The organism is Halobacillus massiliensis, assembly GCF_900166625.1.
Lineage (GTDB): Bacteria > Bacillota > Bacilli > Bacillales > Halobacillaceae > Halobacillus_A > Halobacillus_A massiliensis.
In genome coordinates, this window is record NZ_LT800499.1 from 996,357 (window position 1) to 1,054,027 (window position 57,671).

The following is a 57,671-nucleotide window of genomic DNA, read 5'->3' on the forward strand; positions in this document are numbered from 1 at the left end:
AGTAAAGGGGATGGATTCAGGAACATCCAGGAATGAATCGTGAAAGGAACGATAATGGATGAAAATTGATGAAGAAAATATAGTCAATATCGCCAATACAATACCGCAGAACAGGGACGATTGATGAGGATGCGAAAAATCTGGGGTATGGAGCTGCTTTAGCGGTGATGTTAGTTTCAAAGATTCAGCAGTAGGGTGGTAACTAGGAAACTTATTTGGAGTACCGTCTCGTGATAAGTGCATACCATAATTTTATAAACTGTGAAGGGATGAAGAAAACATGTACTATGGTCCTTATTTTTATCCTTATCAAAACCCTTATTATGGGATGAATCCCCCGATGTACATCAATGAAAGCCATGCTAAGCAATGGTCCTTTCCTAATCAGGCAGAGCATGCGAACCGATTTGAACCCTGGCGCCCTTCTAACTATGATGGATATACAGATCATGGACCAAACCCATTTGTCATTAATATAAATGAAGCAACAAAGCAAAACAATACGTATCGTACGGCTTTATGGACGGGATCACATTTACAAGTTACTTTAATGAGTATAAATGCAGGCGAGGATATTGGTTTAGAAATACATCCTGATGTTGATCAGTTCTTGCGTATTGAACATGGTCAAGGGATAGTTCAAATGGGCAAGAGTAAAGATGATTTAAATTTTGTGAGAAATGTATATGATGATTCCGCAATAATGATACCTTCGGGAACATGGCATAATGTTACTAATACAGGAAATACTCCGCTTAAACTTTACTCCATATACGCTCCACCTAATCACCCATTTGGGACTGTTCATGTGACCAGAGCAGATGCAATGGCTGCGGAAGAAGGCAGCAGTCATAGTAATGGGAGTAAACCTGTGTTTGGCAGGACTCCTGATGAGTGGGTACAGTACACGGAGTATTTAGTAAATGAAGGATTAGAAGATGTTAAAAGAGGGATTAATGCCTTACACATTCTTCAAGAATTTATTCTTATGGGAGTACTTGTAGGGAAAGGTTATTCTCCCGAAAAAGCCTATGAAACAGTTGAAGAATGGGAACGTACAGGAGAATCCAAGCTTCTTCAACAAAGTAAAAACCTGTAGAAAATGTGAAGTATGTGGTTAAGATGGGGAGGTTCCAAGTAAAAGTAAAGGGGCTATTATTCGTTAAGAATAATAGCTCCTCTTTGTTTTTATATCAGGTATAAACTATTTCTTAATAATTAATTCCTTGACCATAATATTCCTTAAGTGGTATATTCCTGGTAAGGAATATTAGTAATGAAGAGATAGGTGTTTGGATGGATATGAAAACGAAAATTTTTAGCGCATTAGCCGAGCCCAGTAGGCTGCAGATTGTAGGTCTACTGCACGAAGGCTCACTGACAGTAGGGGAAATTGCAGATCGACTTCACATTCGTCAGCCTCAAGTATCCAAACATCTACGTGTATTGCAAGAAGCCGGAGTGGTAGAGTTTAAGGCAGAAGCTAATCGTCGTATCTACAAACTGAGGTTAGAGCCCTTCAAAGCTTTAGACTTATGGCTGAAAGAATACCGTGATATTTGGGAAGAAAAATTTGAAAACTTGGACGGGTATTTGCAGGAATTACAAGAAAGTGATAATGAAAAGGCGGGAGGCAGCAAAATGGAAACTGAAGTTAAAATCACTCACACTTTCAATGCTCCGCGTGACCTTGTGTTTAAGGCATTCACCGACTCTGAACATTTACAGAACTGGTGGGGACCAAAAGGATGGACGTTTCATGTTTCTCAATCAGATTTCCGCACAGGTGGTGTTTTTCTTTACAGTCAGAAACCGGCAGACGGTGATGAAATGTGGGTGAAGTTTGTGTACAGTGAAATTATTGTACCAGAGAAAATTGTTTATTCCAGTTTCTTTTCTGATGAGAAAGGTAACATTATTCGTGCTCCTTTTAACGCAAATTGGCCTTTGGAAACTCTTAATACCCTAACGTTTACCGAGAACGAAGGAAAAACAACGGTAACAGCTATTGTCACTCCTATTTCAGCAGCCAAAGAGGAACTTAAAGCCTTTGGAGACTCACAAGACATGGTCCATGAAGGATTTTCAGTCACGTTCCACCAATTAGAAGATTATTTGGCAAAAATTAAACTTAATAGTGAAAAATAAAATAGTGGATCAACCTGCCACGAAAGGGCGCAATTCAAGCATGTTGGATTGTGTTCTTTGTTGTTTTAAAGAGGCTGCTTATGAACTAAGGAGGGTCATATATGGCTTTATAATTAAATAAAAAAAGGAGAAAAATAGAGGGATTGGTTTTTGAGATCGAGAAAAATACATAGATATTCTGACCGGTAGCACTTCCAATTGTAGAGATAGATACATTATGTACTCTGCCATACTGAGCAAGTCTTCTTGTTCAAGCATAAAATCGTTATTTAACAGGAGTTTTAAGCCACATCTAAATAAAGAACCAGCACGCATACTGGTTCTCTAAAATCATTGAGGAATGTCTAATATTACCCTGGTACCTTCTCCAGGATGGGCAGATACGTGTAAATCTCCACCAACAGACCTGGCCCTTTCCTCCATACTGAATAATCCTACTCCGTCCGATAGTTGTTCTTCATTAAACCCTTTGCCTTTATCTTCAATCATTACTCTTACGCCATCTTCCCATTCGCGAATCGTAACAGAGGCCTTGTCGACTTCCGCATATTTCCGTACGTTAGTTAGTGATTCTTGAATAATCCGGTAGACTGTTATTTCCGCATGGTTATCCAGTCTGTTTGTAAGTACGCATTCAAAAAATACGTCGATTCCATAGTGCTCAGAAAATCTATTTAAAAAGGAGCGTATAGCAGGGACTAAACCTAAATCATCCAGTACAGAAGGTCTCAGTTCCCAGGAAATTTCCCGTACTTCCTCTATTAAAGCAGTTGCTTCATCGCGCATTTGATCGATCAATGGATGGTGAATTTCGGCACTTAACCTGCTAATCGTAATAAGATGACTATACAAATTCTGTCCAATTCCATCATGTAAATCGCGGGATAACCTTTTTCTTTCTTCCTCCTGGACATCAATTATCCTTGTCATCGTATGCTGTAACTCTGCTTCCACTCTTTTTCGTTTAGTGATTTCTGAACGAATGGCTAAGTATTGATAGGGTTTTCCTTTTTCATTTAAAAATGGAACAATCGTTGTATCGACCCAATAGTACAGGCCGTCTTTTGTTTTATTTTTGATTTCACCTTTCCAAACTTCCCCGCGTCCGATTGTCCGCCACAGCTCTTTAAAAAATTCCTTTGGGTGGTAGCCGGAGTTAATAATTGAATGGTCTTTACCTATCAACTCTTCGCGTGAGAATTTTGAAATCTGACAGAACTGATCATTTACGTAAGTAATGGTGCCTCTGTTATCCGTAATAGCGACTATAGAGGATTCATCCAGGGCGAACTTAAAATCAACGAGCTCTTGCATGGATTTTTCTAACTCATCGACCACTCTTTTAAATTCGGTGATTTCCTTTCGAATCGCTAAGTACTGGTAAGGCTTTCCTAAATTATTTAAAAAGGGAACGATGGTAGTATCCACCCAATAAGGTGTACCGTCTTTTGCCCTGTTCTTAATTTCTCCTCGCCATACCTTTCCATTGGCAATCGTTCGCCATAAGTTACGCATGAATGATTTGTCGTGGTAGCCGGAATTAATAATCCTGTGATCCTGACCAATCAGTTCTTTCTCTGAGTACTTAGAAATGGCACAGAATTTATCATTCACATATTTTATTTTCCCTCTTTGATCTGTAATCGCAACAATGGTAGATTCATCAAGGGCAAATTTCATATCGAGCCATTCATTTAAAACTTTTTTTGGTTCTAATTCTGATACGGAATGATCCTTACTGGTATTAATAATTAATAGATCATAAGATTCGCTTTGAAACGTGAACGTATTTCTCCTTAAAAACAGAGGGAATTTTTGTCCGTCTTTTCGCATACCAAAATACCGGACCACACTGCCTTGTTCCAGCGATGATAATTGGATTTCGGGTAATAGATTTTGAACATTTATCCATGGTTCACTTTCTTCCATTTCAAATAAGTTCTTTGCTATGTCATTCACCGATTGAATAACCCCGTCTTTATCGACTACGATCGTTGCGTCTTCAGAAGTTTCAGCTTTAGAATGGTGATAATGATTGCTCCTTGGCAATGGTTATCCCTCCCGGCATTCAGATAAAAATGACTCAATTTTACGTGCTATGTCATTCACCTTATTCTTTTCTTCCGCTGTGACTATATGTTTTTCTCTGTATCCGATTAAAAGCGCTCCTTTTAGCGATGTGTTCCATACTAGAGGGACGGCATAAGCGGAAAGTAACTGTTCTGCCAGCATGATTGGATAATCTGTCGATTTGCCCATTATTTTTTCTGGAAAATGATTAATTTCCATTGGGCTGCCGCTGGATATAACTTTTCCGGCGATCCCTTTCCCATATCTCACCGTAATATATTTATACTTTTCATTACGGTTCCCGACTGCATAAGGCCAGGTAACATCCAGCCCTTCCGGTTTCTGAAGAGCAACGCCTGCGAAGTCACAAGGGATAGCGCTTTTTAAAGTATCACATTCTGATTGAATCCATTCTTTCCTATAACCCATATCTTCACTACCCTTATTGAATTCCATAACCGAGCAGCCCCTTTTTAAGAGCTACGTTTACTAATTCGGGTCTCGTTTTCATTTGCAGTTTTTCCATAAGATTTCCTTTGTGGGTTTCGACGGTCTTGACACTTATGAACAATTGCTGTGCTATTTCTTTATTGGAATATCCTTTAGCTATGAGTGTCAATACTTCCTTTTCTCGATCAGACAATAACTGATACGTATCTGTTTCGTCCTGTTTCAGATGACCCAAATATTCTTCCATAAGTCGTTTTGTGGCCGAAGGGTGGAGATACGCATTGCCGCTGCAAACAGAGCGGATGGCGGTAACCAATTCATCATGAGGCGCACTTTTTAAGACACATCCTGATGCTCCTGCCTGTATCGCACGGAATAAATATTCCTCATCATCATGCATGGTGAGGATGAGGATGGCTGTGTCTGGCAATTGTTTTTTCAGTTCAGCCGTAGCCGATAATCCATCTTTTCCATGAGGCATGCTAAGATCCATTAAAATGGCATTCGGTTTTGTTTCTAATGCTTTTTCAATCCCTTCATTGCCTTCAGAAGCCTCTCCAACTACTTCCATATCCTCAAGAGAATTCAATAACATTTTCAATCCCATTCTTACTACGGCATGGTCGTCCACTAATAGAACATTTATCAAAGATTTCCCTCCTATCACTGAATTGGCAGGTAGATCGACACTGTTGTTCCTTTCCCTGATTCTGAAGTGATATGACAATGACCCCCTGCAAGCAGCATTCTTTCCTTCATCGCAGCTAAACCGGTACAGCGCCCCTCCATCACTTCTTTTAAATTGAAACCTTTTCCAGTATCTATAATCTCTATTTTCAATGATTTTCTTTCCCATGTAAACTGGAGGGAAGCTGCTGAAACATCCGCATACTTAGCGATATTCAGCATAGCTTCCTGACAAACGCGGAATACAGCCATACTTTTAGATTCAGAAATAACTGTTTCCTCTCCATTTGATTCTATATCTACCAACAATCCAAATGTACTCGTAAATGATTTTGAGTAACTTTTCACAGCTGAGAGCAGACCAAGGGTATTGAGTGTATTAGGGTACAGTTCTACCGATAAGAGCCTGATTTCCTGGATCGTACGTTCCATTAATACCGCCATTTCCTTGGCATAACTTTTCAAATGTGGCTCTTTAATACCTGATTCGAGAAAGCTTAACCCTGTGTAGAGACTGTACAGGTTCTGATTGACGCCTTCATGGAGCTCAAGTGCTATTCTCTTAATTTCTTCTTCTTGTGACTGAATAATATAAGTACTCGCCTGGTTAACAGCCTTAAGCTCCATAGCCATCCTCCTCTTTAATTAGGCACGCTGAGAGATTCTTCTTCGGTAATATCAGCGAAAACACCAGCATATTGAATGACTTCGCCCGCATCATCTTTGATTGCATTTATGGTCAGCCACTCTAAATAGTGACTTCCGTCTTTTCTCTTATTCCAAATCTGTCCTTGCCAATATCCTTTAGTTTCGAGTGATTTCCACATCTCCGCATAAAATAATTCTGTCTGCCTGCCGGACTTCAGCATATTGGGATTATTCCCGATTATTTCTTTCGTGCTGTATCCTGTCAGATCTGTAAAAGCCGGGTTGACCGCAATAATTTTTCCGAGTTTATTCGTAACCATCATACCAAGTGGTGTCGTTTCCATCACCTGGTGGGAGAGAGAAAGTTTATCTTGATAATACATCCAGATGACTAACACTAAACTCGCCAATGCTATTTGGGATAACGCCATAAACCCTATAGCATAATGTCCAGTCAAGGAGTAGAGAGTGGCCAGAATCAATGGAGGGAAGAAACCACCAAGCCCTCCCATGGCAGCTACGACTCCATTTGCAATTCCGGCTTGCTTTTGGAAATACATTGGGACTAACTTGAATATGACCCCATTTCCTATACCTGCACCGGCAGCTATTGTTAAACAGCCGATTGAATATAAGTTGATAGATGGAGCAAATGATAAGAGCATGGCAGCAACCGTAAACCCTCCGAAGACATACATCAAAAGAACGAGTGGCTGGAACCGGTCAGCAAGCCACCCGCCGATAGGACGCATGAAAGTGGCCATGGCAATGAACCCTGCGGTTCTAAGTCCAGCATCAACTTTATCAAGGCCAAAGTTAGCTACCAGGAAGTTTGGAAGATAGACAGTGAATGCCACGAAAGAACCGAATGTTATAAAGTAGAATAAACAAAACAACCAAAGCTTTTCATTTTTATAAACTCCTTTAATCTGCTGAATTAGCGGTGCTTTCACTTTTGGTTCGTCTTTATCTCCTAAGAAAAAGTTAGCAATAATAAAAATTCCTAGTAAAACCATATAGACTTGAACAGTAAAGGACCAGCCAAAATTAGCTGCAACAACCGGTGCAGAGAACGCGGTTACGGCAGTCCCAATGTTTCCAGCTCCATAAATTCCGTTTACAAATCCATGTCTTTCTTTAGGATAATATTTAGGTAATGAAGTGACCCCTACCGAAAAAACAGCTCCCCCGATACCAAGGAACAATCCCCCAATAAGTAAATCACCAAATGAGTCTGCCATACTCACGAAATATACAGGGAATAATAATAGAATAAAACTAACCATAAATATCAATCTAGCACCAAGTAAGTTGGCAAGATAGCCCATCGGTATTCGTAATAATGAGCCTAAAACCACTGGTACTGCCGTCACCCATGCGATTTGCTCTGGAGCTATGGCAATGTCTTCCGAAATAAAAGGTAATAAAGATGAGATCAGCACCCAGACCATAAAACCTGTCACCAGGTTCATTGTTTGTAAGGGGAGTTGTAATTTTTTATTCATTTTTATTCTCCTCGCTTCTGATTACAAAATATAGTCCTGCTTCTTGATCATAAGCAGACCACTCATTTTCAGTCTGTTTTACCCGGCTTGTAAGAGGGGCAGCGAAAAAATAAAAATCATCGAAATAAATGCGGATATGTGTTTTGTCAGGGCATAATGCGAGCTTCTTAATTCTTTTTTTTACCCAGGGAGCCATTTCTTCTCCCTGATCCCCATGAATACAAACCTGGACAGGGGTAGAGATGTACGGCTTCAGATCTTCGATGTTAATGGGTCCCACAAGTTCCGCACCTCCCTGCCGGATAGACATAGAGTTGGTAGCCATTGAGTGTGGACCAGAAGTCTTCCCCTGCATTTTCTTCGAGGTGATCGATTACTTCTTCTTCTGATGTCCAGCGACTCATGCCTTTTACTTCAGCTACAACAATTTCCAAATCATTCACTATTTTATGATCCAGGTACCAATGAAGGCGCTGGCCCTTAAATAACGATTGGAACATTTCTTGGACGGTAACAGACAGTCTGCCTGTCTTTGGCTGGATGAAACAAAAATCTAAATAGGTTTCATTGATCATCATATCTAACGGTCCCCCTTATTTCTTTCCTTCCTATATACAATCAAAGCGATCGGGAATAAAAGGATGTTTAAGCCAGCATACAAAAGCGTGACACCATAATTTTCGTAATAATACTGATGCACGACTAGTTGTGTGAGAACAATGTTCAGCAGCAATATGGCACTGAGAACAAGCACACCTGCATAACTACGCCTCATAGCGTTTCACCCTTACGGCATAAATTGATCCGTTATCCACTTTCACTTCAATTCCGGGAAGAGGCCTTCTTGGCGGACCTGCGGTTGGTGCTCCTGTAACAGCATCAAACTTGCCGTGGTGGCATGGACAAATCATTTCTTTCTCTTCCTTGACCCAATAGACAGGGCATCTTAGGTGGGTACATGCATTCTGATAAGCAACATATTTATTTTCACTCAAACGAATTAGTATCGCACTGTCATGCTCACTTGGAAAATGAAATTTAACAGAATCTCCGACTGCCACGTCCCTCACATCGGCTATTTTTTGATGAGGATATTCTTTATTACTAAGGCCTATCAGCTCTTTTGCTGCAACAGCTCCCCATGGAAGTGTGGAAATAGCGAAAACTCCAGCAGCCCCTGCAAGTGTTTTCATGAATCCTCTGCGATCCAGCATCCGCTCATTATTCCGGTTGATGTTATGTGTGTAATTGTCTTCATCAAATGGAATTTTATTATTGTGATCTGTCATGATACTTCCTCCTTAAAAGAGTTTTTCCGTACCTTGCAATATTCCAGGAAGGTTCACTTTGACATGTGTGGCCCCTTCGAGATAGGGCAAGCTTGTTACCCATTTTCCATTATCCAGGTTATGCTGTTGCTGCTTTCTTTCAATTTCATCTTCTGTCAGCCATTGAAGAGTGTTGGAAGGACAGACACTGGCACACATCGGCGGGATTCCGTCTTTTGTGCGATCAATACAAAGGTCGCATTTGTACATCAGGTTTTGCTCTTCATCGAACTTAGGAATACCGTACGGACATGCGATGGTACAGTTTTGACATCCGATACACTTTTCAACGAGGGCGGATAAGACAGCACCCGTTTCATGAATTTGAATCGCTTGAGCCGGACAGCTCCTCGCACAGGCAGGGTTTTCACAGTGCAGGCACATAAGAGGCATCGTCTGCCGGGTCACATGCGGGTTAACATCATATACATAATTTCTGTTGCGCTGTTCATGCCCGCCGCACTGCGTACATGCGGCAAGACAGGAGCGACAGCCGATGCAATTTTCTAATTCGATATATAATCTTTTTTTCATTTATAGCACCTTCTTAGGTTCTAGTTTCTCCATTTGAGCGGCACACGCTTTGAACTCTGGCATTCTGGATATAGGATCAAGAGCTGCAATTGTCAGCAAGTTGATAGCCTCTTCATGTCCAAAGTGGTAGGGGACAAACACAGTGTCTTTACGAATAGCTTCGGTCACTTTCACTTTGTAGGTGCTTTTTCCTCTGCGCGTAAATAAACGCACCCTTTCATCATGGGTCATATCGTATTTTGCTGCTGTTTCTGGATGTACTTCTACATAAGGTTCCGGGCACATGTCTTTTAAAAATTGAATCCGTCTCGTCTGGTTGCCAGATAAGTAGTGGTAGACTACTCGGCCTGTAGTTAGACGTAATGGATACTTTTCACACGGTTCTTCAGCTGGTGGGCGATAAGGGAGTGCACAAATTTTAGCTTTTTCATCAGGGTGGTAGAATTTTTTATCAAGGAACATATGTGGTGTCCCTTTGTCATTCTCATCTTTACAGGGCCAGAACACCCCGTCTTGTTGATCGATCTTCTCCCATGTAGCTCCGTAATAATCTGCATTTCCGCCTTTAGTTGCCAGCCTGAATTCTTCAGCAATGTCTTTGGCCGTTTGTAAATGAGAGAAATATTTTCCTCTGCCGAGACGTTCTGCAAGCTCTACTTGCATCTGCCAATCCGGTTTTGATTTACCGATGGGCTCTTGAGCTTTATTGATTTTGATAATTCTTCCTTCAATGTTAGTCACTGTTCCTTCATCCTCGGCCCAGGTGACAGAGGGAAGGATGACATCAGCAAATTCAGCTGATTCAGATAAGTAGAAATCGGCACATACCATAAAGTCAAGGTTCTTCATGGCCTTTCGTACAAAGTTTAAATTCGGTGCAGAAACTGCCGGATTAGAACACAGCAAGTAAAGACCGCGAATGGTTTTCTCTTGCATCAATTCGAACATTTCATAAGCAGAGACACCTGGTTGAGGCATTTCTTCCGGATTAATTCCCCACACGTTACACACTTCTTTAACGTGTTCTGGATTTGTGATTTTGCGGTAGCCTGGAAGCAAGTCAGCTTTTTGTCCATGCTCTCGGCCCCCTTGACCATTTCCCTGGCCGGTAAATGTCGCCACACCGGATTTTGGCCTGCCGATCTTTCCTGTTACAAGCGCCATGTTGGTATAGCCGGATACATTATCAACGCCCTTATGCTGCTGCTCGATTCCTCTTGCGAACATGACCACTGCATTTGGAGCTTTTCCGTAGATCTCTGCTGCTTTTACAATTTTGTCAGGGGAGATTCCCGTCAGTAAGCTTGTCGTTTCAGGAGTAAATTGCTCGACGACCTCTTTTGTTTCTTCAAAACCGTTCGTATGTTTCCTTATAAACTCTTCATCTGTGCAGCCATTTTTAATCAATAGATGCAGAAGTCCATTTGCCAGTGCCAGGTCTGTACCGGGCTTTAAGTCAAGATGAAGATCTGCTCTTCTGGCTATAGGTGTTTCCCTTGGATCCACTACAATAATGTAGCCCCCGCGCTCTTGAACATTCCAAATACGGAACATAGAGGTAGGGTGGCATTCAGCCGTATTGCTTCCAGCGATGAACAAGCAGTCTGTTTCATGAATATCCGTCCATGGTAAGGTAGAGCCGCGATCGACACCAAAGGATCTTAAGAAACCCCCGGCAGCACTCGACATACAAAAACGTCCATTGTAGTCTATGTATCTAGTGCCTAAGGCCACCCGGGCGAACTTTCCTGTTAAATAGCATTTTTCATTGGTCATAGAAACACCGCTGAATACCGACAAACTATCTTTTCCATATTTGGTTTGCAGCTTGTTGAATTTTTCGGCAATCATGTCATAAGCTTCTTCCCAGCTCGCCTCACGGAATCCTTCTTTTGTCCCTTTCAACGAGGCATCATCCCGGATAAGAGGACGTAGAATGCGGTCTTCATGGTTTGTCTGCTGATAGGCAGTAACTCCTTTCGGGCACATTTTACCTACTGTTACAGGCCAGTCATACCGTGGCTCCACACCAATAATTTTATTGTTTAACGTGTTCACTCTCAGGTTCATTCCACACTGCATCCCACAATAGCTGCAGTGTGTTTTAATCAATTTTTCATTAGGATGTCTAACATTCTCTATATCACGGAAAAATTTATCCCTTGGCATTTTGATTGGCCTCCTTGGTTTTCACGTTATGGGTCGCAAATCCTGAAAATCTAGCGATACGGTATTTTCTGCGGCAAGGCAGGCATAATTCCGCAAGATTAAAACCATCCTTTTCCATGTTAAAGTCAATATCATTAGTTCCGAGTACGGAGATAACATCCTTTGATTGTTCGGTTGAAACAAATTCATCTCCACAGACCTTACATTTTTTCATCGATTGCTCACCATAATGCTCTCTGTAATTTCTTGCAAACACGCTGAGCGGACGGAAAGGAATATGGGCCAGTTTGCCAAAAGGGAGGTAAATTAATGTAATGATCACCGAATACTGATGGATCATGGACATAACATAATGTCCCTCACCATGTAAAAACACGTTCATAAACGTCAAAATAAGACCGGTAATACTTATGAATAACAATAGATAAAGTGGCAGAAAGTCATAGATGAATTTTTGCTCAGCCCTCGCTTGCATGTTTTTTAAGCGGCGGTAAAGGGCCATACACACACCGATGATAACCATAACAGCAGTAAAGTTAAGGGCATTATAGAAAAAGAAAGCAATTATTCCATCAGCATTGACTGTCAGGAGGTCGACTCCCATAGCGACGACTGTATAATAGCCGCCTTCTTCCATCGTGAAGTACATCCAGCCGAAAACGAGCGGAAAAGTAACTAAGCAAGAAAGAATTACACCCCATCCCAGCATTACATGCTGTGTCCATCGGTAAATTCCCCGATTCCAGATAAAATTGTAAGTGCCGAGATGTTCTACTGATGTTTTTGGTGTTGACTTACGAAATAGCAACTTCATTCCTTTTTTTATAATGATCTTCGTAGGCGGTCTTTCACCCCAGGCGATAAACCGATAGAAAAATCCAGCGATAAAGACAAATGTTCCAACCATGTAGCCATATAAATTCATATCCACGTGTGTGAACATTCTCGTTCCAATGAAGGAAAGAGCGACAAGGAAGCTGATTGTAATAAACATTGACTTTGCAAATTTAGATGCAAACGCGTTATTAAAGGAATGCGTTGTCTTTAAAGGTTTTCTTAAAGCAGTATCTGCCATCTTAAAATTCCCCTTCGCAGCTTGTATTGTGTTATTCCTAACACTTGTTAATTAAATTATAGAAAGCGAAGGGCTAAATATTAATCGGGGAACTTCCCCATCATGAGGGGGGAAAACCCTTATCTTGTTAAAAAGGTCAATCTGCCTATCTATATGGACACAATAATTAATATCATTCAAGAAAAGGGCGAACTGTTCTGGCTCGATATCCAATTTGTAGAAAAAAGAGAATAAAAATTTAGGAACTATTGGAATTCGTGAAATTGAATATTTAAGGGGAGTTTTCAAGCATACGGGTCCAACCTAAAGGGATTTCTTTAGGGGGAAAAAGAAATGAAGGGGAGAGGCTGGCGGCTAAAAAAATTACTATTGATGTTGATCTTTCTGTGAGTTTATCTTGATCCTAAGTCTTCAAGGTTAGGGGCTAAACTTGAAGACTGGCAGGTTCCCAATTCTCCTATGTAAAGAAAGCGTTGAAAGAATGGATCAGAAGAGTTTAATAAGAAGAGACTGAGGATTTTGTAAGATAAGTGAAAAGGGTATAGGCATTCTATAAATTTATATCAAAGGGGAAAGGGTTATGAAAATCTATACGATCGGGCATTCCGATCTTGAAAAGCAGCAATTCCTGAAGATGCTCGAGGCTGCTGATATTGAATATGTGGCTGACATCCGGGCCTTCCCGGCCAGCCGTAAATACCCGCAGTTTAATAAGGAAAGAATGGAAGATTGGCTTAAGAAAGAGGGGGTCGTATATCGGCATTTTCCTTTGCTCGGTGGCAGACGGAGTCGGTCAGGCGAGATTGGGGAGGATCTAAATGAGGGGTGGAACAATCGCTCATTCCATAATTATGCGGATTATACATTAACGAAAGTGTTTCAAGATGGGATGGAGGATTTAAAAGCAGAGGCCGAAGGGAAAAATCTAGTCTATATGTGCTCTGAGCGCCATCCGGCAAGGTGCCACCGCCTGCTGATCAGTAATTGGCTGCAGGCAAATGGCTGGAACGTTTTTCATTTGATTAATGACTCTAAAGGAAAAACAGATCTGGTCTGTCATGAACTTGGCCGGTGGGGGGCGATGCCTATTGTGGAAGAGGATGGAACGGTAGTGTATCCGATGCTTGGTGACAAAAGTTAAAGACTAATCATCAATTACGGCTTTTCCTTGTTCACGTAACTTTTTTAAAGATGTAAGCATATGATTTATTTCTTCATCGGAATGTCTTTCCCATGCACATAATTCAGCTATTATTTTCAGAGGAGATTTTGACCTATAAGAGCGTGTCGGATTTCCGGGGAATCTTTTGTCCGTTACGTTCGGGTCATTTTCAAAATCACCTAATGGTTCTACAATATAAATTCTTTCTTTAGCTTTAGATGCTGCTAATTCAGCACCCCATTTAGCCACATTTAACGTTGCGGTGAAATATATATGGTTGGATTTTTTGTCCTGGTAATTTGATAAGTGCTGTGGTACTAAAAGTTCTCCAATTTTTAGTTTTGCTCTAGTACCATGAAAGAAAGGCCCTTTATCTAAGACATCTTTTTTGTCTTTCATATGCATACCCCCTCTAATTTTTGGGATTTGTATATAAAAGTATAAATCAGGAGTTATAGAAAGAGTAGTCTATAAATGATGGACAATTAGGAGTATAATGAAAGTAGAGAGAACGATTATAAATCAGCAAGGCTGTTCAAAACAATGCGCAACTTCTAATTTAGAAAGTTGTGCTTTTTTACGGAAAAAGCATGGATGGATCCATTAGAAAGAACCTTTGCGATTTTTGGCAAAGCGATATATGATAGAGAATAGAGTAGTAAGAAAGAGATAATCAGACGATTTGGAACTACAACTGAAGAAAAGAGTTTTTACTATGACCATATTTGTGGAATTATTTGATGGATCTTATGATTTGTTACTTCTATCCCTTTATATAAGCCTTCTTATGACGGTGGCCATCGATACCATATGGGGACATATGGTCAAAAAGCCTTCCCAAAATCTCGTATCTCGCAATTTGATAGCAGAAAAAAAACAGGCCGAAGTGAAAGAACGTCTTCATATGCTGTCGCCTGTAAACGAGATGATTCAGTGGCTGCAACGAACCGTTAGAAGAAAAGACGATACGGGTGATGAAGACCATTACCTTCTATATATTTGCCGTTAATCTTTCAAATATATAGGAGGTATGGTTAGTGAAACGTTTATTAGGTATTATCAGTACGTTAGGTTTAATGTTGGCAGGATGTTCACCGAATAGTACAGCTAATGGGGATGGCTTCTTTGGCCACTATTTGGTACAGCCTTTTATTGATTTAATTAAAATAGTAGCCGATGCTTTTGGAGAAAACTATGGCATGGCAATCATTCTCATTACATTGGCGGTGCGTTTTGTCTTAATGCCCTTTATGCTGAGAACCTTTAAGAATAGTCAGGATATGCGTGTGAAAATGGATGCGTTCAAACCTGAAATGACGGATATCCAAAATCGTTTAAAGGCCGCAGAAACTCAAGAAGACAAGCAAAAAATTCAAGCAGAAATGATGGCGTTGTATAAGACTCACAATATTAACCCATTCAATATGGGGTGTTTGCCACTAATTATTCAAATGCCTATCCTTATGGGATTCTATTATGCGATACGTGGTTCTCATGAAATTGCGACACATACGTTTCTCTGGTTTAATTTAGGACAGCCAGATGTGACGATGGCCATTATTGCGGGAATATTGTATTTCATTCAATTTCGCGTTTCTATGATGGGCATGACAGAACAGCAGCAGAAGCAAATGAAGCTGATCGGTTTATTATCTCCGATTATGATATTAGTCATTTCCTTCTCAGCGCCAGCCGCTCTTCCGTTGTACTGGGCCGTAGGCGGGATCTTCCTAATTGTCCAGACTTTAATATCGAAAAAGCTTTACCAACAGCCTGTCATTAATAAGTAAATTATAAACCGGATGCAGTCCATGCATCCGGTTTTTTTATTGTGATTGTACAAGAGTATGAGGTGTACAGGTTAGAGAACCGTTTTGTTTAAAAAGGAGGAGATGACCAACAAGTCCCAGAATAGATATATATTAAAATATCCCATTAATAAAGGAGGGAAAGATAATGGCTGCAGGTTGAAAAAATAGCTGATTGTAAACTTCCGGTAACTGAATTTTGATCCTGACGGTAACATTTTTAATGGGTAGGAGACCTTCAGAATGCCCGTGTTTTAGCAAGTCTATTTTTGAAAAATTCATTAATAAAGGAGCCTGTTTATGAGTAAATCGTTTCTTGAACAAGTTCACTATATTAGAATTCCTGTGCGAGATCTCGAGCAGTCCGCTCAATGGTATAGAGACATTTTAGGCCTTCAATTATTAACCATTACTGAGGATCCTTATGCCATAATTAAGGTGAATGAAGGACCTCTTTTGCTTATCTTAGTGCCTGCTGGAAATGAAACCTTTTCCCATTTTACCGTCAACGATGAACCAGCTTTTAGTATAGGATTTACGAGCCCGGAATTATACGAATTCCATCAACATCTTCATGATAATGGAGTGAAGGTGGACGATGTAAAAGAAGACAATGGACACTCCTTTTTCCACTTTTTTGATCCCAATGGGAATAAACTTCAAGTACACTGGTAAATTACATAATAATATCGTTGTTTAGCAAAGAAAGATGGATATCAGGACAGTAAAAAAAGGAATCCTATTTTTAGGATTCCTTTTTATTAGCTTTCCTTTTATCTGAAGAGGAGAACCAGCCAACTAGTGCGATCGCCACCAAGATTCCCCAAAAGGTCACTTTCCACCAGATGGATTCAGGGAAATGTTCAGGGATGATTTTAAGATTAGGGTGTGCGAGTACGTGTACACCTAATTTGATACCTACCCAGCCAATAATGACATAGGCTGCATTTTCTAATCCTGGTTTATTTTCCAACAGCCTGATAAAATACGTTGCGGCAAAACGAATTAAAACAACTCCGATCATACCTGCAACAAAGATTACTATAAACTTCGCTCCGTCCATTCCTCCGATTGAGGAAAAGTCGGTATTTGGCAATGTTGCTGCGAGTGCTACAGCCGCTAAAATGGAATCGATGGCAAAGGCGATATCAGCTAACTCAACCTTTAAAACCGACATCCAAAAACCTGAGCTATTGTTCTGCTTCTTCCCAGGGCCCTCTGTATCCCTTGATTTCTTTTTCTTATTTTTCCACAGATTACGAAGGGCTATATATATCAAATAGGCAGCACCAAGTGCCTGGATTTGCCAGATATCCACAAGGAAGGATATTAAAAATAAGGAGGCAAAACGGAAAATCACGGCTCCGCCTAATCCATATAGTAAGGCTCTTTTATGCTGTTCTTTAGGTAAATGTTTGACCATCATGGCCATAACCACGGCATTATCTGCTGCAAGGATACCTTCCAGTCCAATCAGCACGACAAACACCCATGCATATTCAAGGAATATTCCAGAAATAGTAACCACCCCTTTCACTACTCCATATATATCCTGAAGAGAAGGTGTGGTAAACAAAATAGTGCCAAAAAGCTTGCAGTAATGGTGTTGCGCAATCTTGGTTAATCCTGTGGGATGATTCCCCAAAGACAAGAAATCACCTAATTTCCTTAACAACGCAAAGAATAAAAAGCTCCTCCTTACGAACACTATGAAAAAAGGGGGAAGCCTTGTGAAAATAGCGATTATCGGGGCAGGACTTGCCGGTCTTTCCTGTGCCTTAACATTGGAAAAGCACGGACATTCTGCTGATATATTTGAACAACGAATGGAAATAGGTTTTCGTTATGACATTGCAGAATTAATGACACCTATTTTTCACACCCCCATCAATGACTCGGTGAAATTCTTTTCGGAAACCTATGATATTCATTTAAAGCCGTCTAGTAATGTACAAAAAATATATGTTCATTCTGAAAACGAATCGGCCTTTGTCGAAGGAAATATTGGTTTTATCAATATGCGGGGCGAATATAAGGATGCCTATGAGAAGCAATTGGCCCAGCAGCTGGTACGCAGCAAAATCCATGAGGACAATCATGTGACACATGAAGATATCTCAAAAGAATATACCCATGTCGTATTAGCCTCAGGTGATCCACAGGATACACAGCAAATTCAGCCATTTGACGTGGCGTACGCTTCTGCTTTTGCCGGTGCTATCGTTAAAGGGGATTTTGTCCGTAATGAGGTACATACCTGGTTCAATAACCACTTTGCTCCAAAAGGTATGGGTTACCTGCTGCCTCACTCCACAACAGAAGCGACTCTCGTGCTCGTCTATCCCCAATATGAAGACGAGTGGGTAGAAAAAAGAAATCAGTTCTGGGAAACAATGGTGAAGCAAGCGTCACGGACCCTGAAACAGGACATTATCATTGAAAAAGAATTTACGATCAACGATTACATGATAGGAAAATCAAGGTATCCTCGAATCGGCAACACGTTCTTTGTGGGCAATTGTTTCGGAGCCATTACACCATTCTTAGGTTTTGGCCAGACGGGAGCTATTCTTAGCGGCATTTACGCTGCTCAGGATATTTGCGGGCTTGGAGATTATGAAGAACTGTGTAAACCGCTCTATAAGGATTATGATGATTCGCTGGTTCTCCGCAGAGGGATTGAAAGCCTGAGTAATCATCAGCTGGATCTAGTAACTAAATCACTTCACAATTCGATGGTGAAAAAGATCGTTGCCCAGCCGAACATGAGTGTTTTGAAAGGACTCAGCCACTTGTTGAAGCCTTTTACACCGAAATAACGAATCCTCTTCGAATTTTTTATGGGAAGTCATCATCTTTTGAGATAAATATCATATACATGAAAAAGAGGGAAAGTGCTTTTGAACTTGACGACCAGCCTGGTGAAAATTTTCATTTGTACGACTTTTTTGAAAACTAGGCTTTACTTTAAGGCAAAGTTCTTATATACTTTCAAAGTAAGAAATAATTAACAGAAAGCGAGGTCGAAACCAATGATGAACTATTTAACGATGAACACTTTAACTTGGAACAAGACTGTACAACTAAATCGACCTGCGCTATTTATTAGACCCTAAATATTTTTAAAAAATAGGTTCATAAAAGCCGCAGGTGATGCATATTGTATTCCTGTGGCTTTTTTGCATCTTCATAAATGAAGAGCTTTAAAGCAGAGCCACAGGACACCTGTGGCTTTTTTGCGCCTTCATAAACGAAGAGCTTTAAAGCAAAGCCACAGGGATACCTGTGGCTTTTACTTATGGAATCAAAGGGTATTTATACTCTTTTGATATAAAAATTTTTCAATTTTAAGGAGGTGAGCAATGATGACCATGCAATTCTTTATTTTCACTATTCGTGTGACGCGGAACAAAAAACAAAGTTATTCACCGCTCCCCGGTTACCGACCGAGTGCTCAGGAACAATGGCTTGACCGAAAAGCAAACACTAAAAATATCATCTAAGAAAGGGAGTGGACCCAATGGCTGAACTATTATTAAGGATTGAATTTATGAATTGGTTAAATGCGGAGAAGGATTCCGCTTAGTGACAAACACTTAGGAGGAATATATGATGAGAATTAACATGTTGATATTTGTGATATCATTTGAAAAAATCGCGCCAGAAGCTAGAGATCGTTCGGCTAAGCGTGCTCGAGTAATCAGTGATCGCATTAATGAAGTAAAAATGAAACACCATCAATTGTAATAAGCACTCTCCTTTTGGAGAAACATAAGGTTAATTGAAACACCAAGACTGCCAAGACTCTAATTCCTATTAGGGTCTTGGCAGTTTAATTTTTGAAAATCTACATAAATGCAGTTGGACATAGAGGTGAAAGGAGTCAATTATGCATGGGACGGTATGATTTTTATTTTCCACCTTTAGCCGTATGAGTAAAATAACCCCGTCAATAGATCTTATTTTTTTCGTATCACCGGCCGCGCTGAATAGACTGCTGTTAAAAACTCTTATCTAACTTTTGGTAAATGATAAAAAGTGATGATCTTATATTCTGAAAAAGAAGTTTTATTAAATGGAGCTTTAGGCGAATTGAATAATAAAGAAGACTTTATCGCACAATAAATAACAATATAAGTTTTCTAGAGGCTGATGACTAGTGAGATTCAATAGTAACAAAGATCTTGATAACGTAACCATTTTACAAGGATTAGAAGAGCTGGCTGAATCAGCTGATTTTATCCATTACAAGAATGAAGGCAAACCCGTTACCTACTATGTGAACTATTTTAAAAGCTTAATTGATGTAGAAATCTTACATCGGGATATTCTTCCTTACATTTCCAAAAACAGATCGACTGAATTAAAGAAAATAAAAAATGAGATACCAGTGGAAGTGGTCATGGAAACGTCAGATGTTAATCTCATTAAGGAAAAAATATTTAGAGGCTTTATTTATGTTCAATTTAAAAATGATCTTTCCACAGGATTACTGATAAGAGCTGAATTGAAATCCTTACGGAATGTTACCTCCCCTGAAGTGGAATTCAGTGTTTTAGGTCCAAAGGAAGCTTTCGTAGAATCCTATGAGCTCAATTTGAATATGATTCGCAGCCGCTTGCCGGATGCACAGTTAAGGGTAAAACAATTTAAAATTGGAACTTTATCCAAAACAAAAGTAGGACTGCTTTACATGGAAGGCATTACCAATGAAGAGAATGTAAGAACAGTTGAAGAAAGACTGAAAACCATTGAAATTGATGTTGTCAATGGTATATCCAATATATCCGAGTTAATAAGTGATAATGGTTTTTCTCCCTTTCCTCAGCTTATCGATACGGAGCGTCCTGACCGTACCTGTGCGGGTCTGGCTGAAGGTAAGGTTGTTATTATTATGGATCGTGCCCCAAATGTGTTATTAGGTCCTACGAGTATCGTGGAATTCTTTTCATCTTTTGAAGATTATTATATTCATTGGATCTTAGCCTCAATGTTTCGACTGATACGTGTGATGGCCGTATGTCTTTCTATTATTGCCACCCCTATCTATGTAGCTGTATTAACGTACCATCATGAGCTCCTGCCACAAGACTTAATCGGTACCCTTGTGACTTCTAGGAGAAACGTACCATTTCCTCCCATTTTGGAAGCCATAATTTTAGAACTGACTATTGAATTACTGAGAGAAGCAGGAGCCCGGCTGCCAACTAAAATCGGTCAAACGATAGGTATTGTGGGAGGTATTGTTATTGGTACGGCAGCCGTTCAAGCCGGATTAACTAGTAACATCCTGTTAATTATTGTAGCCCTTAGCGCTTTAGGCTCTTTCACTACGCCTATATATACGATTGGTAATACCATTCGGTTAATAAGATTTCCACTTCTCCTACTTGCAAGTCTATTCGGGTTATTAGGTGTAGTGATTAGTGGTGGGTTTATAATCGCTCATTTAATTCAATTAAAGTCCCTAAACAGACCTTACTTGGAGCCCATATATCCATTTCGACTAGGTGATTTTCGAGATGCAATCGTCCGGTTGACTATAAAAGAAAGAAATATGCGTCCTCAATATCTGAGAACTCAGAAACCAGTCCGGTTTATCAAAAAGGAGCTAAAAAAACGGCGGGATATTTATGAATAAGAGGGAGGGGTAATAATGGAAGGATCGATATCTGTAAAAGAAAGCTCTAAAGTCTCTCCCTTCTTCGCTTTTTTTATCATTTCCTCTACTCAGATTGGTGTCGGTGTATTAGGATTTCAAAAATATATCGTACAGGGGATGGGATATGATGCATGGATGGCTGTAATCCTAGCTGGACTTGCCATTCATCTGTATATATGGCTCATTTATTCTATTATGAATCGGACCCAAATGGATATTATTTACTTAAATAGAGCCTTGCTGGGAAAGTGGCTGGGAAACTTCATAAATGCGATTCTTATTGCCTACCTTCTCCTGCTATCCTTGACTGTATTGCGGTCCTATATTGAAATTGTTCAAGTATGGATGTTTAAAAATCTAAATACTTGGGTGATTTCCTTCTTCATTTTGTTTCTTGTAGCTTATGTCATTAAAGGGGGATTTCGTTCAGTCGCGGGGATATGTTTTCTCGGGGTTGCCATTCCAAGTTTCTTGTTGATTACCATCTATTTTCCCTTACAGTATGCGCATTTTGGGAATTTATTGCCTATTGGAAATTTCACTATCAAGGAATTAGGAATATCAACACGAAATATGGTGTTGAGTTACTTGGGATTTGAAATGATTTTCTTTTTTTATCCTTTTATTAAAGAGGGTAAAAAATCGCAAAAATGGGCTCAACTTGGACACTTGTCTTCTGTACTTACTTATTTAATTATCGGAATTATTTCATTCGCATATTTTTCAGAACCTTATTTAAGAAAAACAGAATGGACTACCTTAACCTTATGGAAAGTAGTAGAATTTCCATTCCTGGCCAGATTTGAATATATAGGAGTAACCACATGGTTCATTGTAATAGTCCCTATATTATGTTTATGGTTATGGGCCGCAAGCCGAAGTGTGAAACATATATTTCCAAAGCTACAGCAAAAGAGCGTACTATTTGTCGTGTTAGCCCTTCTCTTTATTAGTGTAAGCTTCTTTCAGACAAGGGAAGAAATTAGTATGCTTAATACCTTCTCATCAAGATTCGGTTTTTACTTTTTTGGGGGATATGTTCCTTTTATGTATTTCATGACATTATTCAAAAAGGTGGATAAGATATGAAGTTTTTCACATTTCTTTCGATGTCATGTTTAGTTTTTCTATCAGGCTGCTTTATAGAGGAAAGTATTGTAGACGATATTTCTATGATTACCGTTATAGGTTTTGATAAAGAAGAAGAGGATAAAGTGTTAGCCACAATCTCTGTACCCTATTATCTGTCGGAAATTGAAGTTATTAACAGGGTCTACGAAACGGAAGGTTTTTTCACTAAAGACGCCGTTGATCTTGGAAGTAGCAAATCAGAAAATCCGATGGTCATTGCCCAGACGGAAGTTATCATTTTTAGTAAGGAGTTAGCTGAAGAAGGACTGTTTAAGTATTTAGACTCCTATCAAAGAGACCCAAGCATTAGCACGCGTTTGTTTGTAGCTATAGCTAAGGAAGAAAGCGCTTCTTTATTGAGAAATCAACTTCCTACGAACAAAGATTTAGGAGTCACTTTAGGTCGGTTATTTCGTCATAATATAGAGCAAAACTTTCTTCCTAAAACAAATCTCCACCTTTATTTATTTGATTATTATCAGGAAGGTGTGGACCCTGTTCTTCCCATCCTTACAAAAGAGCAAGACGCTTTTGTTATCGACGGCATCGGTTTCTTAAAGGGCGATCAATTAAAAGGAACGATTAATTTTAATTATGACACCATGGTATTTAGACAGCTTAAAGAATCGTTTGATCATGGGTCCTTCACGTTTAAAGTCAATGATGGAGAATTAGCCTCTGTGCAAAATATTTCTTCAAAGAAACATGTGGAAGTAAAAGAAGGAAGTACTCCAACAATAAAAATCAGAGTTGATATGGACGGATACATGCGAGAATATTCAGGATCTGGCGGCACAAAGAAAGTGATTAATGAAATTGACAAAGAGATGGAAAAACTTCTTGAAGCCAGGGCTAAGCATATCCTTCAGCAGTTTGAAGAATGGGGTGTCGATCCAATAGGGCTGGGAAATGAAATTAGAAAAACGAGAAAAAACTGGAAGGAAAAAGAATGGGAAAATATTTACGAAAAAGTTAATGTAGAGGTTGAATATAATGTTACGGTCAAAGAAACGGGGGTAATTTCTTAGCATAGTGTAAGAAAGTACTCGTGGCAAAGGATCACCCGCATATAGGGTGGTCCTTTGCTATTATTGAAAATAATTATGGGGAGGATTAGACTTGAAAAAACAGTACATACTCTAATATTCGAAGATGTTGATGAGGATATTCATCGCTTACTATGTAATATTGAAAGAAAAAGTGTCTCTTTTCTTAAGCCGGCTTATTCCGTGACGGAAGCAGCCGTTTACCTGGATAGTCAAAATAGTATTGATTATTGATTTACTTTTTCGTTTGTCTGGTGAAGAAGTTCACTTTAAGGTCCAAAGAAAATTAAATACATAGTTCGTAAGTTTTTGCCTGATTCCTTTCTTTCTATGATTTTCTGCTACGCATAAGCTGTTTATCATCATCAGCTGGCTTTCAAAGTACACTTGCTCAACTGGTGTTGGAGTTCCGAGGAAGATATTTCTGCCATTCAATTCTTCAGTTCTATTGGTATCGCCATAAAGAGCAGGAGAATAGAGTTTAGAATATATTTAGTTAAATGGTACAATTAGGAATAATAGAATGTTATGTTCAGTTGAAGAAAAAATGTAAAGGACTTCATCAGAATTAATAGAATTATACTTAAGTCTGCAATGAAGAAAAGAGAGGGTGAGAATAATAAACCCTGAAGTTAATCTGGTAGGTGTGTTAGTCGCAATGACGCTGACGATTTTGTTGATATTTAGAAGAATTAATCCTCCCTATGCCATGATGGCAGGTGCGTTAGCTGGAGGAATCGTGGGAGGGGTTAGTTTAACGGGTACCCTGGACTTCATGATTGGGGGAGCTCAATTACTGACTCCGGCCGTCCTGCGAATTTTAGCAGCCGGTGTGTTAGTGGGCGTGTTAATAGAATCAGGCGCGGCCAATGTCATTGCAAATACGATTGTTGCAAAAATGGGGGAAACGAGAGCGTTACTAGCGATCACGGTATCCGCTTTAGTTTTAACAGCAGTTGGAGTATTTATCGCAGCTGCAGTTATTACGGTTGCCCCAATTGCTTTAATGATTGCCAAACGAACCAAAGTTTCTCGACTCAGTGTTTTAATCGCTGTTGTTTGTGGAGCGAGAGCGGGGAACGTCATCTCCCCTAATCCTAATACAATTGCAGTGGCTGAAAGCTTTTCTTTACCGTTAACTACCGTCATGTTTGCTGGATTGGCACCAGCCATCATCGGTACAGCCTTTACATATTTCATTGTCAAAAAAGTCAGCAATAAAGGTTCAATGGTTACTGACATTAAGGAAGAAAATACTGATGAAATAGATCAGCCTTCCTTTAAGGCCGCCATTTCCGGGCCAATGTTTGCGATTCTTATCTTATCCTTACAGCCTCTTTTTGATATTAAAGTGGATTCTTTACTGGCATTGCCAGCCGGGGGTTTTTTCGGGGCGATTGTGATGAAAAAAACAAAAGGTTTAACGTCTTATATGTCGAGTGGGCTTCAAAAAATGTCCGGGATAGCTATTTTAATACTGGCCACAGGGACGTTAGCCGGCATTATCGTGAATTCCTCACTCAATCACATGATAATGAGCGGACTGAATACTTTGGATTTACCCATCTCTTTCATTGCGCCTCTATCGGGCTCGTTTATGGCGTTAGCCACAGCCTCAGCAACGTCTTCGGCAGCGATTTCGAGTAATGTGTTTGGTGAAATATTATTAGAGAATGGGGTCAGCGCTTTAGCTAGCGCCGCTATGATCAATGCGGGGGCTGTGGCCTTTGACCATATGCCGCATGGGCCGCTCTTTCACATTTCGCGGGATAGTTTTTTTATGGATATAAAAGAAAGACTTAAAGCACTGCCTTATGAAACATTAATTGGGATTGTTATCGTAGTAGTCTCTACTATTATTTATGGAGGCTTACTATAATGTATCCTTAAATCTGTTACTTCATTGCTAATGTTCTGATTTGAAACTAGGGGACCTTGTTTTCTATGATACATCAGGAAAAGGTAAAGCTTCCTTTGTTGTTATTTATATGTCCAGGTAAATTTATTGCCTCTACTTCCAAAGGAATCACCGTTACATTGGGGCTGAAAGACATTTCTGACAGCAATGAAGCTGGCCTTTAGCTACAATATATTTAACCTTAAGTAGGAAAACAGGATAGCTGCCTATGGCTGGCTATCCTGTTTTTAGATTTATTTTTCTAATGATGTAGATCAGAATTTACTATAGTTATTTATTCGTATTTATTCTTCTGATAAATCATCCTCTTTGATCCAGCCGCGGGCATGCATGGCTTTCACTAAATGGTTGATGCCGACCATATAGGCCGCTTCTCTCATGAAGCATTGCTTTTCTTTGCGCATTTTAAGCACCTTATCAAAGCCGAACAGCATTTTTTCCTCAAGCTTTTGGTTGATCTCTTCTTCTTTCCAATAGTAATTCATGGAGTTTTGGACCCATTCAAAGTAAGAAACAGTGACTCCGCCTGCATTACAGAGGATATCCGGAATAACGAAAATTCCTTTCTCTTCGAGGATTTTGTCTCCTTCCGGTGTGGTCGGCCCGTTCGCTGCTTCAGCTACTACTTTTGCCTGAATGGTCGGGGCACTATCTTTTGTAATCTGGTTTTCCACTGCAGCTGGTATGAGAATATCGACAGGAAGACTGAACATTTTTTCATTAGTTATCGCATCTGCATTTTGGTAATCGGACGCATAATTCTGTTTATCTTTTACAAACTCCAGCAAATCCGGGATATTTAAACCTTCCTTGCGGTAAATTCCACCTTTGGCATCTGTAACAGCAACGATTTTGACACCTAGTTCGTGCAAAAATTTTGCTGTCATGCTTCCGACATTACCGAATCCCTGTATAGCTACAGTCGTTTTACTCAAATCCATATCTAAGATTTTGGCAGCCTCTCGAATGGTGAGGGCGACTCCCCGACCGGTTGCTTCCAGTCTTCCAAGTGATCCGCCGATAATAATTGGCTTCCCTGTAAGCATTCCTGGAATATTGTATCCGCGAAGCTGGTCGAATTCATCAATCATCCAACCCATTACTTCAGGATTTGTGTTGACGTCAGGAGCAGGAATGTCCTTTTGCGGTCCAATGATCGGGGTGATTTTTCGGATGTATGTGCGGCTTAAGGTTTCTAGTTCCCTGTCTGATAATTTCTCTGGATCCACAATGACTCCACCTTTTCCTCCTCCTAGAGGAAGATTGAGGATAGCAGCCTTTAACGACATCCAGATGGACAATGCCTTTACTTCGTCTATATTCACTAAAGGATGAAAGCGTATCCCACCCTTGGTAGGGCCTAATATATCAATGTGCTGAGCTCGATACCCTGTAAAGTTTTCTAAGGATCCATCATCCATGCGGACCGGAATCGATACCTCAAGCACTCTCATAGGTTTCTTGAGCATATGATAAATGTTCTCATTAAGTCCAAGACGGCTCACAGATTCTTTAAGTAAGGATTTAACGATTTCGTAAGGATTTGTGCCGTGTGTCATAATATCTGATTCTGTTTTTTCTCCTGCAGATTTCTTCATAATTTTGCCCCCTTTAAAAGCTATCACCTTCTTTATAAAATCCCTTAAAATGTAAAAATTATACTTAGTTTAGGGGCAATGGTGACTCCGTCCTAAGGGGAGCAAATAGTCGAAACTGCAAATAGCAGGATTGTGGAAAAAGGAATATCTCTAGATTTTAAAGAATATGAAAAAGTAGCGTTCAGTATTGAAACAGTCTAAAAAGAACTCAAAGTAATTACTTTTCTAAACAAAAAAATCATTCAGTCAGATTGCTTCACACTAAGTACGGTGACCGTAAGCAGGATAAGGACCATTCCGAGAATTTGTATAATCGTCAAGTTATCGCCAAGAAGTAGAACGCCAAATAGTGAGGCTGTCACCGGTTCTACCATAGCGACCATTGAAGCCGTTGTCGGTGCTGTCAATCGAATACCGATTACATAAATTAAAAACGATATCCCAGCTCCCACGATTCCTAAAAGGAGAAACCACCAGACGTCGCTGGACGTTAGAACACGAGCTGTTTCCGTATTGTCCGTAAAGAAAAAAAGGAGAATACAAAATGAAAAAAAGGCAAGTGTTAAAGTGGTTTGAGGTTTTCCGATAGAAGAAGCATTCTTAAATCCGAATATAAATAAAGCATAAGAAAGACCTGCAGCAAGCCCAGCAGCCGCCCCTGCAAGACTCACGGTAATCGATTCGGTGTTGTAGGCACCTGTGAGCAGGATAATTCCTATAAGTACACCGAAAATGCATCCCCATTTAAACCATGAAGAACGCTCCATTCGTAATAAAAAGGAGATTAAAAGGACAAACACTGGGGCGGTGTACATTAAAGTAGCCGCAACAGCAATGCTTGAAGCTTGGATACTTAGAAAATAAAAAGTGAAGTTTCCCGCAACACCAGCACCTGCTAAAAGGGACCATATGTAAAAACGAGAAGAGAAAACCCAGTTTTTTCTAAAGCGAAAAAGAAACCACGTTAAAAAACATATAAATCCGACAGCTCCGCGGTAAAATGAAATCACAATGGGATCCCAGCCCTTGCTCATCAAAATATCTGCAATTCCTCCACTAATGCCCCAGCATATAGCGGCCAACATAACTAAGCCTACACCTGCAAATCTCATCGTGTGCCTCCTAAACATTAACTACAAAGTGTTAATGGTAATTCCTTTAATTTCCCATACTTAAACCTCATCCACACAATTAGAAAGGAGGGTCTTCTCTAAATGCCAAGAGTGAAATAATTAATTCTAGGCATATGAACCCTAGCCGTCACATGCTTTTTTGGTACGGAACAGTCGTTTCGGTTTGAATTCGTTTGTTTCCTTTATAAATGAAGTACAAGGCTGCGGCCATAAACACTAAAGCGAGCATGCGTGGTCCATCCTTGCAGTGACGTTTAAAAAGATTTAAAAGTGAAATATTTACTCGAAAGGCATATTTTGAATTTCACTTTAAAGCTTACCCTCCATATGAAGTCTAAATATAAAGGAGTTTTTTACATGACAAAACGTTCACTTGCAATGATAACTGGGGCATCCTCAGGGCTGGGCCTTGAAATGGCAAAACAATTCGCGAAAGACGGTTATGATCTTGCCATAACAGGTTCTAGTGATCGAATTTTTGAAGCTGCTGAAACTATCCGAGATTTTGGTGTCGAGGCGTACCCTCATAAAGCAGACGCTGCAACTTATGAAGGTGTAGAGAGTTTTTGGGAATTTGTCCGTGAGTTAAAACGGCCGGTAGAAGCAGCAGTCCTAAATGTTGGGATTGGGATAGGCGGGGGTTCCTTTCTCGAGACAAGTCTAGAAGAAGAAATGCGGCTGATTTCCATTAATATTACTGGGACCGTTCATATGGCAAAACGAGTCGTCCATCATATGGTTCCTAATAGCAGAGGGAAAATACTAGTGGTTTCATCTATCTCTGCTACAACACCTACACCTTATGAAACAGTATATGGCCCATCTAAGGCCTTTGGTTTCTCATTCGCCGAATCTCTTCGGGAAGAGCTTCGTGACACAGGAGTTACCGTAACTGCGCTGCTGCCTGGAGCCACAGATACAAACTTCCACGCAAATGCAGGAATGGGAGATACTAAAATAGGGTCTTCAAGCAAAAATGACAAAGAACTTGTAGCTAAACAAGGATATGATGCCTTAATGAACAATGAAGATTATGTAATAGGAGGAGATCAGAAAACGAAGCAGGAAGCAGAAAATAACCGAACGACACCTGAAACTGAGAAGGCAGCTATACATGCAGAGAAAGCTCGTCCTTAACGTGCATCTGCACTATAAGCCTCCCTAACTAATATGGTAGTTAATTCGGGAATAAAAAAAGTAAAACCTAGCAAAGTAAAATTTGCTAGGTTTCTTATTGTCTTTATTTGATTCTTTTAATCGAAAAAAGTAGTTAATATTAAGTAATAAAGTGAAATTTTACCTCGCGTTCTATAAGTTAAATAGGTAAAAAGTCACTATGATGAAATAGAGGTTTAATATAGGTAAATAACCCTGTGAGTTTAATTTTATAGAGTTAATAAAGTGATAAATTCCCCTAAACACTTCTTTTGACATGAATCTATTATAACCTTAAATACCCATAGATTGTAATGTTACGTTTATGTTACAATTAGATTACGTGAAAGATATACAAAAATAGGAATGTATACATACCAAAAGAAGGATAGAGGAATGAAGATGAATAGTTTTATAAGAAAAGCAGTATTAGTCATAGGTTTATTAGGATTGAGTTTGATCTTATTAGCTATACCTGCACAGGCGGCGGGAAATGAAGCAATCATTATTAATAAAAGTAACAACCAACTGGCATTCTATGAAAATGGTAATCTGGAAAGAGTGTTTCCTGTAGCAACCGGTAAAACGAAGGGGTTAACTCCCGAAGGAAAATTTACTCTCGTGAATAAAGTGAAAAACAGGCCATGGTATAAGAAAAATATACCCGGAGGTGATCCTCGTAATCCGCTGGGTGCAAGGTGGCTGGGAATAAAGGTTCCGGGGGATTGGGGGCACACCTCTGGAAATGTTTATGGAATGCATGGAACAAACAATCCGTCTTCGATTGGCACCTTTGCTTCCAATGGTTGTATTCGTATGCACAATAAAGATGTGATCTGGCTGTATGACCGGGCTGATAAGAATATTCCCGTATATATAACAACCTCTTCTTCATCTTTCCCTGTGTTAGCCAAAAAATATGGAGTAGGGAAAGCCCAGCAGGTAGTCGCAGGACAAGAAATTTTTACTGTTAACTTATCTTATGGCAGTAGAGGGGAAGCTGTAAAAATTCTTCAGAGGAAACTTCACATTAATGCGGATGGGGTATTTGGACCGAAGACGCAAAGCGCTGTGAAAAAGTTTCAAAAATCAAAAGGGCTGGTTAGTGATGGCGTTGTAGGACCAAAAACAAGAGCTGCCCTGTTCGGGAAATAGAAAAAAGCGAACAGCTCATGCTTGAAAAAGCCCATTAGTTACCCTTAAAAGGGCGTCATCCAAGAATATTGGATGATGTCCTTTTTTTGTGTTAAAACGTCATACTTAAATAAAGGTTTAGCCTAGAAACTAATAATCTAAGGTGTTGGGAATGAGCAGGAGATACCAATCTTTTAATCAGAACGAGAAGCTGAATGAATACTTTATCAAAAAAATAAGCATTCTCCCCTCAAAACAAGCAGTCTTTAACGAAAGTTATTACATAAGGGGAAGATTCTGGCTGTAGAGAAAGCCTTATGTACCTATCGAGTTTCTTATAGAGTTACCGAAAGAAAGGGGATATAAGTTTTTTCATACAGCATCAGACCCTGGAAATAAATATAATTAAGCAGTAAAAGAGGAGACTTATAATGAAAAGTACAGGAATTGTTCGGAAGATTGATGAACTAGGGCGAATAGTGATCCCTATGGAACTAAGAAATATGCTGACGATCGATAAGAAAGACCCTATAGAAATTTTTGTAGACGATGATAAAGTGGTCATGAAGAAATATCATGCGGCAAGATCCTGTGCCATTACGGGAGAAATTACAGAAGATAACCAGGAGTTTGAAGGCGGTATTTGGTTAAGCCCTGCAGGGATGAGGATTCTGGCGGAAGAGTTAGATAAAACGAAGGTAACTAATTAAAGTTAAAACAACTTAGAGAGTATTTTTCAATAAAACAGGACGTACATAATGTAACGTCCTGTTTTGTTTGTTTAGCTATGTTGCTCTGCTTAGAATGTTTTCTCTTCTTTAGAGGTAAAGGGTGCACCCTTCCATATAACTCCATTAAATGAACAGGGGGAAATATGATATTATAATTGCATAGTATTTGTCATTTAAATATCATACTAAATTATAAGGAAGGGAATATTATGGAGCTCACTTACGAAAATACAATGGATTTAAAGACTTTTATCCAAGAAAATAAACAGAGTTTTGAAGAGACTTTATTGTTAGAAGCCGTGAATGTGAGAGATAAAATTGAGGAAATCCTGTACATAGGGAATATCGACCTCGTCAATAATGCGCACGAGCTTATTGTATACATTATTGACGGAGATGAGCTCTCCCTCAAAAACTTTGCACAGCAGGAAGGCATTGCATGGGCTTCTCATTCTCTCACAGTCTCCTTTAAACTTGAGTGGATTCAAGCCATTCGTCGGACTTTATGGATTTTCATTCAAGAGTTCTATGAACATAGCGAGCAAAGGAATATAGAAGATTTATTCGAAATGGAACGTAAAATTAATAACGGGGTAGATGATTTTCTTAACACCTTTTTTATCAGATACACCACTTATAAGGATAAACTGCTGAAAGCCCAGCAGGAAATGGTAGAGAACCTCTCTGTACCTATTATTCCTATTAATAATTCCATCTGCATTCTTCCATTAATCGGCTCTATCGATTCTCGCCGTGCCGAGATCTTAAATGAAAAGGTACTAACTGAAGTTGCGAATCTTCGTATCACAACCCTCATCATGGATCTTTCCGGGATTGCAGAAATGGAGGGAGTCGTCATCTCCGACCTGATGAAGGTCATAGAAGGAACTTCCTTAATGGGATGTAAAACCGTCATAACCGGTATGAGAAAAGAAATTGTTACAGAGATTATCAAATCCGACATTCCATTTAACCAACATACAGAAACGCTTGCTACCCTTCAGCAGGCATTAACAGAGTATTTTAAAGAGTAATCTGATTCTGCTCTTTTCACCCATAAAGTCTTTTAGCGTGCCACTTTTAAATAGAGACCCATCTTTTCCAAACGGAGAAAAGATGGGTTTTTTAAATGAGTCGCTTTCCTCCAATCAGCTAATTCACACGTTTCGCAGATGAATAAATTTCAAATATACTCGTGGTAAAAGCAGCAAAGGGGAGGGAGCCAGACAAAAGATTGACCAAAATAAAGAAAACGTCGGCGGACGAGCTATCATCCCTTAATTGAAGAATGCTGATGAAAAAAATTACTCCCCCTCAACTTATCAATTAACCAGCTGCTTATCCTGAAAGTGCGAATAAGCCGTAAAATCTAATGTCTGAATATCATAATAATGTTTTAAAGCAATCATTGCCCCACCAAGAGAGCAGGCATCTTTTCCAAGAATCGATGAAGTGATCGTATCATAATTGTTCATTCTGGACGTTAAACGATCGGTGAGTTTATCGATAAGGTTTTGATTATTATTCAATAGATGGCCGTTTATAATAATCGTTTCCGGGTTGAAAATATTAATGATATTGTTCAAGCCGATCGCGACGTAATCAAAAAAGCTTTCCATCAATTTCGGATAGTGGTTGATAATATAGTCTACATCTTTTTCGTCGATTTCTTTCAGTTTTAATCCTTCAGCTTCCAGTTCATGAAGCAGTGCTTTTTCTGAAGCATATAGCTCCCAGCACCCTTTGTTTCCACAAGGACATTCGCGGCCATGCTTCTCCACAATCATGTGCCCGATTTCTCCTGCAAACCCCTGGAATCCTCGATAGATTTCACTGTCTTTTAATATTCCGAGTCCAATCCCTGAATACATCGTAATACAAAACAGGTCAGAAACGGCTGATGTGTACACCTGCTCCGCATAGGCGCAAAGGTTGGCGTTATTATCAATAAATACCGGCACTTCAAAAATATCTTCTAATTTTTGCTTAATCGGTAGATCCGTTAAGTCCATTTTAGGTGTGAAAATAATGTCATGACTTCGGGCGACTATGCCGTGAATTCCCACGCCGATTCCTGTCAGGCCAACCGCGTCATATTGTTTGTTAAATGTTTGAATAAGATCTCTGACGGTCTTAATGATAAGCTCCATTGCCTCAGATGGCGTGTTATTTTTATTATTTAACCTCAAAGAGTGAATGGAATGTCCTAACAGGTTGGTCACCTGAAATTGTATGGAATTTTCATCAAAATCGATGCCGATGCTGTAGCCGGCATTTCCGTTTATTTCTAAAAGGATAGGCTTTCTGCCTCTGTTGCTCGTTGCTCCCGCTTGTTTTTCAATAATTAACTGTTCGTTCATCATTTGCAGGACTTGAGCTGAGACCGTAGATTTATTTAAACCTGTAAGGCGGGCCAGGTCACTTCTTGATATGGAACGATATTTAATGATGTTCTCAATTAATATTCTGCGATTTAATGTTTTAATGTAGGCAGAATCCCCTGTACTCATATAGAATAATCCCCTTTCAGAAAATTGGCACTTGCAAGTAGAAGCGCTTTCATTTATTATAATATTAATTATTTGTTGGGTAAACAAACAAATTAATTTGAAAGCGTTTAATTTAGAAGGGAGAGCAAAGAAATGAATAAAAAAGTAGTGGGGTTATTGGTTTTAGCTTTGAGTTTAGTACTTCTTGCCGGATGTAATTCGGGGACTTCGAATGGAGAAAGCGGAGAGGGAGGTTCAGGGCAAGAGCTGCGGTTAGCACATAACTTAGGGGAGGATCACCCTGTTCATGCGGGTCTGCAAAGGTTTGCGGATAAGGTGAAGGAAAATACAAATGGAGAAGTCACAGTGAAGATTTTTGCTAACGGAGTATTAGGCGATGAAAAGGAAGTTCTTGAGCAATTACAAAGCGGCGCTGTTGATATGACGAAGGTAAGTGCAGGAGCACTGGAAAGTTTCTCAGATGATTATCAAGTATTTTCGCTTCCTTACATTTTTGAAAGTGAAGACCATTATCGCAATGTAATGGAATCTGATATTGTCAACGAAATCTATCAATCTACTGAAGATAAAGGGTTTGTCGGATTGACCTATTTCGATTCAGGAGCCCGAAGCTTTTATACAAAGGATACAGCGATTGAAACTCCCGATGATTTAAAAGGGATGAAAATCCGCGTCATGGACAGCCCGACAGCAATTCAGATGGTTAAACTGTTAGGCGGAACACCTACTCCGATGCCATATGGTGAAATTTACACAGGCATGCAGCAGGGAGTTATTGATGGAGCAGAAAGCAACCCTACGGCTTTAACTACTGGTAAGCATGGCGAAGTGGCAAAGAATTTTTCTGTGAATGAACATACTATTATTCCAGATATCGTAGTTGTCAGCCAAGCTACATGGGATAAGCTCTCTGATGAACAAAAAGAAGCGGTACAGAGTGCAGCAGATGATGCTACACAGTACCAGGTGGAATTATGGGCAGAGGCAACAGAAGAAGCCATTAGTGAAGCTGAAGAAATGGGTGTTGAATTTAACGAAGTCGATAAAGAACCATTCATCGAAGCCGTTCAGCCTATGCATGAGGAGTTTATGAAAGATGAGAGAATGGCAGAAATGATCGAAAAGATTAAAGAAATGAAATAACTGTGACAGAAGGTGCTCTCTCATTGAGTGCCTTCTATCATGTATAGAAGCTGTAGTTAGTAGACAGATAGAAAACCTGAATGGGCGACGTAATTTATAGGTTGAGTGAAGGAGGAAGAAAATGGTCAGCAAAATTAAAGGGTTATTAGACAGAACGATCCTTTCTGTGGCAGCTTTGTTTACTTTGCTGTTGTTTTTAGGGGCAATATGGCAGGTAATCAGCCGTTATTTTCTTAACGCACCGAGTACATTTACGGAAGAACTACTCCGATTTTTACTCGTTTGGACATCGATTCTTGGGGCTACTTATGCCTTTGGATCTAATCAGCATCTGGCCATTACGTTCCTGAAAAACAAATTTAAAGGTAAAAATAAATTAGTCATTCGAATCATCAATGATGTGTTCATTCTAGGATTTGCCTACTTGATTATGATTCGAGGCGGCATGGAAGTCGTAAACGTGACGATGGGGCAGCTTACGCCAATTTTAGGAATCCCTATGGGGGTTGTATATTCAATTCTACCTGTTTCTGGTGTGCTCATTATCATCTATAAGCTGCTGCTTCTGCCGGAATACAAACAGGAATTGGCAGTAGAGGAGGCGTAGGAAATGGATTTAGCACTTCAAGCAGCATTGATTTTATTTGGAACATTTTTTGTTTTACTAGCTATCGGAGTTCCTATTTCTGTAGGAATTGGGATCGCTTCTTTTATAACAGCGTTAACTATTGTACCGATGGATGTGGCTATATTCACAGCCGCACAGAACATGGTCCAGGGTATTAACAGCTTTGCTTTGCTCGCTGTCATCTTTTTCATTTTATCTGGAAGTATTATGAACAACGGCGGTATTGCTATTCGGTTGATTAATCTTGCTAAATTGCTCGGAGGCCGGCTTCCAGGATCATTAGCTCATACGAATGTAGTAGGAAACATGCTGTTTGGCTCGATCTCCGGATCAGCTGTAGCTTCTGCGGCAGCGATCGGGAAAGTCATGACCCCTCTGCAGGAGAAAGAAGGCTATGACAAATCTTATTCAGCAGCGGTGAACATCGCTTCTTCACCAGCCGGATTGTTAATTCCGCCTAGTGGTGTATTAATCCTTTATTCTCTAGTAAGCGGGGGAACTTCCATATCGGCTCTGTTTATGGCCGGCTATCTGCCTGGATTACTGATGGGGCTTGCCGTTATGGTCGTTGCTTATCTAATCGCAAAGAAACAAAACTACCCGATAGCTGAACGGCCGACTGTTTCGCAAGGCCTCAAAATTGTACTGGATGCGATTCCAAGCCTGCTAATGATTGTTGTCGTTATTGGTGGAATTGTAGCTGGGATCTTTACAGCTACAGAAGGGGCTGCTGTCGCTGTTCTTTACTCCATCGTTCTATCGGCCATTTACCGGGAAATCAAGCTATCTCACATTCCGGAAATTTTAAAAGAAACAGTCGTTATGACTGGGATTGTACTTTTTCTAGTGGGAGCTTCTTCCATCATGTCATGGGTCATGGCCTTTACGGGTATTCCTCTGGCTATCTCTGATATGCTGCTGGCTGCTTCTGAGAACCCGATTATTATTCTTCTGATCATGAACCTGCTGCTTTTAATCGTAGGTACATTCATGGATTTAACACCGGCTGTATTAATCTTTACGCCAATCTTCCTTCCGATTGCAACAGAGCTTGGAATGGATCCTGTTCACTTTGGAATCGTCCTTGTTTTTAATCTTTGTATTGGAATTATGACACCACCTGTTGGAAGCAGTTTGTTTGTTGGCTGCAGTGTCGCCAATGTGTCGATTGAATCGGTGCTTCGTCCTCTATCTAAGATCTTTATAGCCCTGGTCGCTGCACTTTTACTCGTAACGTTTATACCATCTATTAGTCTAGCTATTCCGAAATTACTCGATCTCATGTAAACCAGGGGGGTTACTGTTGTGATAAATAATTTAATGTTTCAGCTTGTTACTAACGAAAATAACCGGCTTGCATTTACGGCAGAGTCGGAAAAAATAGAAGTCTATGTTCTAGAAGAAGATATTTTTCGAGTGTTCATGCCTTTTGACAAAGAAAACAGATTAGAAAAAACGTGGACGATTGCCCCTGGCATGGAGGATATCCCTTTTGAAGGAAGAGATCGATTTGATATCAGCCCTTTCCAGCTGCCGGAGTATACGGTTGAGGAAAGTGAAGAAAAAGTAGAGGTATACACCGGGACATTAAAAGCGGTCATCTGGCTGGATGGCTTTTATATTGACTGGTCTATGAAGCGTGATGATTCCTGGATCAAGGTTGCAGGAGATCGCAAGACACAGAGCTATAATTTTAACAATAGCTTAGGAGAATCTGCGTGCCATTACATGGAGAGAGACCGTTCGGAAAAGTATTTCGGTTTAGGAGAAAAAGGCGGTCTGATGGATCGGCATCATAAACGCTACCAAATGAGAACGATTGATGCGATGGGATATGATGCAGAAACAACGGATCCTTTATATAAGCATATTCCTTTTTATCTCGTTTATCAGCCGGAGTCCTCGGCTTCTTATGGAATTTTCTATGATAATTACTCAGACAGTATATTCGATATGGGAGCTGAATTGGACAATTATCATGGATTTTACCGATATTATCAGGCGGAAAAAGGAGACTTGGACTATTATTTCATCCTTGGCCCGAAGATCAGCGAGGTCGTTGAACGGTACACATGGATGACAGGAAAAACTATAATGCCTCCGAAGTGGAGTCTAGGATACTCCGGCTCTACGATGACTTATACAGATGCACCAGATGCCCAGGAGCAGTTGAAAAAGTTTGTAGAGGACTGCCGTGCGTATGATATCCCGTGTGATTCCTTCCAATTATCCTCGGGTTATACATCGATTGGTGATAAACGCTATGTCTTTAATTGGAACCATTCGAAAGTTCCGGACCCAGTCGAAATGAATCAGCATTTTCACGACAATGGCATCCGGGTGTGTGCCAATATTAAACCATGTTTGTTGGATGATCACCCAGAATACGAGAGTTTGAAAGAACAAGGACTGTTCGTGAAAAATGAAGAGGGCACCCCGGAAATCTCACAATTTTGGGATGCGCTCGGATCGTATGTCGATTTTACCAACCCACAGACTATTAAATGGTGGAAGGATCGAATTAAAGAAACACTCTTATCCTATGGAATCGATTCTACGTGGAACGACAATAACGAGTACGAAATTTGGGATGAACGGGCAACAGCTGACAATTTCGGCCGTCCGCTATCCATTCAATACGTAAAGCCGATTCAAACACTGCTTATGATGAAAGCATCGTTTGAAGCACAGCAGGAATATGAACAGCAGAAACGGCCATATCTCATTTCCCGATCCGGCGGGCCTGGAATGCATCGCTATGTGCAAACATGGTCAGGAGATAACTATACCGAGTGGAAAACAATCAGATACAACTTGAAAATGGGCTTAAGCCTAAGTCTTTCTGGTATTTTTAACTTCGGCCATGATATTGGCGGCTTCGCGGGTAAAGCGCCTGAACCGGAGTTGTTTATCCGCTGGATCCAAAATGGCATCTTTCATCCTCGTTTTACGATTCATTCCTGGAATGAAGATCAAACGGTCAACGTGCCATGGATGTATCCTGAATACATGAGCATCGTTCGTAATTTAATGAAGGAAAGAGTTAAGTGGCTTCCCTACTTTTACCATCTGATGTACCAAGCCCATGAAAACTATCAGCCGATTTTGGCACCCACATTCTACCATTTCGATGAAGACGAACGAACGTTTTTAGAAAATGATGAGTTCATGGCAGGAGAGGACTTGCTGATTGCTTCTGTTATGGACAAGGGCCAAACGAAAAGAGAGCTTTATCTGCCGGAGAATTCAAACGGCTGGTATGAGATAGAAACAGAAAAATGGTACGAAGGCGGCCAGACGATAACAGCTGACGCTCCTCTTGATGTCATTCCTAAATTTGCACAAGGAGGGGCCGTATTCCCAATTCGTGATGGGGAGATCACTTTTGAAAATAAAGAAGATACCGAAAGAGGTCTTCTCCTTTACCCTATGCTAGGAGAAGGAGAGACGAAAAGAGTGTTCTATGAAGACGATGGCCTCACCATGGATTATAAAAAGGGAAGTGCTGCCTGGCTTGAGGTCAGCATGAACACTACAGAGGAAACCATTGAAGTATCTATCGAAATTACGGGCGACTACAAGCTGCCTTATTCCTCGCTCAACGTATATTTCCCAGAGCGTGAAGACCGGACAATTATTGTAAATCATAAGGAGATATATCAAACCTCCTGCGAGCTAAAGCTCTAGTATGACAAGAAAGGCGTGATAGACGATGAAAACTTTTATTACGGATGATTTTCTATTACACAATGAGTATGCGCGTGAATTATATCACGAGCATGCGAAAGACTTGCCAGTAATCGACTATCATAATCATCTGCCACCTAATGAAATTGAACAGGATCGAAAGTTTGAGAATATCACTCAAATTTGGCTGCAAGGCGATCATTATAAATGGCGTCTTCTGCGGGCGAATGGAGTAGAGGAGAAATACATTACCGGAAATGCATCAGATAAAGAGAAGTTTATCGCCTGGGCACAAACCGTTCCAAATACATTAGGCAACCCTTTATACCATTGGACGCATATGGAGCTGCTTCGCTATTTTGGTATCGATGAGTTACTTGATGAAGACAGTGCCGAGGATATTTGGAATACAGCCAATGAACGATTACAGGATCCAGGCATGTCGACGAGAAATCTGCTGGCAGGAAGCAAAGTAGAGTTTGTAGGTACAACAGATGATCCTGTGGACGATCTCAAATTCCATCAATCCATTGCAGGCTCTGAATTCTCTACCGTTGTCGCTCCTTCCTTTCGTCCGGATCAGGGACTCGATATAGGCCATAGGGGAAAGTTTAAGAGCTGGGTAGACAAGTTAGGCATTGCCACAGGAAGAGAAGTTCATCGATATTCCAATTTTTTAGAGGCCTTAGCTGATCGCGTGGATTATTTTGATAAGCAAGGCTGCCGCGCTTCAGATCATGGCATTAATGTCATGTTTTATGAACCTGCAACAGAGCAGGAGGCAGGAGAAATTTTTGAAAAGAGCTTAAATGGAGATGCTCTTTCTTTAAAAGAAGTGCACCAATTTAAAACACATACCCTGCAGTTTTTGGCAGAAAGGTACGAGGAAAAGAACTGGGCAATGCAGCTTCACATTGGGCCGATGCGTAATAATAATTCGAAAATGTTTGAGAAAATCGGTCCTGACAGCGGCTTTGATACGATGGGGGATCAGCTTTTAGCAGAGCCTTTATCAAACTTTCTAGACTCCCTGGAGCAACGTGACGGGCTTCCTAAAACCATCTTATATTGTCTGAACCCGCGTGATAATTATATTTTGGCAACGATGGCGGGAAACTTTCAGAATGCCACTATTCCAGGAAAGGTCCAGTTTGGCACCGCGTGGTGGTATAACGACCATATTGATGGCATGGAAAACCAGATGAATATTCTGGCTAATGTCGGACTGATCAAGCATTTCTTAGGTATGCTGACAGATTCGCGGTCGTTTCTATCTTTTTCCCGGCATGAGTATTTCCGGAGAATACTATGCAATTTAATTGGAAGCTGGGCAGCCAAAGGGACTATTCCTGCTAATATGAAGCTTTTGGGAAGATATGTTGAGGATATATCCTATTATAATGCGAAACGATATTTTAACTTGTAACGGAGGTGAAGTCACATGGAAATGAGTTTCCGCTGGTATGGCGATGATGATCCGGTCACACTGGACTATATTAAACAGATCCCAGGAATGAAAGGGATCGTATCAGCTATTTATGATATTCCGGCAGGAGAAGTATGGCCGTATGAAAAAATTATTGAATTAAAGCATAAGGTTGAAACAAAGGGGCTTGTGTTAAATGTTATCGAAAGTGTGCCTGTCCATGAGGATATAAAATTGGGACGGGAAAACCGAATGAAATGGATAGAAAACTATAAACAAACATTGAGAAATCTAGCAAAAGCAAATATTCGGACCGTCTGCTACAACTTCATGCCCGTCTTCGATTGGACACGCTCTGCTCTTGACGCTCCTTTAGAGGATGGTTCACATTCGCTGCTGTATGATGAGGAGAAAATAAAAGACCTTGATCCTTTAAGCGGTGAACTGGATCTGCCCGGCTGGGATTTATCATACCAGACCGAAGATTTAAGAAAAGTGATGAAGGAGTATCAATCGATTACTGAAGCAGACTTAATGGATCATTTGATTTTTTTCTTAAAAGAAATCATACCCGTGGCGGAAGAAGAGGATGTCTTAATGGCGATCCATCCCGATGATCCGCCATGGTCTATCTTTGGACTCCCACGTGTGATCATCAATGAGGAAAATGTCGTTCGTATGCTGAAGGAAGTTGACAGCATACATAATGGTTTGACCTTCTGTACAGGATCATATGGAGCGAATCCTGATAATGATTTGCTGTCTATGATTGAAGCGGCAAAAGGCCGTATTCACTTCGTTCATGCGAGAAATATTAAAGTGACGGGGACGAAATCCTTTCAGGAAACTTCTCATTTAACACGTGATGGATCTGTAAATATGGTCAACGTTATGCAAAAACTGCAAGAAACTGGTTTTACGGGCCCTATTCGTCCCGATCACGGTCGAATGATCTGGGGAGAAGAAGGCCGGCCGGGGTACGGACTTTACGATCGTGCACTGGGAGCTGCCTATTTGAACGGAATTCTTGATACATTGACAACAGAAAAGGAGGGGTGAACAAATGGAGTTACCTTTTTCTATTAATCTAACAAATAAAGTGGCGGTTGTGACCGGGGGCAGTGGTGTGCTCGGGGCCGTCATGTCTGAAGCATTAGCTAAGGCAGGAGCCAAAGTAGTTATCCTGGCCCGGAACAAGGAAAAAATTGATTCAGTGGTCGAGAAAATTAAAAAATCAGGCGGTGAGGCTTATGGATACAGTGTTGATGTCCTAAACAAAGATGAGCTTGAGGAAGTACATGCAAATATTAGGGAGAACGTTGGACCTTGTGCCATTCTGATTAATGGAGCCGGAGGGAATCACCCACAGGCTACGACTTCACAAGAGTATCTTTACCCTGAAGACGTAAATAGTGAGGAAAACACCTTTTTCGACCTTGATAAGGAGGCCATCAATGGAACGTTCAACATGAACTTTCTCGGCACCCTCCTGCCTTCCCAGGTCTTTGGCAAAGATTTGCTCGACCAGAAGGGAGCGGTCGTCATCAACATTTCTTCAATGAATGCTTTTCGGCCGCTTACGAAAATCCCTGCATACAGCGGCGCTAAAGCCGCTGTCAGTAATTTCACCCAGTGGCTGGCTGTTCACTTTTCCAAAGTCGGCATACGTGTCAACGCCATCGCTCCCGGCTTTTTCCTGACAGAGCAGAATAGAGGATTATTAATTCAGGAAAATGGAGAATTCAGCGAGCGGGCAAATAAAATTTTGGACCAGACACCAAACGGAAGATTTGGAGAGCCGGAAGAACTCGTGGGTACATTGTTATGGCTCGTGAGCGAAGAAGCTTCCCGGTTTGTAAATGGAGTGGTTATCCCTGTGGATGGAGGCTTTTCGGCTTATTCAGGTGTGTAGGAAAAGTTGATAATGTAGTCGGTTTTCCCGAATAATGTGGTTATTTCTCAGACCACATTATTCGGTTTTTTTGTTTCTATAGTCATTCACAGCTTTTATAATGACATATAAAGAAACAGGACAAGAAATTTTTGGAAAGGAGAGTACGATGAAGAAGTTTTTAAAGTGGGGAGAAGGAATAACGGCAGTATTATTGATCATTCTGCTTATTTTACGTTTCGCAATATCGTTAGAAGTTTTTCATGTTTTAATGATCATTCTGGGTATTCATTTTATCTTAAGAGGAGCTAATATAAGGGTGAGGGAAGGTCGTTATGCAAAAATAGAAGGATATATGTTTTTGATTATTGGATCGGTCATTACTTTGCTTATATTCGTTGATTTATTATTTTAGGAAGTTCAATTCTTAGAAAAGGATTGAGCTTTTTTGTTTGTCTGCAGAAATTCAAACAAATTTTTATTTAGACTAAAAAAAAGTTTGTTGACAAAATATAAGAATGATTTTATAGTTTAGTTACACAATATTCTAAAAATTTCATCACTTCAAAAAGGCGGTATTCAATTTGGAACATATTAACGAAGAACTGGATTTTCTTAAATCTTTTATTAAAGGAATGGCCAATCATTTTGGTGAAAGCTGTGAAACTGTGCTGCTCGATGTATCCAATCACGAAGAATACGGAAGCGGCCTGATCGTAGCGATTGAAAACGGCCATATTACCGGACGAAAGGTGGGAGATACAGGGACCAATTTAGGGTTAGAGATTTTAAGAGGGTCGGAAAGCTCTGGGGATAAGCACAATTATATGACACAGACGAAAGATGGCAAGATGCTTCGTTCCACGACAATGTACATAAGGAACTCAGAGGGACAGCCGATTGGCTGTATTTGCATTAACTTAGATATTACCGATTTAGTGATGGCTGAGAATACCATCCGGCAGTTTACGAGAACGGATGATATTAATACAGATGTAAATGAAGTGTTCGTCAACAATGTAAATGATGTGCTGGACATGCTGATTTCAGAGGCTCAGGATCACGTAGGGAAACCTGTAGCACGTATGAGTAAAGAAGAGAAGATGAAAGGAATTAAATATTTGGATGAAAAGGGCGCCTTCTTAATTAAGAAAGCAGGAGACACGATTTGCTCTTATTTTGATATTTCCAAGTATACGCTGTATAACTATCTGGAAAAATCCAGAGACAATGGCTCCAGCTAAAACTGCGGTTTACCCCGCCAATAATCACCTGTAGAGCTGACAGAAAATAAATCACTACATCATAGATTTTTCTCCAAGACTAACGGTTTGTCATGAATGTGAATCATACAAAAATGTTTAAAGGAGATGTACAAATGGGAGGAGAACAATTCGTTTATCTTTTTGTGTTTCTTGGATTTCTTTTAGCTATGATTGCAGTTGGTGTGCTGGTCAGCCGCAAGGTGAAGAGCGGGGAGGACTTCCTTATGGGAGGGCGGGGGTTAACGACTCCTTTGCTTATTGGTACAACACTCGCAACACTTGTAGGTACAGGTTCCAGTATGGGAGCGGTCGGTTATGGATTTGCCAATGGATGGGCAGGGGCTCTATACGGCATTGGAGGCTCAGTCGGAATGTTTCTGCTTCTGTTCTTATTTGCTGATGTGAGAAGACATAATTTTATGACATTCTCTGAGGAGCTGAGCTTCTATTACGGAGCGAACAAATTAATCAAAGGCGTCACATCGATCATTCTTTACGTTGCTTGTATAGGCTGGCTGGGAGCTCATATCATTGGTGGCAGTTTGTACTTAAGCTGGATCACTGGAATTGATCCTACACTTGCCAAGGTAATTGTAGCTTTAGGGTTTGGTTTATACACACTGATCGGAGGTTACTTAGCTGTTGTTTATACAGATGTCATTCAAGGGATGATCTTATTTCTTGGGTTCATTCTGCTGACCGTGCTTTCGGTTGTGGCTATTGGCGGATTTGGCGAGCTTAACTCCAGTGTGTCACCGGAAATGAGCTCATTTTTAGGACTTCAGCAGGTCGGCATTATTCCGGCGCTCTCCCTGGCTGTTGTAATTGCTGTAGGGGTTCTTGCCACACCGTCTTACCGCCACCGGATTTACTCTAGTAAAAATCACGAAACCATTAAGAAAGGTTTTATCATAACAGGTATTCTTTTTGCTCTGTTTTCATTATTCCCAGCGATCGTCGGTATGTCTGCGAGCATTCTAAATCCTGAAATTGAATCAGGGTTTGCTTTTCCATATTTAGCTACAGAAGTGTTTCCATTATGGATAGGCGCAATTGTGCTAATTGCCGGACTGAGTGCTACGATGTCATCGGGAAGCTCAGATTTTATCGCTGCCGTTGCCATTTTACTGCGGGATGTATTTGAAGTGGTGACAGGCCGGCTCCCTGAGAAGGAAAAAATGGTGCTCTACTCAAGAATTTCTCTAGTTTTCACACTGGTGATTGCCTTATTCTTCACACTGTTTACAAACAACATCATTACGTACATTTCAAACTTTATCTCTACCGTTATGTCAGGTTTGTTCGTAGCGGCACTGCTCGGCAAGTTCTGGCCGCGTGCGAATTGGCAGGGCGGAATGGCCAGCTTAATCGGCGGATCGGCCACGTCTTTTATTATTTTAAGCAGTGAGAGCATGACGGCTTTCTGGGGAAACCCCATTATCCCATCAATCGGTGTAGCTCTTGCTGCCAATCTTATCGTCAGCCTGCTCACCCCGGCTCAACCAATTTCTAAAGAAGAAGCCCTGCGGATTTTGGAAGAAGAGCGGACAAGACTGGATGAAGGCACGATCATAAAACCTGATCACAAACAGGTTCAATAGGAGGATTCCAATGAAGGACACACCGTACATTGAAATTGATGAACAAATTTTACTTAACAATATTAGAAGAATGAGTCTATTGGCGAACGAGCAGGGGGTTCAGCTGCGTCCGCATATTAAAACACATAAAATCCCATACATCGCAAAATTACAGCTGGCCGAAGGAGCCGTTGGAATTACGGTCGCCAAAATTACGGAAGCCCAAGTGATGGCGAATCATGGAATTGACGATATTTTCATTGCTTATCCAGTAGTCACTAAAAGCAAAGCAGAGGAGCTCTGCTCTCTGAATAAAAAACTGTCTCGATTAATTGTCGGAGTCGACAGCCTTGAGGGTGCTGCCGTGCTAGATCAGGCGGCAAAAGACCACAACGAGATTTTAAAAGTGCGTTTAGAAGTTGATACGGGCTTGTCAAGGACAGGAGTAGATACTGAGAAAGCCGTTGATTTGGCACAGGAAATCTTCCGTCTTGAGTCCTTGGAATTACAGGGGATTTTCACCTTTAAAGGAGCTGTTTTTGAAGGAGAAGCCACCATGGATACGCATAAAGCGGGTATTGAAGAAGGGGAAATAATGGTTGAGCTTAAGGATCAGCTGGAGAGAAACGGGATAACAATAGAAGACATCAGTGTAGGTTCTACACCGACAGCTGCTTCGGCAGCTAAGGTAGACGGCATTACAGAAATTCGACCGGGTACTTATGTATTCAATGATTCTATGCAGGTGAAGCTTGGAGTCAGTAAGTGGAAGGATTGTGCAGCAAAAGTCGTTGCTACCGTTGTAAGTCGTCCTTCTGAAAAACGAGCGGTCATTGATGGAGGAAGTAAAACCTTTGCTACAGATGTCCAGCCCAATCATGCGCCTTTGCATTTAAAAGGTTTTGGTGTTCTCCCTGAGTATCCCGAGGCAGAATTTGCCCGGATGAATGAGGAGCATGGGGTGATTTTAACAGACGCCTCTGATTTAAAAATTGGCGGCCAGGTAGAGATCATCCCTAATCACATCTGTAGTACAGTGAACCTTCATAACTATGTCTATTTGAAAAAAGAGAACAATGAATATGAAAAGATAAAAGTTGAAGCACGAGGCATGATCCAATAAGGAGGCATTGTATGTTTGATACTTTTATTAAAGACGGCAAAATTGTAGACGGAACAGGGAATCCCTGGTTTTACGGCAATGTAGGTATTAAAGAGGGAAAAGTAGCCTATGTTGGCCCACGCTCTGATCTGCAGTCTAAACAGGTTGTCGATGCGAAAGGGAGTATCGTCTCTCCGGGATTTATAGACGGTCACTGTCATTCCGATTTAATGATCCTGGACTTCCCGGAAAGTGAAATCAAGCTCCAGCAAGGGGTCACGACAGAGGTGGTGGGGAACTGCGGACTTGCTCCTGTCCCCGTTAACCCTTTATACAAAGATGCTCTTCAGAATTATGTAGAGCCTGTGTTAGGAAAAGCCAATAAGGACTGGCAGTGGCAGACAATCAGTGACTATTTCAATGAGCTCGATCAAAGCCTGATTTCAGAAAATGTCGCTTCCTATGTGGCTCACGGTTCATTACGGATTGCCGTTATGGGGTTCGATAACAGACCACCTTCGCGAGAAGAAATGGAGGAAATGAAATTTATTTTGGAGCAGGGAATGAGGGCAGGAGCCATTGGTTTATCGATCGGTCTGCTTTATTCGCCAGGCAGCTACTCGACGAAAGAAGAATTATCCGAACTCTGTGAAATTGTCGCTAAATATAACGGGCTCTTTTCCACACATATCAGGGGGGAAGGCAATAATTTAATCCCATCAGTTAAAGAAGTCCTTTGGATTGCACAGAAAGCAAATGTTCCTTTACATATCAGTCATCTAAAAGCAGCAGGCAGGAGGAACTGGGGAAAAGTTCTTGAAGCTATGGATTTGATCGATCAGGCGAGAAGCAAGGGCATGGATGTTACGTGTGATGTCTATCCTTACTCTGCCGGCTCAACAATGCTGACCACACTGCTCCCTCCATGGTCGTTAGAAGGCGGGCTGGGCGCTGTACTTAAAAGGCTGAAAAATCCTCAAACGAGAGAGAAAATAAAACAGGAATTAAAGCAAGAGCAGGAGGCCTGGGATAACTTAGTAGTCTCCACTGGCTGGGATAGTGTTATTATCTCTTCGGTAAATTCACCTGCTTTAAAGCAGGTGGAAGGAAAAACGGTGGAAGAAATCAGTAGGGAAACAGGCAAGGATCCGGTTGATCAGGCAATTGATTTGCTGCTTGAAGAGAACGGGAACATTGGCATTGTTTTTTTTCATATGGATGAGCAGGACGTCAAGCATGTGATGCAATATCAAAATTCCTTAATTGCTTCAGACAGTTTGACGTGCTATACAGGAAAACCGCACCCGCGGCTTTATGGGACATTTCCTCGCGTCTTCTCCAAGTATGTAAAGGAAGAAAACATCTTATCACTGGAGGACGCCGTCAGGAAAATGACTTCCTTTCCAGCAAGGAGGTTTGGACTGGGGAAGCGTGGTCTCCTGACAGTGGGATATGCTGCGGATGTTGTCATCTTTAATTTTAATGAAATAGAGGATACAGCAACTTATGAATCCCCAAAAAACTATCCGCAAGGCATTGAATACGTATTTGTAAATGGACGATTGACGACGAAGGAGAAAAAGCATACGGCCGAGAAGTGCGGCTGTTTAATCAAAAACGCTCCTTCTAAAAATCCCATTGAGGTGATGAAATGATAACAGTTAAAGAAAAAATTAATGAACTAGGTATCGAAATACCGGAGGCACCAAAGCCGGGGGCCGTCTATGTCCCAGCTAAGAGAGTAGGCAATCTTATTTATACGTCAGGACAGGACTGCCGCATCGATGGAAAACTGCTCTATGAAGGTAAACTAGGCAGTGATTTGACGGTAGCACAGGGCTATGAAGCGGCCCGGCAGACCATGATTAACTGCCTTGCTGTTATCCAGGCAGAGATCGGAGATTTATCAAAAGTCAAACAGGTTGTAAAGTTGTTAGCCTTTGTAAACTCTGCCCCTGGATTTGTCCAACAGCCCTATGTAATCAATGGGGCATCAGAGTTACTGGAAGAGATATTCGGAGAAAAAGGACAGCATGCACGGTCAGCGATTGCCTCGAATGAACTGCCGTTTAATACTCCGGTGGAAATAGAGATGATTGTTGAGGTTGAATCGTAGGGAAAAATTGAGTAAGGGTCCTTTTACAAGAGGTATGGAAGAATAGGAAAAGTAGATTAGTAAATGGTTAAATAATCATCAGAACTTCCCTATGAGGAAGTTCTTTTTTTATTCAGCGGATATAGAGGGATGACAGCCAAAACTAGAGCAAAATACCTCCATTATGACAATAATCGTAGAAGGAATTAAAAGGGAATTCACCGAATTTATATAACAAAAGGACTAAAGGAGGCTGTGCATTGCAAAATTTTATTTTGGATAATTTAGCGCTTACCACTGCGGAAGAGTTATTTAATGTTAGCCATGAAACGCCTAGTTCTATTTACACGCGCTATCGGCTTAATGGATTTGAACAAGCTTATGCTCAAATGTATTTTAAGGTAATAAATAATCTTCGACTATGGGAAGAAGATGAAGAGGAGGCGCGAAAAGTTATTCATTCTGCGATAGGTGATCATGTGAGACAAGGGTACCGGACAGGTATTCGAGTGTTCGATGATTTACTTATTAAAGAATATATTATTGAGAAGTATACCGTTTAATTCAGCTTAAGCAATAGCCTCTTTTTTTAGTAAAACATAACTGGCAGGCAGGCCTGCAAGTAGATATAATAGTTGTAGAATAAACGCAAAGGGTGATGATGGCTATGATGCCTTATATTGCAGCAGCTCATGCAAAGTCTATTGGTTAGACGGGCGATGCTTTGCATGAGAGGATCAGTCGCTTAGGATCGCTTTTACAAAAGATAACCACAGACTTTGCACCTTCCATTTATGTATATAACTAATGAGAAGGGGCTGTCTGCATGAATTATGTAAAAGCTAACGAGGTCCTGCCGCAGGAGCTCATTGAAGAAATCCAGAAATATGTTCAGGGAAAGACTCTCTATATTCCAAAGACGAAGGAAGCTTATGAAAAATGGGGAGCTCGTACCGGGACGAAAGCTTATATAAACGAGCGCAATCATTCGATAAAATCGGATTTTAAAGCAGGGATCTCTATCGGGGAGCTTATGGAGATGTACTATCTTTCAGAAGAAAGTATCAAGAAGATCGTTTATACAAAGTAAAGCGGAAGGCCTGATCATAGGGTCTTCTTTTTTTTATGTCATTTTTAATTCTAAATGAAAGTATGCATAGGATCCGCCGGACGTTTTTCGTAACATGAAAGGTGTAACAAACGTAAAGGTGGAGTATATATGGAACCGTTTTTGGAGCCTTATCAGTATCATTTTTTAAAGAGGCAAGGTCTTAAAATAGTGAATGCCCGAATCAGCTCAACTGATTCTCATGTCATTAAAGCCGTCCGGGGAATTGTGGAGGACAGCGTTTTTCATCAATTCAAACACTGTTCGGAGGAAGAAAGACAGCTGGTGGAACGTATGATTGCAGTTAAAGATGAGACAGAGGTGGAGCAGGTATTAGGTGATCTGCATTCTTTCATTATTCCGTTTCAAGCCTCAGAAAAGCAGATTAAAAAGCTTTTTCCTAAAGTGAAAAAGCTTAAGATTCCTGATCTAGACCGTATCGATACAAAGAAAATCACATATCTTACGTGGTGGGACCCGGGCTCTCACAAAAAGTTTATCGTCACAGTCAGAGAAGGAAAGCTATGGGGCATCAACGGGACGTTTCAGAAATCTCCTCAGGAAGGTATCTGTTCAATTTGCGGACGTCATGAACCGACAGGGCTTTTCTTAGTGGAAAAAAAGGGAAAAGAAGTAGGCACCTACAAGAAAAAAGGAAATTATATTTGCAGTGACGGTGAAGCTTGTAATGAAAATCTGACAGATCTTACAAAGCTGGAAGATTTCCTAGATCATTTAAGCCGTTAAGGAAGAAACTCTCATCTACAATAGAAAGAAACAGAAGCCCTTCGACTCTGTAAAGGGCTTCTGTTGTTTTTATGTTGTTGAATAGCTTTTTTCCTTAAGAGCTTTTTCTCCTGCTTTTAACACTTCAATAATCCTGTCCACATCATACACACTGCCTTTCCATGTACCGCCGCTGACCTTTTGCAGCTGTGCCCATAAGCGGGTATCATCCGGCAGGTTTTCAGACGGACGGATGTCCTTGTTTTGTGTGCGGGCCGCGAGAATCCGGCTTCCTTCTTCAGGGGAGACGGGCTGTTCTTCTGTGCCTAAAAAGTGAAGATGTCCTTCCAGGTTTACTGTATCAATATATATTTCTACAACGTCTCCGTCTTTTAATTTTCCAATCGGTCCGTCAGCTAAGCCTTCGGGACCAATATGACCGATGCACGCACCTGTAGATACACCGGAAAAACGGGCATCCGTAATGAGCGAGACGTATTTTCCATACGATAAATGCTTCAAGGCGGAGGTTAATTGATAGGTTTCCTCCATTCCTGTCCCTAAAGGACCGCAGCCGGTGACGGCCATAATGTCTCCTTTTTCAATACTTCCTTCGCGAATCGCCTCAATGGCGCTTCTTTCACTCGTAAATACTTTAATTTTATTTTTATGATAATAAATACCTTCCTCGTCCAGCATCTCAGGATCGATGGATGTGGATTTCATTACAGCCCCTTCTGGAGCGACATTGCCGACAGGGAAGGTGATGGTTGAGGTCATCCCCTTGGCTTTTGCTTGTTCCGGCGACATAATCACGTCATCAGCTTCAAGACCATCTGCTTCTTTTAATCGTTCTTTCATAGCCTGGCGGCGCTGTGAATGCTCCCACCATTCCAGGTTTTCCCCTAGTGTTTTTCCAGTGACGGTCAGTGCGTCTAAATGAAGCAGGCCGAGCTCGCGTAAGTGCAGCATAACTTCCGGCACACCTCCGGCCAGGTAGGCACGGACGGTTGGGTGATAATCCGGACCATTCGGTAAAACGCTTACAATTCTAGGTGTGCTTCGGTTGACCTCACTCCATTGCTCCACTGTAGGGATAGAACAGCCGGCAGAATAGGCGATCGCCGGGATGTGCAGCAGCAGGTTGGTCGAACCTCCAAATGCTGCGTGAACGACCATGGCGTTATGAATCGATTTGTCCGTGATAATATCTTTTGTCGTGATTTTTTGATGAATCAGTTCCATGACGGCTTTTGATGACTGGCGGGCCATTTCCTTCCAAATATCCTGTCCTGATGGTGCCAGCGCCGCATGTGGAATGGACATTCCGAGGGCTTCTCCGACGACTTGTGCTGAAGCGGCGGTTCCGAGGAACTGACAGCCTCCGCCTGGTGTGGCACAAGCCCGGCAGCCGAGCTCGGCCGCTTCTTTAAGAGAGAGCTCATCATTAGAGTAGCGGGCACCGATCGTCTGCACTTTGCCGGCATCTTCTCCAATCGCCGGAGGCAGCGTAACACCGCCCGGGATAATGACAGTTGGCAAGTCATGCATTGAAGCTAACGCCATCTGCATGGCAGGAAGGCCTTTATCACATGTGGCCACACCAATAACCGCATGACGTGTCGGCAAGGATCGAATCAGTCTTCGATACACTTGTGCGGCATCGTTTCGGTAAGGAAAAGAGTCAAACATGCCGGTCGTTCCCTGTGATCTTCCGTCACACGGATCGCTTACGTACGCGGCAAATGGAACACCTTGCGTCTTCGTCACTTCTTTTGCTGCTTCTTTCATCAATAGATCGACTTCCCAGTGGCCGGTATGATAGCCAAGAGCCACGGGTTCTCCGTTATGATCCTTTATTCCTCCGTGTGTACTTAACAGTAATACTTGTTTTCCGTTCAGCTGATCCGGCCTCCAGCCCATTCCTACATTCTGAGAAAGTCCAAATAAATCACCGCTCGGGGAGTGGCGAAGCATATGGTCAGTGAGTGGAAGAGCACCAGAAGGACCCGGGGCTTTCGTCTTTATGGAACCTATATCTGTTTCCAAATCTCCCATTAAATCTTCAAGTGTATAGCTCAAAAATAATCACTCCTTTTCCAAGTATTATGAATTTTAAGAATAGTATTGTCAACATAGTAGAATTAAGTTTTATATTATAGAACATTTTTATTTATTAATAGTATTGCTTTTCTGAATTTTATCGTGTACTATGACGTTAAATGTTAGTTTGTTTATTGGACGAACTAAGTTTAGTCGTGAAGGAGGGGAGTGAAAAGTTCTGCAGAGCTTTTTTTAATTCTATTTTATGAAAGCGCAAACAAAATTGAAAGGGGAGGGATTTTTTTGATTAAAAAGTATACATGGCTGATGATGGTGGCTTTATTAGTTTTTGCGGCAGGCTGTGGAAATAACTCAACAGGTGGCGAGTCAGGAGGTTCAGGCGGTTCTGATACGATTACGCTTTGGCATATTGAAACAGGGGCTTCTGAAAAAGCCCTGGAGGATGCAGTCGCAAGGTTTGAAGAGGACCATGACGTGACGGTAGATATTGTGAGACAGGAAAACGACCCGTATAAAACGAAGCTGTCCGTGGCTATGGGGGGAGGTACACCGCCAGATGTTTTCCACTCCTGGGGCGGCGGCTGGCTTGAGGAATTCGTAGATGCTGGGCAAGTGAAGGACATTTCCGAAGATGTCGATACCTCTCAATACTTGCCAGCAGCACTGACTCCGGCCACTTTTGATGACAAAACATATGGGGTTCCTTTAGCGATGGATATTGTGCCTGTCTGGTACAACAAGGAAATGTTCGAGAAGTTCGGACTGGAAGAGCCGGAAACGTATGATGAATTGCTTGAAATCGTAAAAACGTTAAAGGATAACGATGTGATTCCTTTTTCTATCGCCAACCAGTCGAAATGGCCGGGCTCTTTTTATTACATGTACTTAGCTGAACGTATCGGCGGACCTGAGCTATTTAACGAAGCATACAACCGTGAAGGCAGAGGATTTGATGATCCAGCCTATGTTGAAGCAGGAGAGAAGATTCAGGAATTAGAGAAAATGGGTGCATTCCCAGATGGCTTTAACGGTATGAATTTTGATACAGGGCAGTCAAGACAGCTGCTCTACGCCGAGCAGGCTGGCATGATTATCCAGGGAAACTGGATGCTTGGAACGACAAGAGATGATATGCCTGAATTCGAAGAAAAGCTTGGCTTCTTCTTATTCCCGACGATTGAAGGCGGCGAAGGCTCTAACAAAGATATTGTAGGCGGTGTGAGTCCGGTCTTTTCTGTCGCTGAGAAAAGTGACAATCAAGAAATGGCCACAGAGCTGGTAAAAGAGCTGACAAGCGCGGAAACAGCACAGCAGCTGGCCAATGAGGATGGAGCCATTTCTGCGGTCAAGGACGTTGAATATGAAGATAAATACGTCCAGCAGATCAGCGAGGTCCTTGAAGAAGCAGAGTATATGCAGACATTCTATGATCAGACACTGCCGCCGGAATTAGCGGACGTTCACTTAAATACAACACAGGCTCTCTTTGGTCAGTCTATGACACCAGAGGAAGCGGCACAGCAGGTAGAAGAAAAAGCGAAGGAAGTATTGGAAGAATAATTGTTAAAACTGCATCAAGTTTTTAGCAAAGCTTGGTGCAGTTTTTCTAATCTAAGTGAGGTGACTTAGTTGAGGAACGAAGCGAAAGCATTTAATGAGTATGACGAATCGTATTCGGGCGTTCAGCGTAAGCCGATCGTTTCACAGAAACCGAAACGTCCAAAGAAAAAAGAAGATTTTTGGGTCATCGTTGGGTTCATGGGACCGGCCCTGTTAATTTATGGGGTGTACGTCGTTTATTCCATTGCCATGACATTTTATTACAGCTTGTTTGAATGGTCGGGGATTGACAGCAACATGGTCTTTCTAGGGCTGCAGAACTATGTAACATTAATGAGTGACAGTGTGTTTTGGACATCGCTGCAAAATAACTCCCTGCTTGTGGCAGCCTCTCTTTTAACACAATTGCCTTTAGGCCTGATTATGGCACTGCTTTTGTTCAGCCCGGTCATTGGCATGAGGTTTTTCCGTTCGGTTTACTTTATGCCGTTTTTAATGTCCACGGTGGCTATTGGTATTCTATTTATCTATATCTATGACGGGAATTTCGGCATCGTTAACCAGTTTTTAGGGGCCATTGGACTGGACTCATGGCAGCGCGGCTGGCTCGGAAACGAAGAGACGGCGATCTGGGCCGTGATTGCTACGGTGTGCTGGCAGTTTGCTCCGTTTTATATGATTCTGTTTCGAGCGGCTATTGTCGGTATCCCGGAGGAACTGTATGAAGCAGCTGACATTGATGGGGCGAATAAGTGGAAAAAATTCGTAAGTATCACATTGCCTTTGCTCATTCCAACGATTGTGACTTCATCGATTCTTTCCATTATCGGTGCTCTGAAGTATTTTGATTTGATTTATGTCATGACAGATGGCGGACCTAATAATTCGACAGAGCTAATGGCCACATATATGTATGAACAGACGTTTACGAATTTCAATATGGGATACGGCAGCAGTATTTCCTTTATGATGTTTATCATTGCACTGCTCGTAACCATTGTCATTATTAGCCTGGACCAGAGAAGAAAGGGGGCGAATTAAATGCTTGAGAAGCTGAGACAGATTCCACTGTATGTGTTAGCGATTGCTTTGTTTTTATTTACGGGGGTTCCCTTTTTCATCATGGTCAATACCTCGTTTAAGACCCAAATTGAGTTTATGAGCTCACCCTGGTCACTGCCAGAAAGTTTTTCCTTGGAAAATTACCAGCTGTTAGTTGAATCCGAATTTTTCCGGTTTTTCTTAAACAGTATGATTGTATCAGTCATTTCGGTTGTGGCGGTTATTGTCCTGTCAGCAATGGCAAGCTATCCGCTGGCCAGGATGCGCTTTAAGCTAAATCGCCCGCTGTTTATATTGTTTCTCGTCGGGATGATGATTCCTATCCATACAACCTTAATTCCGATCTTTATTTTAACAAGAAATATGGGACTTTATGATACGATCTGGGCGCTTCCAGGACCTTATATCGCTTTCGCCCTGCCGGTTTCGATCATTATTTTCACCCAGTTTCTAAAAGATCTGCCTAAGGAATTAGAAGAATCGGCTAAGATCGACGGCTGCGGGCAGTTCCGTTTGTTTTGGAAGATTTTATTCCCACTGCTAACTCCAGCTGTTGCTACAGTGGCGATCTATAATTTCATCAATATTTGGAACGAGTTTATTTTCGCGCTCGTACTTACGAACTCGCAGAGTAATGCGACTTTGCCTTTAGGATTAAGAGAGTTTTACGGTCAATTCTCTGTAAACATTCCAGGGATTATGGCTGCGTTAACGCTGGCAAGTCTGCCGCTGCTGTTAATCTACTTTGTCGCACAGGAGAAAATCGTTAAAGGAATCGCCGCAGGATCTGTTAAAGGTTAATCTACTAAAAAGGAGAGGATTTCCCTATGAGTACGATTGTTAATCCGATACTGCCGGGCTATCACCCTGACCCATCGATCGTCAGGGCGGGGGAAGATTATTATATTGCCGTATCGACATTCGAGTGGTTTCCCGGTGTGCAAATCTATCATTCGCGCGATCTCGCAAACTGGGAGCTGATCGGTTATCCGCTGACCCGCTCCTCTCAGCTCGATATGATCGGTAACATTAATTCCGGCGGAGTCTGGGCTCCGTGCTTAAGCTACTCTAATGGAAAGTTTTATTTAATTTATACAGATGTGAAAAGCCGGCAGGGAGCTTTTAAAGATACACATAATTATCTCGTCACTGCCGATAAGATCGAAGGGCCGTGGTCAGAGCCGATCTACTTAAACAGCAGCGGATTTGATCCTTCTCTTTATCATGAAGAGGACGGCACGAAATGGCTCGTCAATATGATTTGGGACCACCGAAAAGGGCGCAATTCCTTTGGGGGAATTGTGCTCCAGGAATATTCTGAAGCAGAGAAAAAACTGGTCGGCCCGATCCGAAATATTTTTAAAGGTACACCACTCGGCTTAACAGAAGCTCCGCACATTTATAAACGAAACGGCTATTATTACTTAATTACGGCTGAAGGAGGAACCGGCTATCAGCACGCCGTAACGTCTGCCCGTTCGACGAGTCTGTTTGGACCATATGAAGTTGACCCCACGAACCCGATTCTTACCTCTCATCCAGACGATGAACTGCAAAAAGCAGGTCATGGCAGCTTAGTGGAAACACCTGAGGGAGAGTGGTATATGGCACATTTGTGCGGCCGTCCGGTCAAGGATAAGAAATGTATCCTTGGCAGAGAAACGGCCCTGCAGAAATGCATGTGGACGAGTGACGACTGGATTCGTGTCGATGGCGGATCGGGGCCGCAAACGGAGATTGAAGTTCCTGGGCTTGTGGCAAAGCGGGCCGTTTCTATAAACGAGCGTGATGACTTTAACTCTTCAAAGCTCGATCACTGCTGGAACTCGCTGAGGCGGCCATTTACAGAAGAGTGGATGTCGCTTGAGGAGCGGACCGGTTATCTTCGCTTAAGAGGACAGGAATCCATGAGTTCTCTTCATAAGCAGAGCCTTATAGCGAGACGACTGGAGAGCTTACATGCAGAAATTGAAACGTGTATGGAATTCCAGCCGGATAACTTTCAGCAGATGGCGGGCTTGATCATTTATTATGACACAGACGATTATGTCTATTTACGGATGTCTCATGATGAAGCAAAAGGAAGCGTCTTAGGGGTGATTCAATCAAAGCACGGCATTTATGATGAGCTCTTAGAGGAGGAAATCGAGCTGCCGGTGCAGAAGGTATATTTAAAGGCCCGCCTTGAAGAAGAATGGCTGACCTTTTATTACTCGCTCGATGGAGAAACGTGGGAGCGTGTAATCGGTGACATTGACTACAGTCACCTGTCTGATGAGGACGCAGATTATATTCGTTTTACAGGAACCTTTGTCGGGATGTGTGTCCAGGATGTAAGCGGCCAGCTTAAAACCGCTGATTTTGATTATTTTTCCTATAAGGAACTCAAAAAAGGAGGCAGTGAATATGAAACAAGCTCTCATCTTTCAGGGCGGCTGGGACGGTCATGAACCGGCAGAGGTTGCTGATATTTTAGCAGGAATTTTAAAAGAAGAGGATTTCCAGGTAAAGGTGACAGATACACTGGAAACGTTAGAAAATGATGACTTAACCACCTATGATTTAATCGTACCGAACTGGACACAAGGCACTATTACCGACGAGCAGCTTAAGCCATTGTTGGAGGCGGTCCGTCAAGGGACAGGTTTAGCCGGACTGCACGGAGGCTTAGGCGATTCCTTTCGGATGGCAACAGACTATCAATTTATGACAGGAGGGCAGTGGGTGGCCCA

57 protein-coding genes and 2 pseudogenes (1 of these 59 only partly in view) are annotated in these 57,671 nt (G+C 41.3%); 41 read left to right on the top strand and 18 right to left on the bottom strand.

Going from position 1 to position 57,671, the window contains the following annotated elements:
• Positions 1–280: 280 nt before the first annotated feature.
• From B7E06_RS04970 to B7E06_RS21525, 3 genes and pseudogenes are all read left to right on the top strand, one after another.
• Positions 281–1,099, top strand: a complete 819-nt coding sequence (locus B7E06_RS04970; protein WP_082232950.1) for a cupin domain-containing protein — start codon at positions 281–283, stop codon at positions 1,097–1,099.
• A gap of 203 nt (positions 1,100–1,302) precedes the next feature.
• A pseudogene (locus B7E06_RS21520) lies at positions 1,303–1,620 on the top strand (ArsR/SmtB family transcription factor); the annotation flags it as partial.
• Positions 1,621–1,686: 66 nt separating this feature from the next.
• Positions 1,687–2,148: pseudogene (locus tag B7E06_RS21525) on the top strand (SRPBCC family protein); the annotation flags it as partial.
• 330 nt (positions 2,149–2,478) lie between these two features.
• On the opposite strand, the gene B7E06_RS04980 reads toward B7E06_RS21525, so the two are convergent.
• From B7E06_RS04980 to B7E06_RS05035, 12 genes are read right to left on the bottom strand one after another with little or no spacing between them, the layout of a single operon-like run.
• The gene (locus B7E06_RS04980) at positions 2,479–4,197 is read right to left on the bottom strand and encodes a PAS domain-containing sensor histidine kinase (protein ID WP_245807673.1); all 1,719 of its coding nucleotides are present in this window, start codon (positions 4,195–4,197) and stop codon (positions 2,479–2,481) included.
• A gap of 3 nt (positions 4,198–4,200) precedes the next feature.
• Positions 4,201–4,674, bottom strand: a complete 474-nt coding sequence (locus B7E06_RS04985) for a GAF domain-containing protein (RefSeq protein WP_179133963.1) — start codon at positions 4,672–4,674, stop codon at positions 4,201–4,203.
• A complete protein-coding gene (locus B7E06_RS04990; protein WP_082232951.1) occupies positions 4,661–5,317 on the bottom strand; it encodes a response regulator in 657 nt (218 codons plus the stop codon). Before B7E06_RS04990 ends, B7E06_RS04985 begins: the two co-directional genes overlap by 14 nt.
• A 14-nt stretch (positions 5,318–5,331) precedes the next feature.
• Positions 5,332–5,982 (bottom strand): sensor histidine kinase, encoded by a 651-nt coding sequence (locus tag B7E06_RS04995; protein ID WP_082232952.1) that lies wholly within the window; start codon positions 5,980–5,982, stop codon positions 5,332–5,334.
• A 14-nt stretch (positions 5,983–5,996) separates the two neighbouring features.
• The gene (locus tag B7E06_RS05000; RefSeq protein ID WP_082232953.1) at positions 5,997–7,508 is read right to left on the bottom strand and encodes a nitrate/nitrite transporter; all 1,512 of its coding nucleotides are present in this window, start codon (positions 7,506–7,508) and stop codon (positions 5,997–5,999) included.
• The gene (locus B7E06_RS05005) at positions 7,501–7,788 is read right to left on the bottom strand and encodes a hypothetical protein (RefSeq protein ID WP_245807674.1); all 288 of its coding nucleotides are present in this window, start codon (positions 7,786–7,788) and stop codon (positions 7,501–7,503) included. The genes B7E06_RS05000 and B7E06_RS05005 overlap by 8 nt, the downstream gene beginning before the upstream one ends.
• Positions 7,775–8,086, bottom strand: a complete 312-nt coding sequence (locus B7E06_RS05010) for a hypothetical protein (protein WP_245807675.1) — start codon at positions 8,084–8,086, stop codon at positions 7,775–7,777. Before B7E06_RS05010 ends, B7E06_RS05005 begins: the two co-directional genes overlap by 14 nt.
• A gap of 2 nt (positions 8,087–8,088) precedes the next feature.
• Positions 8,089–8,283: a hypothetical protein gene (locus B7E06_RS05015; protein WP_082232955.1), complete on the bottom strand. Its 195-nt coding sequence runs from the start codon at positions 8,281–8,283 to the stop codon at positions 8,089–8,091.
• Positions 8,273–8,797 (bottom strand): QcrA and Rieske domain-containing protein, encoded by a 525-nt coding sequence (locus B7E06_RS05020; protein ID WP_082232956.1) that lies wholly within the window; start codon positions 8,795–8,797, stop codon positions 8,273–8,275. Before B7E06_RS05020 ends, B7E06_RS05015 begins: the two co-directional genes overlap by 11 nt.
• Before the next feature lie 12 nt (positions 8,798–8,809).
• Positions 8,810–9,370 (bottom strand): 4Fe-4S dicluster domain-containing protein, encoded by a 561-nt coding sequence (locus B7E06_RS05025; protein ID WP_082232957.1) that lies wholly within the window; start codon positions 9,368–9,370, stop codon positions 8,810–8,812.
• Entirely contained in the window at positions 9,371–11,539 is a 2,169-nt protein-coding gene (locus tag B7E06_RS05030; protein WP_082232958.1) for a molybdopterin oxidoreductase family protein, read from the bottom strand.
• Positions 11,526–12,614, bottom strand: coding sequence for a hypothetical protein (locus tag B7E06_RS05035; RefSeq protein WP_082232959.1), 1,089 nt, complete (start codon positions 12,612–12,614; stop codon positions 11,526–11,528). The genes B7E06_RS05030 and B7E06_RS05035 overlap by 14 nt, the downstream gene beginning before the upstream one ends.
• 580 nt (positions 12,615–13,194) lie before the next feature.
• On the opposite strand from B7E06_RS05035, the gene B7E06_RS05040 reads away from it, so the two are divergent.
• Positions 13,195–13,755: a DUF488 domain-containing protein gene (locus B7E06_RS05040; RefSeq protein WP_082232960.1), complete on the top strand. Its 561-nt coding sequence runs from the start codon at positions 13,195–13,197 to the stop codon at positions 13,753–13,755.
• A gap of 3 nt (positions 13,756–13,758) precedes the next feature.
• On the opposite strand, the gene arr is transcribed toward B7E06_RS05040, so the two are convergent.
• On the bottom strand, positions 13,759–14,175 hold the full coding sequence (arr, locus tag B7E06_RS05045; RefSeq protein ID WP_082232961.1) for an NAD(+)--rifampin ADP-ribosyltransferase: 417 nt from the start codon (positions 14,173–14,175) through the stop codon (positions 13,759–13,761).
• 316 nt (positions 14,176–14,491) lie between these two features.
• Here arr and B7E06_RS05050 point away from each other — a divergent pair, with 316 nt between their 5' ends.
• The 3 genes from B7E06_RS05050 to B7E06_RS05060 all read left to right on the top strand — a co-directional run bounded on the left by B7E06_RS05050 (position 14,492) and on the right by B7E06_RS05060 (position 16,259).
• Positions 14,492–14,785: a hypothetical protein gene (locus tag B7E06_RS05050; protein WP_082232962.1), complete on the top strand. Its 294-nt coding sequence runs from the start codon at positions 14,492–14,494 to the stop codon at positions 14,783–14,785.
• A gap of 28 nt (positions 14,786–14,813) precedes the next feature.
• Entirely contained in the window at positions 14,814–15,566 is a 753-nt protein-coding gene (gene yidC, locus B7E06_RS05055) for a membrane protein insertase YidC (RefSeq protein WP_425432187.1), read from the top strand.
• Between the two features lie 318 nt (positions 15,567–15,884).
• Positions 15,885–16,259, top strand: coding sequence for a VOC family protein (locus B7E06_RS05060; RefSeq protein ID WP_082232963.1), 375 nt, complete (start codon positions 15,885–15,887; stop codon positions 16,257–16,259).
• Positions 16,260–16,329: 70 nt separating this feature from the next.
• Here the strand turns inward: B7E06_RS05060 and B7E06_RS05065 are convergent, their stop codons facing one another.
• Positions 16,330–17,103 (bottom strand): TerC family protein, encoded by a 774-nt coding sequence (locus B7E06_RS05065; RefSeq protein WP_425432221.1) that lies wholly within the window; start codon positions 17,101–17,103, stop codon positions 16,330–16,332.
• Between the two features lie 211 nt (positions 17,104–17,314).
• Between B7E06_RS05065 and B7E06_RS05070 the strand changes: the two genes are divergently transcribed.
• The 9 genes from B7E06_RS05070 (at position 17,315) to B7E06_RS21755 (ending at position 25,505) form a co-directional block, all read left to right on the top strand.
• Entirely contained in the window at positions 17,315–18,403 is a 1,089-nt protein-coding gene (locus B7E06_RS05070; protein ID WP_082232964.1) for an NAD(P)-binding protein, read from the top strand.
• 543 nt (positions 18,404–18,946) lie between these two features.
• Entirely contained in the window at positions 18,947–19,087 is a 141-nt protein-coding gene (locus tag B7E06_RS21750; RefSeq protein WP_179133965.1) for a hypothetical protein, read from the top strand.
• Positions 19,088–19,208: 121 nt separating this feature from the next.
• The gene (locus B7E06_RS22220; protein ID WP_281249034.1) at positions 19,209–19,331 is read left to right on the top strand and encodes a hypothetical protein; all 123 of its coding nucleotides are present in this window, start codon (positions 19,209–19,211) and stop codon (positions 19,329–19,331) included.
• 412 nt (positions 19,332–19,743) lie between these two features.
• A complete protein-coding gene (locus B7E06_RS05075) occupies positions 19,744–21,225 on the top strand; it encodes a spore germination protein (protein ID WP_082232965.1) in 1,482 nt (493 codons plus the stop codon).
• Between the two features lie 15 nt (positions 21,226–21,240).
• Entirely contained in the window at positions 21,241–22,335 is a 1,095-nt protein-coding gene (locus B7E06_RS05080) for a GerAB/ArcD/ProY family transporter (RefSeq protein ID WP_082232966.1), read from the top strand.
• Positions 22,332–23,405 carry a Ger(x)C family spore germination protein gene (locus B7E06_RS05085; protein WP_082232967.1) on the top strand — a complete coding sequence of 358 codons (1,074 nt, stop codon included), beginning with the start codon at positions 22,332–22,334 and terminating at the stop codon, positions 23,403–23,405. The genes B7E06_RS05080 and B7E06_RS05085 overlap by 4 nt, the downstream gene beginning before the upstream one ends.
• Positions 23,406–23,468: 63 nt before the next feature.
• Positions 23,469–23,657: a hypothetical protein gene (locus B7E06_RS21530; RefSeq protein ID WP_143414457.1), complete on the top strand. Its 189-nt coding sequence runs from the start codon at positions 23,469–23,471 to the stop codon at positions 23,655–23,657.
• Between the two features lie 385 nt (positions 23,658–24,042).
• Positions 24,043–25,302: a GntP family permease gene (locus tag B7E06_RS05090; RefSeq protein ID WP_082235913.1), complete on the top strand. Its 1,260-nt coding sequence runs from the start codon at positions 24,043–24,045 to the stop codon at positions 25,300–25,302.
• 65 nt (positions 25,303–25,367) lie between these two features.
• Complete coding sequence (locus B7E06_RS21755; RefSeq protein WP_179133966.1) at positions 25,368–25,505, top strand: hypothetical protein; 138 nt, start codon at positions 25,368–25,370, stop codon at positions 25,503–25,505.
• Positions 25,506–25,625: 120 nt separating this feature from the next.
• Here the strand turns inward: B7E06_RS21755 and B7E06_RS05095 are convergent, their stop codons facing one another.
• Together B7E06_RS05095 and B7E06_RS05100 are read right to left on the bottom strand one after the other, a co-directional pair.
• Positions 25,626–26,939: a Glu/Leu/Phe/Val family dehydrogenase gene (locus B7E06_RS05095; protein ID WP_245807676.1), complete on the bottom strand. Its 1,314-nt coding sequence runs from the start codon at positions 26,937–26,939 to the stop codon at positions 25,626–25,628.
• A 242-nt stretch (positions 26,940–27,181) separates the two neighbouring features.
• Positions 27,182–28,051: a DMT family transporter gene (locus B7E06_RS05100; RefSeq protein ID WP_082232968.1), complete on the bottom strand. Its 870-nt coding sequence runs from the start codon at positions 28,049–28,051 to the stop codon at positions 27,182–27,184.
• A gap of 378 nt (positions 28,052–28,429) precedes the next feature.
• Between B7E06_RS05100 and B7E06_RS05105 the strand changes: the two genes are divergently transcribed.
• From B7E06_RS05105 to B7E06_RS05120, 4 genes are all read left to right on the top strand, one after another.
• Positions 28,430–29,209: an SDR family NAD(P)-dependent oxidoreductase gene (locus tag B7E06_RS05105; protein WP_179133972.1), complete on the top strand. Its 780-nt coding sequence runs from the start codon at positions 28,430–28,432 to the stop codon at positions 29,207–29,209.
• A 414-nt stretch (positions 29,210–29,623) separates the two neighbouring features.
• Complete coding sequence (locus B7E06_RS05110; protein ID WP_082232969.1) at positions 29,624–30,382, top strand: L,D-transpeptidase family protein; 759 nt, start codon at positions 29,624–29,626, stop codon at positions 30,380–30,382.
• A gap of 410 nt (positions 30,383–30,792) precedes the next feature.
• The gene (locus B7E06_RS05115; RefSeq protein ID WP_082232970.1) at positions 30,793–31,071 is read left to right on the top strand and encodes an AbrB/MazE/SpoVT family DNA-binding domain-containing protein; all 279 of its coding nucleotides are present in this window, start codon (positions 30,793–30,795) and stop codon (positions 31,069–31,071) included.
• A 230-nt stretch (positions 31,072–31,301) separates the two neighbouring features.
• Entirely contained in the window at positions 31,302–32,126 is an 825-nt protein-coding gene (locus B7E06_RS05120) for an STAS domain-containing protein (protein ID WP_082232971.1), read from the top strand.
• 288 nt (positions 32,127–32,414) lie between these two features.
• On the opposite strand, the gene B7E06_RS05125 is transcribed toward B7E06_RS05120, so the two are convergent.
• On the bottom strand, positions 32,415–33,602 hold the full coding sequence (locus B7E06_RS05125) for an ROK family protein (protein WP_082232972.1): 1,188 nt from the start codon (positions 33,600–33,602) through the stop codon (positions 32,415–32,417).
• A 132-nt stretch (positions 33,603–33,734) separates the two neighbouring features.
• On the opposite strand from B7E06_RS05125, the gene B7E06_RS05130 reads away from it, so the two are divergent.
• The 16 genes from B7E06_RS05130 (at position 33,735) to B7E06_RS05205 (ending at position 50,274) form a co-directional block, all read left to right on the top strand.
• Positions 33,735–34,745 carry a TRAP transporter substrate-binding protein gene (locus B7E06_RS05130; RefSeq protein WP_082232973.1) on the top strand — a complete coding sequence of 337 codons (1,011 nt, stop codon included), beginning with the start codon at positions 33,735–33,737 and terminating at the stop codon, positions 34,743–34,745.
• A 121-nt stretch (positions 34,746–34,866) separates the two neighbouring features.
• Entirely contained in the window at positions 34,867–35,352 is a 486-nt protein-coding gene (locus B7E06_RS05135) for a TRAP transporter small permease (protein WP_082232974.1), read from the top strand.
• 3 nt (positions 35,353–35,355) lie between these two features.
• The gene (locus tag B7E06_RS05140) at positions 35,356–36,660 is read left to right on the top strand and encodes a TRAP transporter large permease (RefSeq protein WP_082232975.1); all 1,305 of its coding nucleotides are present in this window, start codon (positions 35,356–35,358) and stop codon (positions 36,658–36,660) included.
• A 33-nt stretch (positions 36,661–36,693) separates the two neighbouring features.
• Entirely contained in the window at positions 36,694–39,060 is a 2,367-nt protein-coding gene (locus B7E06_RS05145) for a glycoside hydrolase family 31 protein (RefSeq protein WP_082235916.1), read from the top strand.
• Between the two features lie 25 nt (positions 39,061–39,085).
• On the top strand, positions 39,086–40,486 hold the full coding sequence (uxaC, locus tag B7E06_RS05150) for a glucuronate isomerase (protein WP_082232976.1): 1,401 nt from the start codon (positions 39,086–39,088) through the stop codon (positions 40,484–40,486).
• Between the two features lie 15 nt (positions 40,487–40,501).
• Positions 40,502–41,545 carry a mannonate dehydratase gene (uxuA, locus tag B7E06_RS05155; RefSeq protein WP_082232977.1) on the top strand — a complete coding sequence of 348 codons (1,044 nt, stop codon included), beginning with the start codon at positions 40,502–40,504 and terminating at the stop codon, positions 41,543–41,545.
• 4 nt (positions 41,546–41,549) lie between these two features.
• Positions 41,550–42,398: an SDR family oxidoreductase gene (locus B7E06_RS05160; RefSeq protein ID WP_082232978.1), complete on the top strand. Its 849-nt coding sequence runs from the start codon at positions 41,550–41,552 to the stop codon at positions 42,396–42,398.
• A 148-nt stretch (positions 42,399–42,546) separates the two neighbouring features.
• Entirely contained in the window at positions 42,547–42,792 is a 246-nt protein-coding gene (locus B7E06_RS05165; RefSeq protein ID WP_082232979.1) for a hypothetical protein, read from the top strand.
• A gap of 169 nt (positions 42,793–42,961) precedes the next feature.
• Entirely contained in the window at positions 42,962–43,621 is a 660-nt protein-coding gene (locus B7E06_RS05170; protein WP_082232980.1) for a helix-turn-helix transcriptional regulator, read from the top strand.
• 134 nt (positions 43,622–43,755) lie between these two features.
• Positions 43,756–45,243 (top strand): sodium:solute symporter family protein, encoded by a 1,488-nt coding sequence (locus tag B7E06_RS05175; RefSeq protein ID WP_082232981.1) that lies wholly within the window; start codon positions 43,756–43,758, stop codon positions 45,241–45,243.
• Positions 45,244–45,253: 10 nt separating this feature from the next.
• A complete protein-coding gene (locus B7E06_RS05180; protein WP_082232982.1) occupies positions 45,254–46,345 on the top strand; it encodes an alanine racemase in 1,092 nt (363 codons plus the stop codon).
• Positions 46,346–46,356: 11 nt separating this feature from the next.
• A complete protein-coding gene (locus B7E06_RS05185) occupies positions 46,357–47,979 on the top strand; it encodes an N-acyl-D-amino-acid deacylase family protein (protein ID WP_082232983.1) in 1,623 nt (540 codons plus the stop codon).
• Entirely contained in the window at positions 47,976–48,440 is a 465-nt protein-coding gene (locus B7E06_RS05190) for a RidA family protein (protein WP_082232984.1), read from the top strand. Before B7E06_RS05185 ends, B7E06_RS05190 begins: the two co-directional genes overlap by 4 nt.
• A gap of 239 nt (positions 48,441–48,679) precedes the next feature.
• Positions 48,680–48,982 carry a hypothetical protein gene (locus tag B7E06_RS05195; protein WP_082232985.1) on the top strand — a complete coding sequence of 101 codons (303 nt, stop codon included), beginning with the start codon at positions 48,680–48,682 and terminating at the stop codon, positions 48,980–48,982.
• 263 nt (positions 48,983–49,245) lie between these two features.
• Entirely contained in the window at positions 49,246–49,509 is a 264-nt protein-coding gene (locus tag B7E06_RS05200) for a CD3324 family protein (protein ID WP_082232986.1), read from the top strand.
• A gap of 129 nt (positions 49,510–49,638) precedes the next feature.
• Positions 49,639–50,274 (top strand): FusB/FusC family EF-G-binding protein, encoded by a 636-nt coding sequence (locus B7E06_RS05205; protein ID WP_082232987.1) that lies wholly within the window; start codon positions 49,639–49,641, stop codon positions 50,272–50,274.
• Between the two features lie 69 nt (positions 50,275–50,343).
• Here the strand turns inward: B7E06_RS05205 and B7E06_RS05210 are convergent, their stop codons facing one another.
• Entirely contained in the window at positions 50,344–52,335 is a 1,992-nt protein-coding gene (locus B7E06_RS05210; RefSeq protein ID WP_425432188.1) for a YjhG/YagF family D-xylonate dehydratase, read from the bottom strand.
• 264 nt (positions 52,336–52,599) lie between these two features.
• Here B7E06_RS05210 and B7E06_RS05215 point away from each other — a divergent pair, with 264 nt between their 5' ends.
• From B7E06_RS05215 to B7E06_RS05235, 5 genes are all read left to right on the top strand, one after another.
• Positions 52,600–53,877: an extracellular solute-binding protein gene (locus tag B7E06_RS05215; RefSeq protein ID WP_245807678.1), complete on the top strand. Its 1,278-nt coding sequence runs from the start codon at positions 52,600–52,602 to the stop codon at positions 53,875–53,877.
• A 69-nt stretch (positions 53,878–53,946) separates the two neighbouring features.
• On the top strand, positions 53,947–54,918 hold the full coding sequence (locus B7E06_RS05220) for a carbohydrate ABC transporter permease (RefSeq protein ID WP_245807679.1): 972 nt from the start codon (positions 53,947–53,949) through the stop codon (positions 54,916–54,918).
• Positions 54,919–55,740 (top strand): carbohydrate ABC transporter permease, encoded by an 822-nt coding sequence (locus B7E06_RS05225; RefSeq protein ID WP_082232988.1) that lies wholly within the window; start codon positions 54,919–54,921, stop codon positions 55,738–55,740. It abuts the gene before it with no gap.
• Between the two features lie 26 nt (positions 55,741–55,766).
• The gene (locus B7E06_RS05230) at positions 55,767–57,389 is read left to right on the top strand and encodes a glycoside hydrolase family 43 protein (protein WP_082232989.1); all 1,623 of its coding nucleotides are present in this window, start codon (positions 55,767–55,769) and stop codon (positions 57,387–57,389) included.
• On the top strand, positions 57,346–57,671 hold the beginning of the coding sequence (locus B7E06_RS05235) for a ThuA domain-containing protein (protein WP_082232990.1). The gene runs 331 nt beyond the window's last position; 326 of the gene's 657 nt are visible here — the first part of the coding sequence; the start codon lies at positions 57,346–57,348; its stop codon lies beyond the right edge, outside the window. The genes B7E06_RS05230 and B7E06_RS05235 overlap by 44 nt, the downstream gene beginning before the upstream one ends.

Coding starts and splice junctions, on each gene's coding strand:
- B7E06_RS05135 (WP_082232974.1), top strand. CDS start 34,867: ATGGTCAGCAAAATTAAAGGGTTATTAGACAGAACGATCCTTTCTGTG.
- B7E06_RS05125 (WP_082232972.1), bottom strand. CDS start 33,602: ATGAGTACAGGGGATTCTGCCTACATTAAAACATTAAATCGCAGAATA.
- uxuA (WP_082232977.1), top strand. CDS start 40,502: ATGGAAATGAGTTTCCGCTGGTATGGCGATGATGATCCGGTCACACTG.
- B7E06_RS05130 (WP_082232973.1), top strand. CDS start 33,735: ATGAATAAAAAAGTAGTGGGGTTATTGGTTTTAGCTTTGAGTTTAGTA.
- B7E06_RS04970 (WP_082232950.1), top strand. CDS start 281: ATGTACTATGGTCCTTATTTTTATCCTTATCAAAACCCTTATTATGGG.
- B7E06_RS05000 (WP_082232953.1), bottom strand. CDS start 7,508: ATGAATAAAAAATTACAACTCCCCTTACAAACAATGAACCTGGTGACA.
- B7E06_RS05020 (WP_082232956.1), bottom strand. CDS start 8,797: ATGACAGATCACAATAATAAAATTCCATTTGATGAAGACAATTACACA.
- B7E06_RS05015 (WP_082232955.1), bottom strand. CDS start 8,283: ATGAGGCGTAGTTATGCAGGTGTGCTTGTTCTCAGTGCCATATTGCTG.
- B7E06_RS05140 (WP_082232975.1), top strand. CDS start 35,356: ATGGATTTAGCACTTCAAGCAGCATTGATTTTATTTGGAACATTTTTT.
- B7E06_RS05050 (WP_082232962.1), top strand. CDS start 14,492: ATGACCATATTTGTGGAATTATTTGATGGATCTTATGATTTGTTACTT.
- B7E06_RS05110 (WP_082232969.1), top strand. CDS start 29,624: ATGAAGATGAATAGTTTTATAAGAAAAGCAGTATTAGTCATAGGTTTA.
- B7E06_RS05035 (WP_082232959.1), bottom strand. CDS start 12,614: ATGGCAGATACTGCTTTAAGAAAACCTTTAAAGACAACGCATTCCTTT.
- B7E06_RS05175 (WP_082232981.1), top strand. CDS start 43,756: ATGGGAGGAGAACAATTCGTTTATCTTTTTGTGTTTCTTGGATTTCTT.
- B7E06_RS05060 (WP_082232963.1), top strand. CDS start 15,885: ATGAGTAAATCGTTTCTTGAACAAGTTCACTATATTAGAATTCCTGTG.
- B7E06_RS05100 (WP_082232968.1), bottom strand. CDS start 28,051: ATGAGATTTGCAGGTGTAGGCTTAGTTATGTTGGCCGCTATATGCTGG.
- B7E06_RS05160 (WP_082232978.1), top strand. CDS start 41,550: ATGGAGTTACCTTTTTCTATTAATCTAACAAATAAAGTGGCGGTTGTG.
- B7E06_RS05040 (WP_082232960.1), top strand. CDS start 13,195: ATGAAAATCTATACGATCGGGCATTCCGATCTTGAAAAGCAGCAATTC.
- B7E06_RS21750 (WP_179133965.1), top strand. CDS start 18,947: ATGATGACCATGCAATTCTTTATTTTCACTATTCGTGTGACGCGGAAC.
- B7E06_RS05225 (WP_082232988.1), top strand. CDS start 54,919: ATGCTTGAGAAGCTGAGACAGATTCCACTGTATGTGTTAGCGATTGCT.
- B7E06_RS22220 (WP_281249034.1), top strand. CDS start 19,209: ATGTTGATATTTGTGATATCATTTGAAAAAATCGCGCCAGAAGCTAGA.
- B7E06_RS05120 (WP_082232971.1), top strand. CDS start 31,302: ATGGAGCTCACTTACGAAAATACAATGGATTTAAAGACTTTTATCCAA.
- uxaC (WP_082232976.1), top strand. CDS start 39,086: ATGAAAACTTTTATTACGGATGATTTTCTATTACACAATGAGTATGCG.
- B7E06_RS05115 (WP_082232970.1), top strand. CDS start 30,793: ATGAAAAGTACAGGAATTGTTCGGAAGATTGATGAACTAGGGCGAATA.
- arr (WP_082232961.1), bottom strand. CDS start 14,175: ATGAAAGACAAAAAAGATGTCTTAGATAAAGGGCCTTTCTTTCATGGT.
- B7E06_RS05230 (WP_082232989.1), top strand. CDS start 55,767: ATGAGTACGATTGTTAATCCGATACTGCCGGGCTATCACCCTGACCCA.
- B7E06_RS04985 (WP_179133963.1), bottom strand. CDS start 4,674: ATGGAATTCAATAAGGGTAGTGAAGATATGGGTTATAGGAAAGAATGG.
- B7E06_RS05145 (WP_082235916.1), top strand. CDS start 36,694: ATGTTTCAGCTTGTTACTAACGAAAATAACCGGCTTGCATTTACGGCA.
- B7E06_RS05190 (WP_082232984.1), top strand. CDS start 47,976: ATGATAACAGTTAAAGAAAAAATTAATGAACTAGGTATCGAAATACCG.
- B7E06_RS04995 (WP_082232952.1), bottom strand. CDS start 5,982: ATGGAGCTTAAGGCTGTTAACCAGGCGAGTACTTATATTATTCAGTCA.
- B7E06_RS05010 (WP_245807675.1), bottom strand. CDS start 8,086: ATGATGATCAATGAAACCTATTTAGATTTTTGTTTCATCCAGCCAAAG.
- B7E06_RS05165 (WP_082232979.1), top strand. CDS start 42,547: ATGAAGAAGTTTTTAAAGTGGGGAGAAGGAATAACGGCAGTATTATTG.
- B7E06_RS05105 (WP_179133972.1), top strand. CDS start 28,430: ATGACAAAACGTTCACTTGCAATGATAACTGGGGCATCCTCAGGGCTG.
- B7E06_RS05205 (WP_082232987.1), top strand. CDS start 49,639: ATGGAACCGTTTTTGGAGCCTTATCAGTATCATTTTTTAAAGAGGCAA.
- B7E06_RS05185 (WP_082232983.1), top strand. CDS start 46,357: ATGTTTGATACTTTTATTAAAGACGGCAAAATTGTAGACGGAACAGGG.
- B7E06_RS05025 (WP_082232957.1), bottom strand. CDS start 9,370: ATGAAAAAAAGATTATATATCGAATTAGAAAATTGCATCGGCTGTCGC.
- B7E06_RS05095 (WP_245807676.1), bottom strand. CDS start 26,939: ATGAAGAAATCTGCAGGAGAAAAAACAGAATCAGATATTATGACACAC.
- B7E06_RS05080 (WP_082232966.1), top strand. CDS start 21,241: ATGGAAGGATCGATATCTGTAAAAGAAAGCTCTAAAGTCTCTCCCTTC.
- B7E06_RS05200 (WP_082232986.1), top strand. CDS start 49,246: ATGAATTATGTAAAAGCTAACGAGGTCCTGCCGCAGGAGCTCATTGAA.
- B7E06_RS05180 (WP_082232982.1), top strand. CDS start 45,254: ATGAAGGACACACCGTACATTGAAATTGATGAACAAATTTTACTTAAC.
- B7E06_RS21755 (WP_179133966.1), top strand. CDS start 25,368: ATGATACATCAGGAAAAGGTAAAGCTTCCTTTGTTGTTATTTATATGT.
- B7E06_RS05085 (WP_082232967.1), top strand. CDS start 22,332: ATGAAGTTTTTCACATTTCTTTCGATGTCATGTTTAGTTTTTCTATCA.
- B7E06_RS05030 (WP_082232958.1), bottom strand. CDS start 11,539: ATGCCAAGGGATAAATTTTTCCGTGATATAGAGAATGTTAGACATCCT.